Below are 57,671 nucleotides of genomic sequence, written 5' to 3'. Positions count from 1 at the left end.
CCGTATGGGTGAGATGGCGAAGATCAACCAGCAATTTGAGACGCTGCGGCTGGAAGAGAAAAAGCGGCAGCAGGCTAAGACGCTGGACAATCAGGCGTTAGCCCGCCTTCAGGCTGAACGCATTGAACTGCAACGCCGCTTTGATGAGCTGTCGCGCCAGCTAACCTCACTCAATCTGGACATTAATCGCGATACCGTGCAATTGCGGGACGCGAACGGCAGCGTCCATCTTATTCCGCTCAGAGACATTGAACAGGCCTGGTACCCTAACGCGATGAGCCTGTGGGAAAAAGTCAGCCACTGGGGCAATCAGGCGAAATACATGCTGGTGCACTACTCGCCGGACAGCAACAGCGCGGGCCACCTTTTCCCCGCCATTTTTGGCACCGTGCTGATGGTAGTGCTGATGTCCATCGTGGTGATGCCATTGGGGGTGATCGCCGCAGTTTATCTGCATGAATACGCGGGGAAAAACAGCTTAACGCGCTGGGTGCGAATTGCCGTGGTCAATCTGGCTGGGGTGCCTTCCATTGTGTACGGCGTGTTCGGGTTAGGCTTTTTTGTTTATCTCATCGGTGGCACGTTGGATCAGCTGTTCTATTCTGAAGCACTGCCGAATCCGACGTTTGGTACGCCGGGGCTGCTGTGGGCATCGCTGACGCTGGCTCTGCTGACGCTGCCTGTGGTGATTGTGGCGACGGAAGAAGGGCTGTCGCGCATTCCGATGTCTGTGCGCCACGGCTCACTGGCGTTGGGCGCTACCAAGGCCGAAACGCTGTGGCACGTTGTGTTGCCGATGGCGGTTCCCGCGATGATGACGGGCTTGATCCTCGCCGTGGCGCGTGCGGCAGGGGAAACCGCGCCGCTGATGTTGGTCGGCGTGGTGAAGTCGGTGCCGGTGTTACCGGTTGATGACATTTTCCCTTATTTGCATCTTGAGCGAAAATTTATGCATTTGGGATTTCAAATTTACGATCTGGCGTTCCAAAGCCCGGACGTCGAAGCGGCAAGACCGCTGGTGTACATCACCGCACTGCTGCTGGTGTTGATTGTTGTTGGGTTGAATCTTGCCGCGATTGGGATTCGCCATGTTCTGCGTGAGAAATATCGTTCGTTATCACTCTGAAAGTAGGATGAAGTTATGGGATTTATGACACAAAAGGAGATGGCACCGCTGCCTGATGTTCATCAACTGAGTGATGAGCAGACGACGTTAACCGTGGAACATCTGAATCTTTACTATGGCGACAAGCAGGCACTGAACGATATTTCGATTCGCATTCCGAAGAATCAGGTGACGGCGCTGATTGGGCCGTCGGGCTGTGGTAAATCCACGCTGTTACGCTGCTTTAATCGCATGAACGATCTGGTGGATGACTGCCGCACCGAGGGTGATATCCGGTTGAACGGTATGCCTGTCAACGACCCGCAGTTGGATGTTGCCACGTTGCGCCGTCGGGTGGGGATGGTTTTTCAACGACCGAATCCGTTTCCCAAGTCGATCTATGAAAACGTGATTTATGGCTTGAGATTGCAGGGGCTACGCGACCGACGCTTTTTGGATGATGCCGTTGAGCGTGCGCTGCGTGCAGCGGCGCTTTGGCATGAGGTAAAGGATCGTCTGAGCGATAACGCGCTAACGCTATCCAGCGGGCAGCAGCAGCGTTTGGTGATCGCCCGTGCAATCGCCATTGAGCCGGAAGTGTTGTTGCTGGACGAACCGACCTCCGCACTCGATCCGATTTCGACGTTGGTTGTCGAGGAACTGATGGGAACGCTAAAGCAGCATTTCACGCTGGTGCTGGTGACACACAACATGCAGCAGGCCGCGCGCGTGTCGGATTACACCGCGTTTATCAATCAGGGAAAACTGATCGAGTACAACCGTACGGACGATCTGTTTACCTCTCCGACGCAGCGCCGTACTGAGGATTATATCACCGGACGCTTTGGGTGAAATTTCATCAAACTGCCACGTTTAAATGACCTAAAAAAATTATGGATACCGTTCATCAATTGTCCGTGCCATTTGAAAAATTGATGATAAAATGCGCGCAAATTTTTTGACTCTGGCAAGTGGCGGGTAAGATGAAATTCAGTACCATGAACGAAGGCGAAATTATTACCGAGCTGTGCCGGAGAATAAAAGACTCCAGAATTCAGCAGCGTCTCTCGCAGGTCGATCTTGCCGAGCGGGCGGGACTGGGAATCGCAACGATAAAGCGTGCGGAAATGGGCGAATCCATTACGCTCAGCAGCCTGCTCTCCATTCTGCGCGGATTAAATCGTCTGCATCAAATTGAAGGCGTGCTCTTCGATGCCGAAGTGGAATCCTTCCATGCGCAGATCAGCGGCGAGAAAAAACAGACGCCGCTGCGTATCAGAAAGAAAGCCGCGACCTTTCCTGCCAAAGCACTCACCAAGCATGAAAATATCAAGAAACCCGCTAACAGCACGGTAGATTGGTATATCGCGGCGGCTGAAAACAACATTGTCTGGTCGCTGCCTGAAAGCGATAAAAAATAAAGGGCTAATGCAAATGCATTAACCCTTATGTATGAACCCTGATTGTCGCGTTAATCTGCCAGAAATTTAACGCGACAAAGCAAGTTTATCCTTCTCCACGATCCCCTAGGGATATTATTCGCACAGCACAACTTTAATGGCCAAACCGCCGCGAGACGTTTCACGGTACTTGGCGTTCATGTCTTTGCCGGTTTCGTACATGGTTTCAACGACCTTATCCAGCGATACGCGTGGCTCGCTGGTGCGGCGCATTGCCATTCTGGCGGCGTTGATCGCCTTCACTGAGGCGATGGCGTTGCGTTCGATGCACGGCACCTGAACCTGACCCGCAACCGGGTCGCATGTCAGCCCCAGATTATGCTCCATGCCGATTTCCGCCGCGATGCATACCTGCTCAGGATTCGCGCCGAGTAGCTCAGCCAGACCGGCTGCCGCCATCGAACAGGCTACGCCGACTTCTCCCTGACAGCCCACTTCCGCACCAGAAATAGAGGCGTTCATTTTGTAGAGCATGCCGATAGCGCCGGATGCCAGGAAGTAACGCAGGTAAGATTCCGGGGTGACCGGTTGAACGTAGCGATCGTAATAAGCCAGCACGGCAGGAATAATGCCGCATGCGCCGTTAGTCGGTGCGGTGACGACGCGTCCGCCCGCCGCATTTTCTTCCGACACGGCCATCGCAAACATGTTCACCCAGTCCATCGCGTCCATCGGGTCGTTAGAAAAACGATCGTTGATGAACAGCAGGCGATGCAGCGCCGATGCCCGACGCGGAACGCGCAAGGGGCCGGGCAACACGCCTTCCGTATTCATGCCGCGGTGCATGCAGTCCTGCATAGTTTTCCATACGTCGGCAAAATAGTGCTCAAGCGCTTCCCGACCATGCATCGCAATCTCGTTTTTCAGGACGATGGCGGATAAAGACAGGCAGTGATCGTGACAGTGTTGCAGCAGCTTCTGGGCAGAAAAGAACGGGTAGGGCGCACTTTCCTCAGCCAGATTGGGTTTGCCGAAGTTTTCCTGATCGACGACGAATCCGCCCCCGATGGAGTAATAGGTTTTGCTATAGACCAACTCTTGCTGGTTATAGGCGCGAATGGTCATGCCGTTTTCATGCAGCGGCAGGTTTTCCGGCTGGAAACGCAGGGAGGACTCCAGCGGGAAGCTGACCTCATACTGACCGTTGAGCATCGGCAGGCGCTGAGTGTCTTTCACCTGTTGAATAAATGCCGGAATGCTATCGATATTTACGCTATCCGGTAGGTTACCTGCGAGTCCCATAATGATAGCGATATCGGTATGGTGCCCTTTCCCCGTCAGGGAAAGTGAGCCGTAAATATCAACGACAATACGCGTCACCGATGAGATAAGCGCGCGGTTCACCAGATCGTCAGTGAACATTTTACCCGCTTTCATTGGGCCGACAGTATGAGAACTGGATGGGCCGATACCGATTTTGAAGATATCAAATACGCTGACCATAGCGATTTCCTTGAAAAAAACGCCGCATACCCGTCATACTTCAAGCCGTATGTGCGTTGGCTTCCCTCACTCACCCCAGTCACTTACTTATGTAAGCTCCTGGGGATTCGTGTGGTTGCCGCCTTCCTACAACTCGAATTATTTAGGGTATGGCTAGAAAATAACGTGCCGGCGTTAAATTAGGGTAGGGGGGCTTACAGCAGATCGCGCAGGCTGTAAACAATGGCGGAAATAGCGATCAGTCCCATCAGGGTGACAAAGACGTTGCTGATATGGCCGCTGTATTTCTTCATCGCTGGGACTTTCTGGATGGCGTACATCGGCATCAGGAACAGCAGGCACGCGATAATCGGGCCGCCCAACGTTTCGATCATGCCCAGAATGCTTGGGTTCAGCGTCGCAACAATCCAGGTCGTGATCAGCATGAACAGCGCAGTGATGCGGTTCAATTTGGTGTTGGAGATGGTTTTGCCTCTGCTGCGCAGGGATTTCACGATCATGCCGTTAAAACCTTCGCCCGCACCCAGATAGTGACCCAGGAACGATTTAGAGATCGCGATGGTGGCAATAACCGGTGCCAGATAGCCGATGACCGGGTTGTTAAAGTGGTTCGCCAGATAGGACAGAATAGAAATGTTCTGTGCTTTCGCTTCCATCAGCTCAGCCGGAGAAAGGCTCAGTACACAGCTGAAGACGAAGAACATCACGGTCAGCACCATCATGATGTGGCTGTAAGACAGAATGCGTGAGCATTTTTGCTCGGCGTCATCGCCATATTCTTTACGTTTGGCAACGGCGAAAGAGGAGATGATTGGCGAGTGGTTGAAGGAGAAAACCATCACCGGAATAGCCAGCCATAATGTCGCCAACAGACCGTTGCCCGTGACGCTGGAACTCAAAGACATGTTTTCAAAAACAGAGGTATTCCAGTTTGGAATTAAATAAAGCGCCAGCAACATCAGCACGGCAACAAACGGGTAAACCAGAATACTCATTGCCTTCACGATCATCGCTTCACCGAAGCGGACAATAAACATTAATCCAAGGATCAATATTAATGACAGCAGCGCACGGGGCGGAGAAGGCAAATGTAATTGGTGAGTAATAAAGCTATCTACCGTATTGGTGATGGCGACGCTATAAACTAATAGGATCGGATAAATAGCGAAAAAATAAAGCAAAGTGATTAATTTACCTGCACCAACGCCGAAATGTTCTTCAACGACTTCGGTAATATCTTCACCACCTTTCTTGCCGGATAATACAAAGCGGCATAAAGCACGGTGAGAATAATATGTCATCGGGAAGGCAATCAGTGCCATGATAATTAACGGAATTAACCCACCAATACCGGCATTGATAGGTAAGAATAACACGCCAGCGCCGATGGCCGTGCCGTAGAGGCCCAGCATCCAGACGGTATCGCTTTTACGCCATCCTGAAGCCTGTTCTAACACCTGGCCGCTATCTTGAATGGTGCTCATATACTGATCTCTCCTCGGTGAACATATTAATACCCTGTTACAAGAGTATTGCCACATGATGTGGATTATAAAAATTACAGTATCGGCAAGTTGCCGTTACGGAGTCTAAAAAACGAACGAGACATGTTGCTAATTATGTCAGTAGGTCAATACTGTTTTGTGGCGGCATTCTATATCGTGGTGGTCAGCGAATAATATTGAGGCGATCACAGAAATGAATTGACGGGAAATATTTTAATAAATTTCCGCGCAAATTAAAATATCAAACTTGATACTTTATTTTAAATATTTTTAACGGCTCGTTATTGATACTTTATTTAATTGTCGAGTGATGAAAAATGAACAATAAATAAAATAAAAGGCCGATGAAATAATAAACGCAATTTTGCTGATGTCACGCGTAATGATGATTTTTCTCTTTTGAAGACATCTCGAGGGTGCGGTTTCTGCTGTTACATCGCATCAGATGACCGTTACCCAGCAGATTGCAACCTGCTGGGTAACGGTCACCGATCTGTCAGGCAGTGAGTTTTTCCTCTGCCCACGCCAGACCGCTGTGGTATTCCTCTGGTAATAGAGGCGCCAGCGATTGCAACGTGCGTTGCAACTGTGCGGTGTCCGACGACGGTAGATTGAGGTGTCCAACTTTGCGGCCGGGACGAACCTCTTTCTCATACCAGTGCAGATGTACCAGCGGCAGCGCCAGCCAGCCGATATTCACGTCAGTGCCGATCAGGTTGACCATCACCGACGGCGTTTCGACAACCGGTACCGGCAGCGGCAGATCCAGAATGGCGCGCAGATGCAGCTCAAACTGGCTGATTGACGCACCATTTTGCGTCCAGTGTCCGCTATTGTGTACGCGTGGAGCCAGCTCGTTAATAAGCAGATGGTCGCCGACGATAAAGCATTCCATCGCCATCACGCCCACATAACCCAGCGCATTCATGATTGCGGACAGCATCTGTTCGGCCTGCTGCTGCAACTGCGAGTCGGGTTGAGGGAAAGCCACGCTGGTGCGCAGAATGCCGTCCTGATGCAGGTTATGAGTGAGCGGGTAGAACACACATTTGCCGTGCGTATTGCGGGCACCCACCAGCGAAACTTCGCCAGAAAAGTTAATGCCTTGCTCAACGATGCATTCGCCGTAGCAGTCAGCGGGCAGCGTGTGCTGTTCGCCATCGCGCAAGCGCCACTGTCCACGACCGTCGTAACCGCCGACGCGACGTTTAACGATCGCTAATTCACCCAATGAGGCGAAGACGTGTGGCCATTCATCGGCGCTAGCCAGCAGTTGCCACGGAGCTGTGGCCAGACTCAGCGAATCCAGCAGCTGCTTTTGCGTCAGACGATCGGCCAGACGCGGGAAAATATCGCGGTTTGCAAACGCCGTGTGCTCGGCCAACTCGCGGGTGAGGGCGGTTTCCGGCCAGCGTTCGATCTCGGCGGTAATGACACTGTTATGAAACGGAACCGACTCTGGCTCTGCATCAAGTCCTACTGGGTAAACCGCAATACCTAGCGGTTCACCAGCCTGACGCAGCATTCTGCCCAACTGACCATTGCCTAATACGCAGACCGGTTTCATGCCTCCTCCCGCGGATCGGGATGAGAGAGCACATCATCGGTTTGCGCCTGACGCCAGTCTGCCAGTCGGGTGGCGATGCCATTGTCATGTAGGGCGAGAATTTGTGCGGCCAGCAGAGCCGCATTCGCTGCGCCCGCTTTGCCAATGGCCAACGTGCCGACCGGAATACCGCGAGGCATTTGGACGATGGAATACAGGCTGTCTACACCGCTCAGCGTTGAGCTTTGTACCGGCACGCCAAGCACGGGAACCAGCGTTTTCGCTGCCAGCATACCCGGCAGGTGTGCTGCGCCGCCTGCGCCCGCGATAATCACATCAAAACCGTTTTGTGCCGCTTGCTCAGCAAAGCTGAACAGCTTATCCGGCGTCCGGTGTGCGGAAACGACTTCGGTATGAAAAGGAATGTTCAGCGTGGTGAGGATTTCCGCAGCAAACTGCATGGTGGCCCAGTCACTCTTTGAACCCATGACGATGGCAATTTTAGCCGGGGCAACGTTGGATGACATGCCTGTAACGCTCCTGTGATTGTACGTGTTCGTGACGCGTTCGCGTCGGCCAGACAGGGAGGGTCTGGCGTTGAGGGCGTAGAGCATATCACGCCATTATGGCGAGGAAAACGGTTGCGTATGCGGAAATGCGGGGGGAATAAGGTGAGAGTCCGTTAAGTCAATGTCAGGAAACGCATTAAAATGGGAAGGAAATCAGTTCGATATTTTGTGGTGTGACCTTAATCATCGACCCTTCCTCATGCCAGGCACCCAGAACGGCACGACGACCCGAAGATTCGCCGAGATCGACCTGATGAATAGCCGGGCGGTGCGTGTGGCCGTGGATCATCGTCTTCACCTGATAATGCCGTAAGCGTTCAAGCACAGCGTCGTGATTGACATCCATAATCTGCTGCGACTTTTTCTGGTTTTCGTGCTGGCTGGTTGCCCGCATCTTCGCCGCAATTTTCATCCGTAATGACAGCGGTAATAGCAGGAAGAGTCGCTGAATGAACGGGTTGTGTACCCGACGGCGGAATTGCTGGTAATGCTGATCGTCAGTGCACAGGGTATCGCCATGCAGAATGAGGATCTTCTGACCGTAGAGGTTGAGCACCGTTTCCGTCGGCAGCAGCATCATTCCGCTTTGTTTGGCGAAACGCTTACCGATCAGGAAATCACGGTTACCGTGTACGAAATAGCAGGGAATGCCGCGCTGATGTAAGGCATACAGTTCCGCCGCGACAGTCGCATGCAGCGGCTGGGGATCGTCGTCACCAATCCAGGCGTCGAACAGGTCGCCAAGTATGTATAGCGCATCGGCATGAATCGCGTCATGGCGTAAAAAACGCAGAAAACCGGCGGTAATCGCCGGTTCATGAACACTTAAATGCAGATCGGCAATAAACAGCGTTGCCATGCAGGTCGGATTATTCGCTGACCGTTACGTGGGTAATCACCACGTCTTCTTTCGGTACGTCCTGGTGCATGCCGCTGCGGCCAGTAGCCACGCCTTTGATTTTATCAACGACGTCCATGCCTTCGGTGACTTCAGCGAATACGCAGTAGCCCCAACCATCGGCACGCTCTGAACGGAAGTTCAGGAAATCGTTATCAACGAGGTTGATAAAGAACTGGGCAGTTGCAGAGTGCGGATCGTTGGTACGCGCCATCGCCAGCGTGCCACGGGTATTTTTCAGGCCGTTGTTGGCTTCATTTTTGATTGTCGCATTGGTTTCTTTCTGATCCATGCCGGGAGCGAAGCCGCCGCCCTGGATCATGAAACCATTAATCACGCGGTGAAAAATCGTGTTGTCATAAAAACCGCTGCGACAGTAGTTCAGGAAGTTTTCTACGGTAACCGGCGCCTTGTCTGCAAACGTATTAATAACGATATCGCCATGGTTGGTATGAAGCGTAATCATAATAATGAACCCTAGATAGCCTTAGTGATTAAGAGTGCTGTTCACAAAAGGCGGTGAACAACAAGAGCGCTGTTATAGCATAACTGGTCGATTGAGTCAGTACTTCGCGCTTACCGCCCCGCTGTTGGCGGTCGGATGGATGAGAAAATCGTATAAAAAGGTTTACTACTCTGATTTTGGTAGGCGACAAATAATATGTGTGCTTAAGAATAGTGCGCAATAAGGTGTTCATCAGGCAATAGGGACTTTTAAAAACAAATAAACTGATTAAAATTTAAAGTTATAGTTAATTAATTTGAATGAGATTTTTGTTGCCCCAGATCAATGTTTTGCGTAATCAACGTGTTCTTTTTTTACGACCCAGATTAATCTGAGAGTAATTCTTATTCTTCATAAATAACTCTAAAGAGATAGGTGAACTATGCTGGGTATTCTGGATAGTGTTAATCGTTTATTAGACAAACCGGATTTTGGCAAACTGTTTTTGCGCGTATCTTTCAGCGTTTTGATGCTGTTTCATGGCTGGCATAAGGTACACGGTGGAATCGGTGCCATTGAAGGCATGCTGACCTCGGCAGGGCTCCCTGCTTTTGTTGGTTACGGTGTCTATGTCGGAGAAGTCATCACCCCGATTCTGATGATTCTCGGGATTCTTACACGTCCTTCTGCGCTGATCTTCTCTTTCACGATGGTGGTGGCGACGTTACTGGTTCACCCTGCTGGTTTCGTCACGCTGGCCAAAACCGGTGCCTGGGGTGTTGAAGGCACAGCGGTGTTCTTCTTTGCGGGCATCGCAATTGCCCTGCTCGGCAGCGGAAAATACTCTGTGATGTCCAATCCGCGCTGGCGTTAATGGTTTTTTGTCGGCGGATTGCTTTTGTCAGTCACCGCCAATGATCTGAAATGGCCCGGATTTTCCGGGCCATTTCATTTTTATCCTTTCTCGCCGATTCCCTCTTCTTATTAACCTTGCAATACAGTAGGGTTCAGGTTTCAATACGCCGTTGGGTGTCAACCCTGAATGCATTGATGTTACTGACGCTAACCGCGGCTGTGAAAACCATTTCTTTGAAACCATTTTTTTGTGAAAACCATTTTTTTATAAAAACACTGGAACGCCCTGATGCTAAAGATTTTTAATACGCTGAGTCGCCAAAAAGAGGAATTTAAACCCATCCACGCCGGTCAGGTGGGAATGTATGTGTGTGGCATCACCGTTTATGACCTGTGTCATATCGGTCACGGGCGTACTTTCGTGGCGTTTGATGTGGTGGCGCGCTACTTGCGGTATCTGGGATATTCACTGAAATATGTGCGTAATGTCACCGATATTGACGACAAAATTATTAAACGTGCGATCGAGAATGGGGAAACCAGCGACCAGCTGACGACCCGCATGATCGCAGAGATGCACGCCGATTTTGATGCGTTGAATATTCTGCGTCCGGATGCCGAGCCGCGTGCGACGCACCATATTGCCGACATCATCGAAATGGTGGAAACGCTGATTACCCGTCGCCACGCCTATGTTGCAAGTAATGGTGATGTGATGTTCTCCGTTGATACTGCGCCGGGCTACGGCGTGCTGTCTCGTCAGGATCTGGAGCAGTTGCAGGCTGGTGCGCGCGTTGAAATTACCGAAGTGAAGCGTAACCCGATGGACTTCGTGCTGTGGAAAATGTCCAAGCCGGGTGAACCACACTGGTCCTCTCCGTGGGGAGAAGGGCGTCCTGGCTGGCATATCGAATGTTCTGCCATGAACTGCAAACAGCTGGGCACGCATTTTGATATCCACGGCGGTGGTTCAGATTTGATGTTCCCGCACCACGAAAACGAGATCGCGCAGTCCAGCTGTGCGCACGACGGCTCGTATGTGAATTACTGGATGCACTCCGGTATGGTGATGGTTGACCGCGAGAAGATGTCAAAGTCGCTCAACAATTTCTTTACCGTTCGCGACGTGCTGGCGTATTACGATCCGGAAACCGTGCGTTACTTCCTGATGTCAGGACACTACCGTAGCCAGTTGAACTACAGCGAAGACAACCTGAAACAGGCGCGTGCGGCGCTGGATCGTCTGTATACGGCGCTGCGAGGAACGGATGCTAGCATTGCAGCGCACGGCGGTGACGAGTTTGAAGCCCGTTTCCGCGAAGCGATGGACGACGATTTCAACACGCCGGAAGCCTATTCGGTATTGTTTGATATGGCGCGTGAAGTTAACCGCCTGAAAACGGAAGATGTACACGCGGCGAACCAACTGGCATCGGCACTGCGTAAACTGTCCGGCGTGCTTGGCCTGCTGGAGCAGGATCCGGAGCAGTTCCTGCAAAATGGCGCGCAGGTGGATGACGAGGAAGTGAAAGAAATCGAAGCGTTAATCCAACAGCGTAAAGATGCGCGTGCGGCGAAAGACTGGGCGCTGGCGGATCAGGCTCGCGATCGCTTGAATGAAATGGGGATCGTGTTGGAAGATGGCCCGCAGGGAACGATCTGGCGCCGTAAGTAACGCTTTCTTCCTGTAATACGCTTTCAGTAAATAAAAAGCCCGCAAAAATGAAATTGCGGGCTTTTTTTCGCCATCATCGACGCCGTGAGGGTTACTCGGTCACTTTGACCGTCTCGCCATTGAACTGAACGGTTTGCCCGGCAACGATTTTGCAGCGCTTGCGCGTTTCCGTCTGGCCGTCAACGGTCACCTCGCCTGCGGCGATAGACAGTTTGGCTGCTGCGCCACTTTCACTCCAGCCCAGCAGTTTCAAGAGATCGCACAGTTCAACGTGCGGATGCTTTTCAAGATTAAAGGTTGCCATAAATTCCTGCTTATCGGTGTTTGACCTTATCGCCAATTATTCGGCGTGGTCATGATACTCTTCGCACGCCTGTAGCGTGTTTTGAATCAGTGTGGCAACGGTCATTGGGCCGACGCCGCCCGGTACGGGGCTGATATAAGACGCTTTTTCCTGCGCGGTTTCAAATTCCACATCGCCAACCACTTTGCCGCTTTCCAGACGGTTGATACCCACGTCCAGCACAATCGCGCCCGGTTTAATCCATTCGCCAGGAATGAAGCCCGGTTTACCCACGGCGACAACCAGCAGATCGGCGTTTTCAACATGGTGGCGAAGATTTTTGGTGAAACGGTGCGTGACGGTAGTCGTACAGCCTGCCAACAGCAGTTCCAGACTCATCGGGCGGCCAACGATATTAGACGCGCCGACGACAACGGCATTCAGCCCGAAGGTGTCGATATTATAACGTTCCAGCAGCGTGATGATGCCGCGTGGCGTACAGGCGCGTAGCATTGGCGCGCGCTGACACAGGCGACCCACGTTGTAAGGGTGGAAGCCATCCACATCTTTACTTGGCGCGATGCGTTCAATCACCTTGGTGTTATCGATGCCTTCCGGTAGCGGAAGCTGAACCAGAATACCGTCAATCGTCTGGTCGGCGTTGAGCTGGTCGATAAGCGCCAAAAGCTCAGATTCCGTTGTGGTGATGGGCAAATCATAAGAGCGGGAAATAAAGCCGACTTCTTCACACACCTTGCGCTTGCTGGCGACATAAATCTGTGACGCCGGATTTTCGCCGACCAGCACCACAGCCAGACCCGGTGCGCGTTTTCCTTCTGCTAAACGCTGCGTGACTCGTGCGGCAACTTCGTCTTTGACCTGCTGCGCAATCGTTTTACCATCAATAATCTTTGCTGCCATCTGAGAAGAGACCCATCAATTTGAAATAGGGGGAGGTGGCCGCTATTTTGTCAGAAGCTGCGCGTGCTGTCAGGTCTTGCATCAACATTAATTGTTTCTATACCCGTCATACTTCAAGTTGCATGTGCGTTGGCTGCGTTCACTCACCCGAATCACTTACTTGAGTAAGCTCATCGGGATTCCCTCGCTTGCCGCCTGCCTGAAACTCGAATTATTTAGGGTATATGTCCCAATTATTCTTGCTATTCATTCACCTCTATACGGTTTTTGCCGCCATTTTTGGCGCGATACAGTGCAGCATCGGCGATATCGATAACGGATGACGCCGCTGGTGGTGGGTTATCGGCGCGGAACACGTAGACACCGGCGCTAATGGTGACGATTTTTTCCGGGAATAGCGTGGTTTCATGCGGGATCTTTTCTTCGCGTACTAAATCCAGCGCACGCTGAGCCAGCGCGGCAGCGCTTTGTTTATCTGTCTCCGTGATGATGATAGCAAACTCCTCACCGCCATAGCGGGCGACCAAATCCTCGTTACGTCGCAGCATATTGCTCAGGAGGTTACCGATCTTGCGCAGACACTCATCGCCTGCCACATGCCCATAGTGGTCGTTATATTTCTTGAAGGCGTCGACATCGATCATGATCAGCGCGATACACTGCTGCTTCTCCGCAGCCTGCAATAGGGTTTGTTGCAGGAAAATATCGAACTGGCGGCGGTTGGCTAAGCCCGTCAAGCCATCGAACAGCGCCAGCGTTTGTAGCGTGTGGTTAACCGACGTGAGTTCATCACGCACGATGGTTAAATCGATCTGATTTTTCAAATTCATACGAATCTGTCTCAGCACGATCAGACCGAGTAGGATAATCGTGAACAGCAGAATTAAGGTAATGGCGCCGTAGACCAGACTGTCTGCTCTCCATTTTTCGAGCACTAGCCCAAGATCGTAACCTGCTGCGATGACGATGGGGTAGCGTTTCAATTTGGTGTAACCATAAATACGTTCGATGTGATCGAGTGTGGAGACAAAGGTTGCCGTGCCACTTTCGGACTGTTTCAGATGCTCTGAAAAGAGCGGGCCGCTGGATACATTCCGGTTAACGTATGAATCGTCGTAAGGTCGACCATACAGGATCCGTCCATCGGAAAGCAGGATGGCGAGCACATCCATGTTCCCCAGCGAGTAGTAGCCATAATACTGTTTGAAGTAGCTCAGCGAGAGTGTGGCGAGCAGCACGCCGTTAAAACTGCCGTCTGGCTTATTGATACGCATGGAAACGGGAATGATCAGATCGCCCGTAGAGCGGCTCTGAATCACGCTGCCGATATGCATGGTCTGGCTGACGTTGTTCTGGTGATACTTGAAATACTCTCGGTCGGCGTTATTGGCATTGGCTGGTTTTGATATTCCTGAGTTCACCAGCCATTCGCCTTTGTCATCGTAAATGAAGAGGCCATGCAGCTGCGGCAGCGCTGCTTTACGGCTTTTTAGAATATCGCCCAGACGATTCAATTGTGTGGGGGATTGGCCATCCTGTTCGATGCGCTCTTGTAAATCCTGCAACAATATATCGACTTGTAAAAACGTATCTTCGGCATGGCGGGCTAGCGACAGCGACAGATTTTTGGCGTTTCGCTCTGTGGAATCGATAAGCTGTTGGTGAGAATTGAAGACAGCCCATCCGTTCAGCGCCACTACTGTGGTGATGATGAATAGCATAAAAACAATCATCAATTTTTGGAGCGGCATTTGATACTGGTTGGCTCTGTCGTGCGTGCTGGCCTTCATTGTCCTTCCCATCCTTAGCCAGAGAGATGACTGATGATAAGTGTAGACGCTCTCGCCATTTGCGCCGTTATTGATGAGACTTTCTTATGTTTTTTGTCGGTTATTATCGAATCCTAAGTCGTTTTGATAATAAAGTAACGCCTCTACACACTATCTCCATGTAGCCTTGATAAAAAATTGAAAATAAACCGGTATCATCATGTTTATTCGCCAATATCATCTAAGATAAATGACGTCGTGTTACATAAATTCATGAAAATTTGTTTTCACGCTAATGATTTAAAAAAGTCACAAGGTGTAAGAAGATCTTTATTTATCATTAAATACGCTATGTTTAATTGGCGTTTAACTGGAATTGTTAATGATAAGGATGCTGTGCTTCTGACGTTATCGACGGATAAAGTAACAGTGTATTTGTGAATGGTAGCGATGCATCGCGGGAGAGGAACAAGAAATAAATTGACATGTTACCCCTCTATTCAGATGAAAACAGAAGAAAGATACTGCGGCGAAATAGGTTTGTTTAGCCAGTAATGAAATAAAGAGCCCTTCATGAAAATAGCGATTAGCGGAACGGGATATGTCGGTTTATCGAATGGATTATTATTAGCGCAACAGCATCAGGTTGTGGCGTTGGATATTGTGGCTGAAAAAGTGGCGCTGTTGAATCAAAGAAAATCGCCGATTAATGACGCCGAGATTGAGCGTTTTTTACAACATGAAACGCTGAATTTTTCTGCGACGCTGGATAAGCATGAGGCGTATACCGATGCGCAGTTCGTGATTATCGCTACGCCGACGGATTACGATCCGCAAACCAACTATTTCAACACGTCGTCGGTAGAGGCAGTCATTCGCGACGTGCTGGCGATTAATCCGCAGGCCATTATGGTGATTAAATCGACGGTGCCCGTTGGCTTCACCGAGAAAATCAGCCAGCAGTTGGATACGGATAACGTCATTTTTTCGCCCGAGTTTTTACGTGAGGGAAAGGCGCTACACGACAATCTTTACCCGTCGCGGATTGTGGTGGGCGAGCGGTCGGAAAGGGCACGCTTCTTCGCTAACCTATTGATGAAATGCGCATTAAAAAAAGATATTCGCGTGTTGTTTACCGACCCAACCGAAGCTGAAGCGATAAAATTGTTTGCAAATACCTTTCTGGCGATGCGTGTGGCCTACTTTAACGAGTTGGACAGCTATGCCGAATCGCTGGGGCTGAATACCCGGCAGATTATTGAAGGCGTATGTCTCGATCCGCGTATTGGCGATTACTACAATAATCCGTCGTTCGGCTATGGCGGCTACTGTTTACCGAAGGATACCCGGCAGCTTTTGGCGAATTATCGTACCGTGCCGAATAACCTGATCAAGGCTATCGTGGACGCTAACCATACGCGGAAAGACTTCATTGCCGACACGATTATCCGTCGCCATCCGAAAACCGTCGGTGTCCACCGCCTCATCATGAAAGCGGGATCGGATAATTTTCGCTTTTCTTCCATTCAGGGGATTATGAAAAGGATAAAAGCGAAAGGAATCAAGGTGGTAATTTATGAACCTGGGATTGATGATGATGATTTTTTAGATTTTCCTATCATTCATCAACTCGACAGTTTCAAACAACAGTGTGACATTATTATTACCAATCGTTATTCCGATGAATTAAAAGATGTGATGGGCAAAGTCTATACACGAGACTTATTTGGCGAAGATTGATTTCTTGCTGTAAATCAATAAAGCGACATTTTGTTATTCGGTTATTCGCGGAAAGTTCATTTTTGCATTGTAATTAATTATGTCTTTTTTCGTTGTTTCATGTCGTGCTGTTTATCTGTGGTTTTATGATTATCGCAATAAATTAAGGTTGGCTTAAGGCTTCGTTATTTAGACTGCGGAATGATGATTTCTCGCCATTATTTATTTGGGGAATACGTTATGACGGATTTTTTGCCTTTTTCCCGCCCGAACATGGGTGAAGAAGAAATTGCTGCCGTGGCGGAAGTATTACGATCCGGCTGGATAACCACGGGGCCGAAATGTCAGCAATTAGAGCAGGCGTTTTGCCAGCGAATCGGGTGCCGACAGGCGATTGCAGTCAGTTCGGCGACGGGCGGCATGCACGTCACGCTGATGGCGCTCGGTATTGGCCCCGGCGACGAAGTGATCACGCCGTCCCAGACCTGGGTTTCAACCGTCAATGTCATCACGCTATTGGGCGCGGAACCGGTGATGGTCGACGTGGATCGGCATACGCTGATGGTGCGACCGCAGGATATTGAGGCGGCTATCACACCGAAGACCAAAGCGATTATTCCCGTGCACTATGCTGGCGCTCCGGCAGATTTGACGGCGCTGCGCGCACTCAGCGAGCGCTACGGCATCCCGCTGATTGAGGATGCGGCGCACGCCGTCGGTACGCAATATCGTGATGAATGGATCGGCGCGCGCGGAACCGCCATTTTCTCGTTTCACGCGATTAAAAACATCACCTGTGCGGAAGGTGGCATGGTGGTAACGGACGACGACGCGCTTGCTGAGCGCATACGCAGCCTGAAGTTTCACGGGCTAGGCGTGGATGCGTTCGACCGGCAGTTGCAGGGGCGCAAGCCGCAGGCTGAAGTGGTGACGCCGGGATTTAAATACAATCTGGCAGATATCAATGCAGCCATTGCGCTGGTTCAGTTGGATAAACTCCCGGCGATCAACGCCCGCCGTCAGCAGCTTGCTGCGCGTTATCTCACCCAGCTGCGCTCATTGCCGCTCCAGCCGCTAGCTGTGCCTGATTATCCCCATCTGCATGCCTGGCATCTGTTTATGGTGCGCGTGGATGAAACACAGTGCGGCATTTCACGCGATGATTTGATGGCGGCGTTGCAGGCGCACGGCATTGGCACCGGGCTGCATTTCAGAGCGGTGCATACACAGAAATATTACCGTGAGCGCTATCCCCACTTGCACCTGCCGGCAACGGAATGGAATTCGGCGTCGCTGATGACGCTGCCGCTGTTCCCCGATATGCAGGACAGTGATGTTGATCGCGTCGTCGCGGCGCTAACCTCGATTCTGGAGTCTGTTCGTGATTGATGACATCAAAAATGTTTCCGTTGTGATCCCCGTTTATAACGAAGAAGAGAGTTTGCCGGTGCTGATCGAACGCACGCTGGCGGCCTGTCAGAAGATCGGTAAACCCTGGGAAATTATTCTGGTTGATGACGGCAGCAGCGATCGTTCGGCGGATCTCCTGACCGAAGCGGCGAGCGACCCGGAAAAGCACATTATCGCCGTGCTGTTGAATCGCAACTATGGCCAGCACTCGGCTATCATGGCTGGATTCCAGCAGGCGGTGGGCGATGTGATTATCACGCTGGATGCCGATTTGCAGAACCCGCCGGAAGAAATTCCACGGCTGGTGGAGTACGCCGCGCAGGGGTATGACGTGGTCGGCACTGTGCGGGCAAACCGGAAGGATTCGCTGTTTCGCAAGCTGGCCTCGAAAACCATCAACATGATGATCCGGCGTTCAACCGGGAAATCGATGGCGGATTACGGCTGCATGCTGCGCGCGTATCGTCGCCATATTGTCAGTGCGATGCTGCGCTGTCACGAACGCAGCACCTTTATTCCTATTCTTGCCAACACGTTTGCCCGGAAAACCATCGAGATCGATGTGCTGCACGCCGAACGCGAATTTGGCACGTCCAAATACAGCTTTCTGAAGCTGATTAACCTGATGTACGACCTGCTGACCTGCCTGACGACGACGCCACTGCGCATACTCAGCCTGATTGGCAGCGTCGTTGCGCTGTCGGGCTTCCTGCTGGCGCTGCTGTTGATCGGCCTGCGTCTGTTCTTCGGTGCGGAATGGGCTGCAGAAGGCGTGTTCACGCTGTTCGCCGTGCTGTTCATGTTTATCGGCGCGCAGTTCGTCGGGATGGGGCTCTTAGGGGAATACATCGGCCGTATCTATACCGATGTCCGTGCCCGGCCACGCTATTTTGTGCAAAAAACAGTGAGTGCAGCAACGCCACTGGCTACCACTTTACGGGATGAAGAAGAATGAAAGCGATCGTATTTGCCTACCATGATATCGGCTGTGTCGGCCTCGAGGCGTTAAAGCTCGCGGGCTATGAGATTCAGGCGGTGTTCACGCACAGCGATGCGCCGGGCGAGAACCACTTCTATGGCTCCGTGGCGAAAGCGGCTGCCGAGATGGATGTGCCGGTGTTTGCGCCGGAAGACGTTAACCATCCGCTCTGGGTGAACCGCATTCGGGAACTGGCACCGGATGTTATTTTTTCCTTCTATTACCGCACGCTATTAAGCGATGACATTCTCCAACTGCCATCGTTTGGCGCATTTAATCTGCACGGTTCACTGCTGCCGCGCTATCGGGGACGGGCGCCGGTGAATTGGGTGCTGGTGAACGGTGAAACGCAGACGGGCGTGACGTTGCACAAGATGGTGTCTCGCGCCGATGCCGGCGATATCGTCGCGCAATCTGTGGTGGCGATTGATGAGGAAGATACTGCGCTGACGCTGCATGGCAAGTGTCGTACCGCCGCGGCCGCTCTACTGGCGCAGCAGCTACCGCTGATCCGCTCGCGTGAGATTACGCTGACGCCGCAGGATGACAGCCAGGCCAGTTACTTCGGACGTCGCACGGCGGCTGACGGGCTGATAGATTGGCAAAAAAGCGCCCGTGAGATTAACAATCTGATCCGCGCGGTGACGGAACCGTATCCGGGCGCGTTTACGTTCCTCGGTGAGCGCAAAGTGATCGTCTGGCGTGCTCGTGTAGTGAAGATTAATCGCATTCAAAACAGTGATGTGAAAGCCAATGGTGTGAAGCATGAACCGGGCGCGATTCTCTCGACGTCGCCGCTGGTGGTGTCCTGTGGTGAAGACGCGCTTGAGATCGTCAGCGGACAGAGTGAAGCCGGACTGTATATGTCGGGCAGCCGACTGGCGGCGGAAATGGGGATGGTGCCACAGGCGAAACTGGGTAACCTCGCCAGCCGTGTGCAACGACGCCGCACGCGCGTTCTGATCCTCGGCGTGAATGGTTTTATCGGTAACCACCTGACCGAACGCCTGCTGCGCGACGATCGCTATGAGATCTACGGGCTGGATATCAGCTCGGATGCCATCGCCCGTTTTCTTGGCGATCCGCGTTTCCATTTTGTGGAAGGCGATATCAGCATTCATAACGAATGGATCGAATACCACATCAAGAAATGCGATGTCATTCTGCCGCTGGTGGCGATTGCCACGCCTATCGAATACACCCGTAACCCGCTGCGTGTGTTTGAGCTGGATTTTGAAGAAAACCTGAAAATCGTGCGCGACTGCGTGCGCTACAACAAACGCATTGTCTTCCCGTCCACCTCGGAAGTGTACGGCATGTGTGATGACAAAGAGTTTGATGAAGATACCTCACGCCTGATTGTCGGGCCGATCAACAAGCAGCGCTGGATCTACTCCGTGTCCAAGCAACTGCTGGATCGGGTGATCTGGGCGTACGGTGCGAAAAGTGGCCTGCGCTTTACGCTGTTCCGTCCGTTTAACTGGATGGGGCCGCGTCTGGATACGCTAGACGCGGCACGTATCGGTAGCTCCCGTGCGATTACCCAACTGATCCTCAATTTGGTGGAAGGATCGCCGATCAAGCTGGTGGATGGCGGGGCGCAGAAGCGTTGCTTTACCGACATTCATGACGGCATTGAAGCGCTGTTCCGCATTATTGAAAACCGCAACGGTCAGTGTGACGGGCAGATCATCAACATCGGTAATCCGCATAATGAAGCCAGTATCCGCGAACTGGGTGAAATGCTGCTGACCAGCTTTAATGCGCACCCGCTGCGTGACCGTTTCCCGCCGTTCGCCGGGTTTATTGACGTGGAAAGCAGCAGCTATTACGGCAAAGGCTATCAGGATGTCGAGCACCGCACGCCGAGCATTCGCAACGCCAAACGCCTGCTGGCATGGGAACCGACGGTGAAGATGGATCAAACCGTCGCGGAAACGCTGGACTATTTTCTGCGTACCGTTGACCCCCAGCACACTGCTGACGCCAAGGATGCGCAGGGATGACGCGTGTTGGCCTGCGGATAGATGTCGATACCTGGCGCGGTACGCGGGACGGCGTGCCCGCGCTGCTGAATGCGCTGGCAGAGTTCGATATTCAGGCGAGCTTCTTTTTTAGCCCGTCGGACCGGACAACATGGGGCGTCACCTGTGGCGTCTGCTGCGTCCACGTTTCTTATGGAAGATGCTGCGCTCCAACGCGGCCTCGCTCTACGGCTGGGATATCTTGCTGGCCGGTACGGCGTGGCCGGGGCGTCATATCGGTGCGCGGTTTGGCTCGCTAATCCGCCAGACGCACGACGCAGGCCATGAAGTCGGGCTACATGCCTGGGATCATCACGGCTGGCAGGCGAATGTCGCCCGCTGGTCGGATGTGCAATTAGCCGCGCAGTTCCGTGAAGGAATGGACGCGCTGACGTCGATACTGCCATCGCCAGTGCGCTGTTCCGCCGTGGCGGGCTGGCGAGCTGATTCGCGCGTTGTTGAGATGAAGCAGCGCTGGAATCTGGACTATAACAGCGACTGCCGCGGCACTCGACCTTTCCGACCGCGCCTGGAAAATGGTGAGTTGGGCACCGTGCAGATCCCGGTCACCTTGCCGACCTACGATGAAGTCATCGGCGAGCGCGTGAGCGACGGTGAATTTAACGACTTTATTCTTGAGGCGTTCCAGCAGGATCGCGGCGTGCCGGTCTACACCATCCATGCGGAAGTTGAAGGTGGCGCGAAGCTGGCGCAGTTCCGTCAGATGCTGCTTCGTGCCCGCCAGCAGCACATCGAATTTTGTCCGCTTTCCGCATTACTGCCTGATGACCCCGCCACGCTGCCCGTCGGGCGGATTGAACGCGCGCCGTTTCCCGGGCGGGAAGGCTGGCTTGGTGTGCAAACGGAAGAATAAATAAAGCAGGAGATAGTATGGAAAAAGGCATGATAAAGCTGAAAAGCACCGTGATACTGGTGCTATTTGCTTTGCTCTACCTGTTGCCGCTTAACGGCCGCTGGCTGTGGTCGCCGGATGAAACGCGCTATGCCGAAATCAGCCGCGAGATGCTTCAGCGTGGCGATTGGGTCGTGCCGCATTTGCTGGACGTTCGCTACTTTGAGAAGCCTGTTGCGGGCTACTGGTTGAATAACATCAGCCAGTGGTTATTAGGTCATACCAATTTTGCCGTGCGCTTTGCCTCGGTATTTTCTACTGCGCTGAGCGCGCTGCTGGTGTTTTGGCTGGCGATGCTGCTGTGGAAAAACCAGCGTACCGCGCTGCTGGCGGCGACGATCTATCTGACGTCGCTGCTGGTGTATGGCATCGGCACCTACAGCGGGCTCGATCCGATGGTGACGCTCTGGATGACGGCGGCGCTGTTCAGCCACGTGCTGATTCAGCGCGCCACGCTGACGCGCGAAAGGCTCATGGCCTGGGGGCTGATGGGGCTGGCTTGCGGCATGGGATTCATGACCAAAGGCTTTCTGGCGCTGGCCTTGCCGGTCATCAGCGTGCTGCCGGTGGCGCTGGCGCAAAAGCGGATTAAGGAACTGCTGCTGTTCGGGCCGCTGGCGATTGTCGTCGCGGTATTGCTGAGTGCGCCGTGGGCGCTGGCGGTGCATGCGCGAGAAGCCGATTACTGGCATTACTTCTTTTGGATTGAGCATATCCAGCGTTTTGCAGAAGACGATGCGCAGCATAAAGCGCCGTTCTGGTATTACCTGCCGGTGCTGATTGTCGGCGCATTCCCCTGGCTGGCGCTTCTGCCGGGCGCATTGCGCAGCGGTTGGACGGAACGAAAAGCGAACCCGGAACGGTTCCTCCTGCTGTGCTGGATGGTGATGCCGCTGCTGTTTTTCAGCATCGCTAAAGGCAAGCTGCTGACCTACATTCTGCCGTGCTTTGCGCCGCTGGCGTTGCTGATGGCGGCGTGGATTTCCGGGTTGGTGCCTGCGGTACGCGAACGTGTATTGCGCATTAATAGCTGGCTCAACATAGCTTTCGGCAGCGTACTGGCGCTCGCGGTTGCCGCGCTCGGCCTCGGCATCATTGTGCCGCATTTCTATCAATCGGGAGAAGGGCTGACCATCGTCTCGGGTGTCGTCTGTTTTATCGGCTGGATTGCCTTTGCCGCTGTCAGCCTGAGGAAATCGCGATCGTGGGGCTATCTGGTGGCGGGCTGTCCGCTATTTCTGGCGCTGCTCGTCGGTGGAAGTATTCCGGCGAGCGTGGTCGATTCAAAGAACCCTCAAACCTTTATTCGTAGCCATCAGCCGTTGCTGGAAAAGAGCCTCTATGTGCTGAGCGATGAGGTTGGGCTGGCGGCCGGACTGGCGTGGGAACTGAAGCGCAGCGATATCACCTTATTCAAGGCGCGGGGCGAACTGAACTACGGGCTGAATTATGCGGATGCTGCTGATCGCTTCGTGGATGAGGGGGCTTTCCCTGCCTGGCTTGCGGAGAAACGGCGTAGCGGAAATGTCGCGCTGGTGCTGAAGGTCGATAGGGATACCGATGAAGAATACCGCAGTCTGCCTGCCCCCGATCAGTTGAAAAAATCGCACCGCTACGTGCTGCTGTTTTATAAGCAGATAGCGCCATGAGTTATCTCTTGGTGGCTATCGTCTGCCTGCTGACCAGTTTGGGGCAACTGTGCCAGAAACGGGCAGCAGAGTGCTGGCGGCGTTTACCCACAGATCGGCGTCAACGTGTGGCGTTGGGATGGCTGATACTGGCGGCTCTGCTGCTCGGCATCGGGCTGCTGCTGTGGCTTGTGGTGTTGCAGCAGATCCCGCTCGGCGTGGCGTACCCGCTGCTGAGCATCAATTTTGTGCTGGTCACGCTGCTGGCGCACTACGGGTTTGGCGAACGTGTGGACAAGCATCACTGGTGGGGCATTGCGCTGATTATCACCGGTATCTATCTGATGCAGGGGGGATGATGGCGAAAAAAGGCTATGTCTGGGCGATTGGCAGCATTGTGCTCGCCAGCACCGCGCAGGTGTTAATGAAAAGCGGGATGCTGGCGCTGCCGAGCATTTCCATCGCGCACTGGCCGTCGCTCAGCACGTTGCTGGCCGGCTGGCCTGCGGTTGCGGTGCTAATCGGGATGCTCTGCTACGGCCTGTCGATGGTGTGCTGGTTCATGGTGTTGCGCTATATGCCACTAAGCCGCGCCTATCCGCTGATTAGCCTGAGCTACGCGGTGGTTTATCTGGCGGCGATTTTCCTGCCGTGGCTGAACGAACCGATGAGCCTGCGCAAAAACCTCGGCGTCCTGATCATTCTGCTGGGCGTCTGGCTGGTGAGTCGTAACGCGCAGACGGCGCGATAAGCCGCCTACGCGTGCCAGTGGCGATTGATGTTATTGACTGAAAATGTGTGCCGCACCGTTCACGCTCAGGCTGACCTGCTGGCCGACGGCAAAAGCGGCGTGGCTGACGGTTTTCAGTTCAATGATGTCGGTTTCTGCGTGATGGACGTGCAGCGTCAGCGTCGAGACGAAGCCGGAAAAATCAACTTTACGGATGGTCGCGCGAATCGTTGCTGCGCTATTCCCCTCAGCGCTATCAACCTCAACGCCCTGAATCACGATCTGCTCTGGCCTGAGCATGATTCTTGCCTTGCCGCTTGCGGTTGGGCGATCCACCGCGATGCGCCCAAGCAGACAGTCAGCCTGACCGCCGTCGATCTGTGCATCGAGAATTAGCGTTTCGCCGAGGAAGGTTGCGATGTCTTCGCTGGCGGGCTGGTGGTAAAGCGCCCACGGCGAGCCGGATTGCGACAGCTGACCGTCGCGCATGACGACAACGTGGTCAGCAAAGGACAGTGCCTCTCCCTGATCGTGGGTTACCAGAATCGACGCCACGTTAGCCTGCTGCAATACGTCCATCACCGCTTTACGGGTGGCGGCACGCAGGCCGGTGTCCAGCGCGGAAAAAGGTTCATCCAGCAGCATCAACTTAGGGCGCTGCGCCAGCGCGCGAGCCAGTGCGACACGCTGCTGCTGACCGCCGGAAATCTCATGCGGTGAGTGCTTGCGCAAATGCGCTGGAAGAGAAACCAGCGCCATCAGCTCATCCACGCGCTTTTGCTTTTCTGCCTTCGATCCTTTGAGTCCAAATGCGATGTTATCCGCGATACAAAGATGCGGGAACAGCGCGCCGTCCTGCGGTACATAGCCGATTCCGCGCTGATGGGCAGGAACGGAAAGCCCGCTATCGCAGAGCGTTTGCCCGTTCAGCGTGATGACACCGGTATCCGGTTTTTCAAACCCGGCAATCAGGCGCAGCAGCGTGGTTTTCCCCGAACCTGACGGACCGACAATCGCCGTGCGGCGGCTGTTTTCTAGCGTCAGATGAATGTCAGACAGCACGGTGCGCCCGTTAAAACTTTTGCTGACGCGATGGAGTTCCAACATGATTACAGCCCCGCCATTTTTTGTGATTGCGTGTAGAGAAACCAGGTCCACGGCAGCGACAGTAGAACCAGAATAAGCGCGTAGGGTGCCGCCGCCGGATAATCAATCTCACTGGTGAGCGCCCAAAAGCCAGTCGCTAGCGTGCGGGTGCCGTTGGGCGCCAGCAGCAGCGTAGCGGTCAGCTCGTTGATGATCGCCAGAAAGACGAGCGTTGCCCCGGTGGCGACGCCGGGCGCGGCCAGCCGAACGGTCACGGTCATTAACGTCTGCAATGGCGAACGCCCCAGACTGGCGGCGACCTGTTCCAGCTCCACCGGAGCCTGTGCGATACCGGCGCGTAGATTAACCAGCGCCCGTGGCATAAACATCAACAGGTAAGCCAGCAGCACGGTGAATTCGGTCTGATAGAGCGGCCTGATAATGTGAATCGTGGTGGTCACCAGCGCCAGCGCGACGACGATACCCGGCAGAGAGCTGGTGATGTAATTACACCCTTCCAGAAACCGATACAGGCGGCTGGGGTGGCGAATCGTCAGCCAGGCCATCGGGATCGCCGCCAGCGTCGTCAGTGCGGCACCGCTCAGCGCCAGTGTCATGGTCTGGCGAAAGGCATCAAGCAGTTCGCGGCGCTGCCACACCTCCCAGCCGCCAAACCACAGCCAGCGAGACAGCGTAATAAAAGGCACGCCGAGCGTTAGCAGCACCAGCGTCGCCAGTAGCAGCAGAGCCAGTAACAGCGGAAGCCGCGACAGGCGTACCAGTGTGACAACCTGTGGCGCGCCAGAACCGACATGGGCATAGCGCGTGACGCCGCGCACGCGGGCATCCGCACACAGCAGAAACAGGCACAGCAGCGCCAGCACACCGGCCAGCATGTTAGCCGCCGGACCGTTAAACGTTGACTGGAACTGATCGAAAATCGCGGTGGTAAAGGTATCGAAGCGGATCATGGCGAACAGGCCATACTCCGCCAGCAGATGCAGCGCAATCAACAGCAGTCCGCCGCCGATAGCCAGCTTTAGCTGCGGCAGCACCACGCGGAAAAATACAGTAATGGGAGGCACGCCCAGCGTAGCCGCGACATCTTCCAGCGCGGGGTTAAGCCGTCGCAGAGTCGCGGCACAGGGCAAATACAGAAACGGCAAATAGGCGACGACGGATAAAAACACGCCAGCTGGTAGACCGTGCAGGCCGGGCGCGGTACTGATCCAGGCATAGCTTTGTACAAAGGCGGGTATTGCCAGCGGCGCGGTGAGCAGCAGTGACCACAGGCGTCGGGCGGGCAGGGTGGTACGTTCCGTCAGCCAGGCCAGCAGTACGCCGAGCACCGTGCAAATCGGCAGCGTCAGGACAACCAGCAGCACCGTGTTGGTCAGCAGTTCGCCGACGCGAGGGCGCAAGAGCAGCGAGCGCGCCGTTTCCCAACCGGTATCAATGCTCACGCCAATCACAAAGCCCAGCGGAATAAACCCCAGCAGCGATAGCGTCAGGGCGACGATCGTCAGCAATGCCGCTGGCTTGCGTAATGGCGGAGAAGGGGCGGTGAACGGGGTGGTTTCGCTGTAGCTAACGTTTGTCATACGGCCTGTGGCTGCCTCGTTAGGTCGATATTTTGAGACGATGAAGCCGCGCTGAGCGGACATTCGGGTGAGGATTCGTCAGGACGCGAACGCCCTGACGAAAGGAGCTGTCGTTGTAATCTAAGTATTGCAATCTATGCGTGACAACTCACGTATTACAACAGACCTGCCTGCGTCATCAGATCCACGACTTTTTTGCTGTTGAGCTTGGCGGCATCGACTTTCGGCGCATCCAGATCTTTCAGCGGAACCAGTTTGTCATTTGAGGCCGCGTTGACGCCAACGGCATATTCAAAGGCATCGTTGGTGCGTAAGATCTCCTGACCGGATTTGCCGGTAATCCACTTAATGAAGGCCTGTGCGTCTTTCGCATGTTTGCTGGACGCCAGCACGCCGCCGCCGGAAATGCTGACGAACGCGCCCGGATCTTTATGCTTGAAGTAGTACAGCTTCGTGTTGTTACTGTTTTCGCCGGTTTTAGCCTGATCGACAAAACGGTAATAGTGATAGATCACGCCGCTATCAATCTGACCCGCGTTCACGGCTTTCATTACCGTGCTGTTGCCTTTGTAGGCGGTGAAGTTTTCTTTCATGCCTTTCAGCCACGCCTGTGTGGCTTGCTCACCCTTCAGCTCCAGATAGGCGCTGACGATAGCCTGAAAATCTGCGCCGGATGGAGAGGCGGCCCAGCGGCCTTTCCATTCTGGTTTCGCCAGATCGGCTAAAGATTTCGGCAGTTGAGCGTCGGTAAATTTGGTCGGATTGTAAACAAAGACGGTGGAGCGTGCGGCAATCCCGATCCAGCGGCCGTGGGATGGACGATAGTCAGACGGCACCTGAGCAAGGGTCGTGTTATCCAGCGGAGCAAAGAGATTGGCGTTATCGACCAGCACCATTGACGGTGAATTCTCAGTCAGGAACACATCGGCAGGGGAGGATTTCCCTTCCTGCACCAGTTGGTTGCCCAATTCGGTGTCGCTGCCATTGCGCAACGTCACCTTGATGCCGGTTTCTTTGGTAAAACCGTCAACCCAGGATTTCACGAGGTTTTCATGTTGGGCATTGTAAATCACAATCCCTTCATCGTTTTCTGCTGCGGTTGCCGATGCGCTGAGAGCCAAACCGGAAGCGAATAAAACGGCAGAACTCAGCAATCCAAAACTAAGCTTCATATTATTTACCCTTATCAATACCTGTCGTATTTGCGTATGGCTGGCTTACATGTGAAGCCCTGAGCCACTTACGATAGCTACGCTAGCTTAGCGACACAGGCCGATAGGTAGCGGCAGTCGACGATGGATTCTACATATTGATAATAATAATGATAGTTATTATTATTTCGCTTTCTTAAGGTTAAATTAAGGTTTCGGTGGGTGTGATCTTTCGGTCATCACTTTATTTCAAGGCGTGTCGCGGTATGAATTTGTATAAATCTATCGTCTAAAAAACAGGTTGACGTATCTGTGAAATTTATTTCATCGGAAATGAGACATAACGTCATGATTTACAGAAACAAATCCTGATTGATCATCTATATTTACTCTGCAGGCTGTGAGTAGCGATACAACAAATGCACCGTACTTGCTTCGGTGTCACGTGCGCTTGTCTGCAATTTGGGGTTAATTGACCGACAAAAAGGTGACACAGCAACTGATATTCGGGGGATGGAAGAATGGATGTAGAAACGCGGATGATTGAGCTTATCGTTAAATCTGGCGAAACACGTTCCTGCGCAATGGAAGCGCTGAGATCCGCTCGCCGTGGCGAGTGGGATCACGTCGATGAATTATTAAAAATGGCGGCGGTGGCGCTGAACCGGGCGCAGTTGATCCAGACCGGATTTATTGGCAACCAGAGTAAGGAAAAAGCCAATATCGAACTTATCGTGGTGCACGCGCAGGATCACCTGATGAATGCGATGCTATGCCGTGAGCTGGCTGAAGAGATTATTGAACTCAGAAAAGAGGTCTCTGGCGTCAATCTTCACCTGCGCTAGCCGCATCGCGGAGCAAAGGAAAAAGCCATTCAGTTTCACGCTGAGTGGCTTTGCTGTTTCTACCCGTCGCTATTTTTTATCGCGACGCTTTCCTTAGGCTATTTCCCGTTTTCGTACTGCTCGTCGCTGACTTTTTCCAGCCATTCGACCGGGCTGCCGTTAAGCGATTCGGCAATGGCAATGTGCGTCATGGCCGTTTGTGCTGTCGCGCCGTGCCAGTGTTTTACGCCTTCAGGTATCCAGACGATATCGCCCTGATTGATCTCCTGAATCTCGCCGCCCCATTCCTGAAGCCAGCCCCGACCTTGCGTGACGATCAGCGTCTGACCGAGCGGATGGGTATGCCATGCCGTGCGGGCACCGGGTTCAAAGGTGACCGTCGCGCCACCAACCCGAGCCGGGGCGGTGCCCTGAAAGGGCGCATCGAGACGTACATTACCGGAAAAATAGCTTTCCGGGCCAGATTGGGACGGGTGTGAACCACTGCGGGTAATTTTCAATTTTTCCTCCGTTCCGGCAATCGCAGCCGGGGCTAGCATGGATAACATCACGGCAGGGGCAGCAAGTCATCTCATGGAAAGCGTAGCTGTTATTGAAAAATTTGTAGTTATTGAAAGATTCGTTGTGATTGAATCATTCAGGGTTGGTGAAAGATAAAAGACAGCGACTGTGAAAAACGTTACTGCGATTTACGTAGAAGCACCAGAGGACAAAACCCGCAAGCGGCTATGAATTATATTCATTAATTACGCCGCGCAATGCGGGGATGCTATGTCCCGCTGCTGATTTTCAGCGTGGCGTAATGAGCAATTGACCGTTTCACATGGATATCATTCATGGCACCACTCTTCGGACACTCTGATGTTAAAAGAAAATTTTAATGACCTCATTTCGTTCCTTGTGGTGGCAAGAGAACGTAGTTTTACCAAAGCGGCGGCGAAGCTTGGGCTTTCCCAGTCGGCGCTAAGCCATTCGATTCGCGGCCTTGAAGAACGACTTGGCGTGCGTTTGCTGACCCGAACCACGCGCAGCGTCGCACCGACGGAAGCGGGGGAGAAGCTGGCGCATAGCCTCGGCCCGCACTTCGCAGATATTGAAAGCGAGCTGGTGGCGCTGGGCGACATGCGCGAACGGCCTGCGGGAAATATTCGTATCACGGCGGGGGAGCATGCGGTTGATTCAATATTATGGCCAGTGCTAAAGCCATTCTTGGCGAATTATCCCGATATTAACGTCGAAATCACGGTGGATAACGCCTTAGCCGATATTGTTCTCGGCCGCTTTGATGCGGGCATTCGCCTAGGTGAACAGGTGGAAAAAGACATGATTGCCGTGCGTGTCGCACCGGAAATGAGCATGGCGGTGGTCGGTTCCCCTAACTATTTCGCCCGCAATCCTGCCCCCGCAACGCCACAGGATTTGCAGCATCACCGCTGTATTAACATGCGTCTGCCGACGATGGGCGGCATTTATGCGTGGGAATTTGAAAAAAACGGTCGGGAAATCAAGGTCCGCGTTGAGGGACAGCTGACTATGAATAGCCTGCGCCAGCGGATTGACGCGGCACTCATCGGGCTCGGTCTGGCCTATGTGCCGGAAGATTCGGTACAAGATGACATTGCCAGTGGGCACCTGATCCGGGTGCTGACGGAATGGTGTCCACCGTTCCCCGGCTACTATCTGTATTATCCCAGCCGTAAACAGCATACCACTGCCTTCTCACTGTTTGTGGAAGCACTGCGCTACCCGCGTTAGCGGTTAGGATGGAACGTGTTTGATTGCGGATTTTCTGGCTTATTTTTCTAATTAGCCGTATTTCATCGTTGGAGGGTGATGTTATGATCGGCACGACTCGTTCTAGTTGGTAGTAAATCTGGCGTTCAGATCACACCATTTGGACAGGGTTCCTTCCGAGTGATCTATTAGGTTTATCAGGAGAATTAGATGCTTCAGGCCATTATGCAAGGAAAAGCAGGCAGAGTGGAAATAGAAGGGAAAGCGCCAGAGAGCTGGCGTAATGTCTTTAAAAAACGAGAGGATTTACTGACGGCAGCATTTTGGACACGAATTGGTTATTTGAGTGCAGAAAGTCGTTTCCTGTTTATTCGTGAATTTCTCGGCTTATCGAAATCAGAATTAGGTGAATATCGTCAGGTGAATTTTTGGCCTCGTTATTCGCTAACAATGAAAAATGTTGACCAGAACAGTGTCGAATCTGATGTTGTTTTAGAGTTTGAAAAAGCCGATATTTTGATTGAAGTTAAACCACCTGAGGGCGGTTGGCAGTATCATCAACAATGGCAACGAGAGATTACTGCTTATCATCAGGATGAGCGAAGAAAAGAACAACTCTTTTTTATTGCACTAGGAAATATTCCCAAGTCGTTAGGGAAATTTAATTATAATTTAATCGAAAAACACAGAGGTAATACAAGGGTAATACAGCGAGAGTGGCATAATGCTAAAAATGCATTACTGTCTTTACAGAAAATCGGTATTCATGAGCAGCATATTGTTCGGGATTGTCTGTCCGCACTTTCCTTATATGGTATCCGAGTGGCGATGCCAGAGTATAAAAATTTATCTCAGCTTATTACTTCGCTCCCTCTGCATGAGGGGACTGAACATATTTTCTCTTCTTTTTATCACAGCAAATAAGGACGTTAAAAATGAATGTTGAGGACTCGCTTCAACAAGTCAGACAAGCACACCGTATCTGCGCCGGGTTTTATCAGCAGGTATTACCCCGGATAGAACGAGTAGGGGAATTGATGAGTGTGCAGTTTTTGCAGTGGAACCCGATTAGTTTTGATACGTCACCATCAAGAGGCGTAAACCCATTCAAGCGCTGGGGATGGAGATTTTTACCATTGATAGATACTTCTTTTACATTCATAAAAAAATCCTCTTCACGCTATTTCTGCCCAAATGATTATATTTTGGATATCAGGCTTATCACCGATAGTGAACTGGAATGGGAACATCGTAAAGAGGTCTATGCGGAGCAAGAGCCAGACGCCTGTGAACTAAATAAAATGGCAAAACAGACAGAGACTTATCTGGCAATCTATCTATTTAGCCCAATTAAGCAGATACATAATAACAATGAGGTATTCGATCGGATTTGGCGTCATGCTGCTTATCCTGAGCTTGAATCTGAGGTTGAATTGGGTAATAAGGGGTTGGTTAAAACAATAGGCTTCAAGTTTCTTCTCACCGATTTTGTACAAGAAAATGGGCCAGAAAAGCTGGTTGAAAAAATAAAGCAGCACTTTTCCTTGATGGACATTGAGGAATAACATAGGTATCTCAAGTAGTCGCGTTAGGGTGCTCGCACAACATGAGTGCTGTTCTGGCAATATACTAAGGAGTGATTTATTAGTTCGCCATCATTAGTGCTATAGAAATTCTGGGGATCTGTGCTGACGATCCCCACCGTATTAATGTCTGGATCGTTCACACTGATTTTTAGCTTCACCATTTCTGCTGGTGGCAAGGGCGCTTTCATCATAGAACGATATTTCATACACGCTGGCGTTTCATCAGTAGGGGATTTTTTCGTGCTGGATGAGCAAGCGATAACAAACAGGGTTATTGAGACGATTAATAACCGAGGGAAAGTGGTCTGATAATTTTCATCGATTCTCCTTTTAGTTTTTTCAATTACGTATAGCCCTGTAAAACGTGAGGGTGAATACCGAGTGAATAAGTAAGAACACATGTTTATTAAGTTAACATTAAGAAAAAAGTTTGTCAGATGAAATAAAGAGGAAAACGAGGATTACGCGATAAGGTACTTATTCATCGTACCAAAGATTCCTGAACCCCACCATCCCTACAATTGTTAGCAAACTGAGTCTTAACCGGTTCCCGCCACCGAGCTTTTACTACCGCATATTCAAACCGCGTAAGTGATAGTGGATGCAGGAGAACCCTTCTCCTGTCTCGATCGCGCGGGGCTCGTCAGCCTTATTCTGTGACGGACATAAACACTGTACATACCGTTACACAGCAACGCTCATCATCGCAGATAAGCCTGGTATATAATCCAAAAATACAGGGATGAATTTACTGTGAAGATAGAAAATCACAAATTTTAAACAAATTAACACTATGTCATTTTACTTTTAGATGAAAATTAAAAATACTCTCGGTCTACATATCCTGATGGCCACTCTCGCCATCTTGTTTCTTAGCGTTCCCCCGCTGGTGACGAGCGTTGATCCTGCGCTAACGTTCCAGCCACTGATTAAAACAATGGAAGGAACGGTAAAGGAACAAAAGGAAAAGATAGCCACCATTTCCCATGCTTTACAGGGAAATGCGATTTTCTTTCTTGGGGCTTCCGAGGTCTCTACATCTGAAGATGAACATTACGCAGTATATAATTACTTTAATAACCAGCTACACCGCCCGGTAGTGGCCTATGGCGATAGCTTTGTCGATAACGTCACACATTTTTTGCTGTTTTCGCGTTTTAAAAATGAGCTTAATGCAAACAGTAAAGTTGTTTTGCTGCTGGCACCCGATAGCTTTTATTCAGACGGTATTCCGCCGGCCATTTTTGCCAACAATTTTCCCGCATCTATTTTTGATCCGCTGATGAAGGATGACCAGACGCGTCCCTTTCTGGTCAATTATCTACAACATATCGATAAAGAAGATATAAGCCATTTAACGTTCGGCCAAATGAAAGTCTATGGTTGGGATCCGCAAATTATCTGGCAGGAAGTCAGTTATCAATTTGCAAATTTCTGTGAGCTGATAAAAAACTACTGGCTATCGATATTACATATTGTCCCTCAGTCCGCACAACCGTGGCCTCAGCAGCAAGCTGCCAACATGACTCCAGACTGGAATCGCGAGTTGGATCAGGCTCGTGTGCTGAACCAGTCCCGCCAGCAAAGTGCAGACACATTGTGGATGGATAAATCTGTTTTTGCCGACGATAAAACGCCGGAAGAGTGGGATGACGCGCCGATTATTCCGGCGCAGATGGAGGCATTACGGGCGACGATCAAACTGCTGAAAGCGCGCAACGTCCAGTTTGTCGTCATCGTCGATCCGATTAATCCGTGGGCGATTAATAATTCCGAGAAATTTCAACCGGTCGATAGCCAGATTAGGTCGATGCTGGAAGAAAATCAGGTTCGCTATTTTGATATGTATGCGCAGCCTTATCAGAACGGCTGGAATTGGGATCGCCTGCACCCAACCGAACCGGCATGGGTCGCGATGGATCAATTTATTGCAGAGAGTTTTAAATGATGAAATCTGCCATTCGCCTTTTTTTCCTTTATCTCTTTCTGGCAGTCACCATCGTCGCGTGGACGTCTGTTGATGAAAGCATGAGTTTAAAAGTGCATTTTGAATATCAAAAATTCTGAAGGATGAATGATGTATAGTTCCGGGGCATTTTTTTTCTTTCTGTTTTCATCCGCGTTACTGTTTGCGCTGGTTAATCGCGTATTCCGTTATCGGCTGACGTATTTATCTGCCTTTTCCATACTGGCGGTATTCGGCTGGGGATATATTTTCCAGGGGGATTATCTGGTTCCCGTGGCGGTGTTCCTGAGCTTTTATATTCTCGTCACCTTAAAAGAGAAAGGCTGGTTAAAAACCTGGCAGGCGGTCAGCCTGACGCTACTGCCGCTGTTTTTGGTGAAATTACACCTTAATAACCACTGGGGCATGATCGGCCTGTCCTTTATGACCTTCCGCGCCATTGATGTGCTGCTTTATCGCAGCAAAAAAGATGGCCAGAACTTCCTGCACTACTTCTGCTACCTCTTTATGCCTTTTATTATTCTGGCTGGCCCGATGTATCGCTGGCGGACATGGGTGAGTGACATTAATAAACCGGTCTTCACGATGACCCGTGAACAGTTTTTAGTGGCGATGGAGCAGATTTTTACCGGCATTATTCAGAAGTTCTTATTTGCCATGCTGATCAATAATCTGGTGATTGAGTCGTGGAGCCAGCGCCCGTTTACGTTAAGCGTGGGTGTCGTGATGTCACTCGCCTACAGCGCCTATCTTTATTTTGATTTTGCTGGCTACAGCAATATGGCTATCGGGGCGGGGCGCTTATTTGGCCTGAATATCCCAGCCAACTTCAATCTGCCTATTTTGGCGAAAAACCCGCAGGACTTCTGGCGACGCTTCCACATCAGCCTGTCTGAATGGCTGAGGGATGTGGTCTTTATGCCGATTTATATGAATCTGATGAAGCTCGACTTTTTCCGACAGAACAAAACGTTGGCACAGAATATTGGCATCTTCTGCACCCTGTTTTGTATGGGGGCATGGAACGGGCTTGAACGACACTATGTCATCAGCGGCGCACTGTTTGGCGCCATTTCCGTTGCCCACAATATGTTGCAGTGGTCAGCCAAACGCAGTCCGGCGCTGAGCAATTGTCTGCATCATCCGGTTATTGTGTTCATCGGTCGAATTCTGACGCTGGCAAGCGCCGCGGCCTCCCTCTACATCTTTAGCGGAATGTCCCCACTATGAACCTTCACTCAGAGCTTCAGGAACTACAAGATTTCCTCCGGGCGGCATTACTCGATCCCGCGAACCCAGATCAGTTGGCGATTAGCGGCAGCGATGACGCGATGACCTGGCAGCAGCTATCCGTCGCCGTGACAGACTGGTCACAGCGCTATCAGCATTGCCAGCAGCCCGCGGGGCCGCCAGTCGTGTTATATGGTCATCAGCAAGCTGAGTTTGCCGTGGCGATCTATAGCTGCCTGCTGCATAACATCCCGTATATTCCGGTGGACTGCATCTATCCTCAGGAGCGGCTCAACGAGATTTGCCATCTGGCAAGCGCGCCTTATTACTACGATGTGGCAACCAAACAGTTCATTGCTACCGGTGAGGCAGGGCAGACGTTGGTCGAGCAAGATCTTGCCTATATCATGTTTACCTCCGGCAGCACTGGAAAGCCTAAAGGGGTGCAGATCGGGCGTGAAAGCCTGTGGCACTTCATGAAGTGGGTGCGCCAGGACTTTTCGCTGCCGGACCTACCGGTACTGATGAACCATGCAGTGTTCAGCTTCGATCTCTCTCTGATTCCGCTGTTGGCGAATCTGGCGACTGGGGGGCACATCGTTCTGAATGCGAAAGAGGATATCGCGGCAGAAAACTGGCTCGATCGCCTGAAAGACAACGACGTTTCCGTCTGGGTTTCAACGCCATCCTTCGCTTACCAGAGGCTGCTGTCTCCCCAGTTCAACAGTGAATATTTACCTGAACTTAACGTCTTCGTGTTCATTGGAGAAGTGCTCAACAAGGCGCTGGTAAAACAGTTACGCCGCCGCTTCCCGCATGCCAAAATTCTCAACTCCTATGGCCCAACGGAAGCGACAATCGCGACCACCGTCATCGAAATCACCGATGAAATCCTGCACAGTGAGAACGATCTGCTGCCAGTCGGCGCGATGATGCCGGACTCCAGAATGGAAATTACGTCTGAGGGCGAACTGATCATTTGGGGCAAAAACGTGATGCGCGGCTACCTCGGGCTGGCAAAAGAGAATGCGGAGAAACTGCTGTATCGGGAGAGCGAAGCATTCCGGGGCTATAGAACCGGTGACCTGGGCTACGAGGACGGGCAGCTATACTGTCAGGGACGCAATGACAGCCAGATCAAACTGAATGGCTATCGCATTGAAATCAATGAGATTGAAAACCGTCTGCTGGCGATATCCGACATCAGCGAAGCGGTTGTTCTGCCACTGATGAAATCGGGCGGTGGCGTTCTGCGCATCGCGGCGTTCTGCGTGACGAACTTAGCGCCAGAAGCGATTAAAACGTCGCTCTCGAAGGTCATTCCGCCTTATATGGTGCCTTCCCAAATTATTATCAAAGATGCGTTGCCGCTTAATCCTAACGGCAAAATTGACCGTAAACTGCTGGACAGCCATGCCCGCACGATCTAATGACTCAGGAAAAAATGATGGAACAAGAAATACTCGCGCTGTTTGAAAAGATCTTATCCCGTAAAGTGGGCTTTAACGATGAGCTGATTGAGTCCGATATTCTCGACTCTATTCTGGCGGTCGACTTGGTGCTGGAAGTGCAGGATGTTTACGGCTGTGTGATCCCACCGACCGAAGTCGCCACCGTTTTGAAAACCCCTGCGGATTTGGCCCGCTACATCGAAGAGAACCGTGGCTAAGCCTGAAACGGCGACGGTTTTTTCTCGTTATTTAAAGACCCCAGATAGGTTTATCTGGGGTTTTTTAATTGTGAGGTTATCAAGTTCCATTACATCATTAGATATTGGTGAAAAGAGGAGAGCAGTGATTCTATATTCAAACCACCCTAATTATTATAATTGTATCCGTGGTGTTGAATATTTGTTGCCGATATTATCTGAAAAGATCTTTCAGCGATGGATAATATACGGAGAAGTAAAATGGACGCATTCACTTTAGAAGATCGATTTGATTATCATCCTTTAACCCATTCCCAAGGTGAAACCTGTCACTTTGGTGTACGTATTGAGCCTAAACAGTCAGGCGTGCATATTGGTGAATTATCACCGACCTGGCTGCGTACATTGGTAGAAAACCAACAATTAGTGGTACTGCGGGGCTTTGATAGCTTTACGAGTGCAGAAAATTTAACAACATACTGCGCAGCTATTGGTGACATTATGCAATGGCCGTTTGGCGCGGTGCTGGAGCTGGTTGAGCAACCCGATGCTACTGACCATATCTTTGCTAACAACTACGTTCCCTTGCACTGGGACGGTATGTATCTTAAAACCGTGCCGGAACTACAAGTCTTTCAATGCGTATCAGCCGTTGGCGAAGGGCAAGGAGGGCGCACCACGTTTTCGAGTACCACCACGGCGTTACGTCTGGCGTCACCCGAAACCAAAGCGCTGTGGCAGCGTGCCACAGGTCAGTATCAGCGCGCAGTCGAGCTATACAGTAGCACCGCGCAGGCTCCTATTATCGAACAGCACCCTTACCGCACGTATCCCGTCATTCGTTTTTGTGAGCCGCCGATTGCTGGCGATAAAGAATTCTTAAACCCATCAACGTATCACTTCTCCGGTATTGAACCTGAAGAGCAAGAGCAATTACTCAGCAGCCTGCAACATGCTTTATATGATCCACGGGTTCAGTATGCTCACCAATGGCAAAGCGGTGACATTGTCATTGCGGATAACTACTCGTTATTACACGGTCGTGAATCTTATGCCAGCCAGAGTGGCCGTCATCTGCGCCGGGTGCATATCCATGCTAAACAGCCACTGAATAACCCACATTTGGTGCAGCCGTCATGAAACCACAGCATGTTGATCTCATGATTATCGGTGCAGGGCCTGTCGGTCTGGCCTGTGCCTATCTTGCTCAGCTGTCAGGTTTAAGCACCGTCATTATCGATAAATCATCAGCGCCGCTAACGGTAGGCCGTGCTGATGCGCTAAACGCCCGCAGCTTGCAGCTGTTTGAAATTATCGGTTTATTCGACGAGCTTTATCCCTTGGGCAAAGCTTGCAATACCAGCTCAGTCTGGTCAAAAGGTAAATTTATTTCACGCCAGTCTACCTGGTGGGATGCTTTAGAAGGCTGTTTTCACAAGCATTTTTTAATGATTGGTCAGGCTTATGTGGAACAAGCGCTCGATAATAAGCTCACCGAACTAAATAGTGCCGTGCGCCGCAATACTTCTGTGGAAGATATTGTGCTGGAGGAAGACGGCTGCCTCACCACGCTCAGCAGTGGTGAGACCGTCCGTTCCCGGTATTTGATTGGTGCAGATGGTTCACGATCGTTTGTGCGCCAACACTTTGCTATCCCGTTTGAGATCACTCGACCGCAAATTACCTGGGCAGTGATTGATGGCGAAATAGAAACTGATTTCCCAAAAGTACCGGAAATTATTGTTTTCCAAGCAGAAACCGCCGATGTTGCCTGGATACCACGTGAAGGTAAGATTGATCGTTTCTATATCCAGATGGACAGTGAGGATTTCACGCAACAGCAGGCGATAGATAAAATTAACCATGCTCTGCAACCACACAGTCTGCGTTTCAAGTCGATTGAGTGGTACTCAAAATTCTCGGTTAAAGAGTCTGTGGCAGAAAACTATATCCTTGAAAATAAATTATTTATCGCTGGTGATGCGAGCCATATTCACTCGGTAAATGGTGGGCAAGGATTAAATACGGGATTGGCCGATGCATTTAACCTCATCTGGAAAATGGCGATGATTACCCATCATCATGCTCCCCAAACGCTATTACAGACTTACGAAACGGAGCGAAAAGCAGTCGCGCTGGAAGTCGTAAAAACGTCAGCGGAACTCGTGCGTTCAACCAAAACCTCAGAGACAGGCACCCATGCCGATGATTACGTCAAGATTGTCGAAAAGCGTGCGGGTTACATCACGGGTATGGGCGTTCGCTATGGAACAGACGGGCGTGTTGGCGAAAGGCTGCATGATTTTATGTGGCGTGATTCTCAGTCTAGTCAGTCAGGCAGAATTTACTCACATTTAAATTATCGCAATTACAGTTTGCTCATCATTGGCGCGGCGACGGTACCTGCATCACTGCCTGATATCGTCACTGTTTTGCATGTTGAAACGGGAAGTAGCCCCTATTCCGATCAATACCTGCTAGTTCGGCCAGATGGCTATATAGCCGCCACCGCTCCTCTCGATGACCCTTCCGCGATCGGTCGTTACTTTAGCGACTGGCGAGTTCAATAGCATAAACGTTGCCGGCTCAGTGAGATTGCACTGAGCCGATTTTTCTCTGTCGAATATGATGTATACGCGCCTGTTACAGCCTATTATCGCCAATAATCCCCCAATCCGTTACTATGCGACATTATCCCCGAGTGATGAAAACCAAGAGCATGACCAAAAAAGCAGATAACTAAGCCGCAACAACTCCCATTTACGTTGTTGCGGCGCTTTCAAAGCTCCCTTTGCTCTTAGAGCGCCGCTAAATCCTTTATTCAGGAGATAATCTCGTGCGCTCAAATCACACTATCTGGCCTTACTCGCTTACCGCAACGTTATTACTGTTATCCCCCTTTGATTTGCTGGCTTCACTGGGCATGGATATGTATCTGCCCGTTGTACCCTATATGCCAGATGCTATAGGTACGACCCCAGAAGTCATTCAGTTAACATTATCGATTTATCTCGTCATGATCGGTGCCGGACAACTGTTATTCGGTCCGCTGTCTGACCGTTTTGGCCGTCGCCCAATATTGCTGTGGGGCAGTTTTGTTTACCTGCTTGCATCATTTGGACTTGCTGTCTCGTCTTCAATAAATCTATTTCTGGTATGCCGTTTCGCGCAGGCATGTGGAGCCTCAGCTTGTTTGGTGGCGATGTTTGCAACAGTTCGCGACATCTACGCAGGCCGTGAGGAAAGTCATGTTATCTATGGGATTCTGGGATCCATGCTCGCCATCGTACCGGCGGTTGGACCTATTATTGGGGCGTTAGTCGATATGTGGATGGGATGGCGGCTAATTTTTGCCGTCCTTGGTATTTTGATGACCATTGCTTATGTATCTGCATGGCGATTCTGGCCTGAAACCCGACATCAGCGGACTACGGATTTACGCTGGTCACAGCTTTTGCTCCCGTTGAAAAAAATGAACTTCTGGCTTTATACCTTTTGTTACAGTGCAGGGATGGGGAGCTTTTTTGTTTTTTTCTCAACCGCACCACAAATAATGATGGGCAGACAAGGCCTGTCACCGCTTTTATTCAGCATGGTTTTTGCTACTGTCGCTATCGCAATGATGATCGCGGCTAGAATGATGGGGAAATTAATTCCTGTCTGGGGAAGCCTTAAAGTCATGCGAATAGCGATGGGATGTCTTATTTTAGGCGGAATGATGCTGATAATCAGTGAATTACTGTTGCCGTTTTGGGTGCCAGGTTTTATTGCACCAATGTGGATAATAGGAATTGGCATTGCTATGTCGGTTTCCATTGCACCTAATGGGGCTTTACAGGGATTTGATGAGATAGCAGGAACGGTTACTGCGGTTTATTTCTGTTTAGGTGGAATAATATTAGGGAGTATTGGGACGGTCATCATCTCTATTTTCCCGGTTGGCACAAGTTGGCCGATCGTTGCTTTTTGCTTCATACTCGCGGCGATCGTCATCGTGTTGTCCAGTATACTTGCGTCGGCTAATCGTATTGTCAGTTAAAGTCCTGTTAGTTATTTAGTTTTTATCCTTGTACGCAATGGAAATATCATGGCGTACAAGGCGTTATTGACCGTTGTAAATGACAAAAGAGATAGGCTGCTTAACATCTATGATAGTGCAGCCCAAAGAAGGATTACTGCTGATAAGCTGACGTTTTACCGCACTGGTTTTGAGAAGACATACATACCAACGCCATCATTACCCATATCTTCTACACGAATGATTGAAAAGCCGCACTTGTTGACGTAGAAACAGACATTATTAATAAGGCATGTCGGCGTTCTCAGTCTCCATTCTCTAACGCATGGATGCATCTTTTCAATTTCCATCCATGCACGGTAACCATAACCTTTTCCCTGTTTTTCAGGCAGAATAAACAATCTTTCAAGTAGGTTCGTTTCGCAAATATCTTGTGAAATAACCGCTCCTCCTATCAGACGAGTATTTTCCCAAAATCCCAGGACGGTTTTGTTCGACATTGTTATTGCGGACTCAAATGAGAAATCCTCTTCACCATCATCATCTTCTTCCATATCATCAGGGAAAAAGGTGGCATTTGATTCAAAAGATGAGGAATAAATTTCTTCGAGTTCTTTGGCGTCAGCAAGAACCGCTGCTTTGATTAGCATATTTATATTTTCCATTGTGCATATGAAAAGAGGCGGGTTTAAAAATCGGTCTGTTAAGGGCGTATTAAGCCTTACATCCATCTGGTATATGCAGTTAGATTATTAATCAGCACAGCTGACGGACATTCCTCCAAAGTCTTTTCACAGGCTCATGTTAACTGGTTAGTCATCCTCGTGTTAACAACTTTTAGTTAAATAAACTGCCTGTTTGGTGTCCTGTTGAGCAATAGCTAACCCATCTGATATTGAGTTGTTATCTTCTGATATGTATTTAGATATTCCAGCTCCACTGAATCTCTCTAAGGTGAGCCCGATTAAATCAGTGAATGACATACACACTGTGTGAAAGCCGGAACGGCTTTGGTTAATGGTTTTCTGGTTTACTGAATTTTAGGTATAAAAAAAGACGTCGGTTGACGTCTGTTTATTTTGAAATGGTACGCCCTACAGGGCTCGAACCTGTGACCTACGGCTTAGAAGGCCGTTGCTCTATCCAACTGAGCTAAGGGCGCATTTCAAAAAGAAATGGCTGTTGCTTGTTACAACAGTGGGCTGGATTATACCCACACGTCCCAGTGAGTCAACGGGTTGGCGCTGGATTTACGCTATACGGTGAATCCCTGTACAACTTTGGTGAATGTCGCTTTCTCTGGTGTGACTTTTTTGCACAATTGCGAGCCTCGTCCACATGAACTACACATAGCAATGAAAATTTCAGTTTTATCTGCTAGATGCGTTCAGTAATTCTTTTCAAGTTATGAACGGACGTATTCTGCACTCTGTGCTGTTGATACACTATGCCCGCATTCGTGGGTTTTGGATGAGTGTGGGCTGCTTTCACGTGCCGGGTTTGTCGCTCGGTTATTTGTGGATCCGCTATTTTGTCGAACTTTGGAACCTTTTGATTTATGAACATTCTTTCATCCGCATTCTTGCGCGTTTGTCTGCTGGCAATGTTGATGCTGCCTGTTGGATATGCATCGGCGGCGAGTGCGGATTCTGATCCTGACCCACAGCCCGCGCAGACCGAGGCGCCCGTAAAAATTAATGTTGATGCCGAGTTGGTTAAGCTGCAAAAACAGTTAGATAACATCAAGCAGCAGGTTTCAGGCACCAATAACGACAGCAAATTCGGCGCGTTGAATGACACAACGCAGGAACTGGTGAATAGCGCCAACGAGCTTGCTAATGCAGTGGCACCGCAGCGCGCTCAAATTCAGGCCCAGTTGGATGTCTTAGGGCCAGCGCCAGAGTCCGGCTCCAGCATTAATGAAACCAGTGAAGTGACGCGTAAGCGAAACAGTCTGAATGCGCAAAAAGCAAAAATGGATGCGCAGATCGAGCAGATTCAGGCTTTACGCACCGGAGCGGCCAATCTGTCCGCGCAAATAGTGACTCTGCGTCGTAATGCGCTGAAAACGCAACTGGCATTGAATTCCGGTAGCATTCTGGGCGGGCGCTTCTGGGCACCGCTTGTGGCTCCGCAAGCTGAGGATGTACGTCGCCTGAGTACCTTTCAGGATCAATTAAGTGACGCCTTTACGGTGGCCTGGGAGCCAGACTGGCGTTACGGTTCCGCACTCCTGATTTTGATCGCCATGGCTATGAGTTCGGCGGGGCGTCGGTATATGGAGAAATGCCTGGCCTGGGCGGGAATTAACTGGCTGCCGGAAGGGCGTCTGCGGCGGAGTTTTTTAGCCACGGCGTCGGTTATTTCAACCGTGGTCACGATCGGCATTGCGGTAAATCTGATCGACTTTACGTTTACGCGCCACGGTGAGGCTTCAGAACGCGTCGTGTCGTTCCTTGATGCGTTGGTGAGACAGGCAATTTTCTGTTCGATGATCGCTGGGTTGGGGCGTGCGTTTCTTTCGAATCAGCGCCCTTCATGGCGTTTGCCTGCGATTGCTAACCCTGTCGCAAAAGCCATGAAGCCGTTTCCTGTGGTTGCCGCAGGCATTATTCTGATCTTCGGTTTTATTGAACAAGTGACAGCGACGGTGGGAACATCGGTCGCAGCAACCATTATGGTGAACGGCTTATCTGCCCTGTTCCTGGCCTTTACTGCGGGGACGATCGCGCTAAAAAGCGATCAGATTCGTCGGCAGATGGTGCATTCAGGGGAACAGCCGGAAGCGCGTTCGACATTATCCGGCATTATTCATCTCGCCGTATTGGCGACATCGTTCGCTATTCTGGTGTCGCTGGTCATCGGCTATATCTCACTGGCTCGTTTCCTTGCGTTCGAGCTGGTGTGGATTGGTATGGTGTTCTCCTGCCTGTATTTGTTCTCAACATTTATTACCGATATCTGCGAAAGCCTCTTTTCTCCCAACAACGCCAGCGGCAAGCGAATGAAGAATTCGCTCAATCTGGACGATCGGCATCTGGCTCAGGCCACTTTGCTCCTGTCGGCTGGCGGTAAAGTCTTCTTAATTTTGATGGCGGCTGTCGCCTTACTGAACGGGACGTTTGGCACCACTACGCCGCTGGAGTTGGTGCAAAAAGCCGTTGAAATCTGGGGCGGAAAAGGGCTGGAAACGCTGAGCATCGTGCCTGCTCATCTGGTCAATGCCGTGCTCTTTCTGGTCGTGGGGGTTTATGTTTTACGCTCCTCAAAACGCTGGCTGGAAGATGAATTCCTGCCTAAAACGACGTTAGAACGTGGTATCCGTGCGTCGCTGGTGACGCTGTTCAGCAACATCGGCTACATCCTGATTATCCTGCTGACGTTGGCGACATTGGGGATTGAATGGAACAAGCTGGCATGGATTGTCAGCGCGCTGTCGGTGGGTATCGGTTTTGGCTTACAGGAGATCGTGAAGAACTTTATCTCTGGCCTGATTTTGTTGACGGAGCGCCCGGTGAAAGTCGGCGACTCGGTCAGTATCAGCGGCGTTGAAGGGGATATCCGGCGGATTAACGTGCGTGCGACGGAAATTCAACTGGGCGACCGTTCGACGGTGATCGTACCGAACTCCCAATTTATTTCGCAGAATGTACGCAATATTACGATGGGGAATCCGTTTGGGGTTGCGACGCTGGCGCTGACGTTCCCGCTGGATATCGATCCTGAAGAAGTCCGTGCCCTGTTGCTGGATGCTTACATCAACCACGAGGCGATTCTGGAATCACCTGCGCCGTCAGTGAAGTTTAGCCAGTTGAACCCAACGGGTATGGTGCTGAGCGTCACGGGTTATGTCAGCAGCCCGAGAATGGTATCGGAAGCGAAGAGTGATCTGCTGTTTGAGATTATCAAGCGGTTACGGGCATCAAACATTCCGCTGGCCGTACCGCAAAAGATGGTGCTGGAAAACTCCGGGCTTGCGCTGCCTGACGGCATGTCGGGTGAGGATAAATAATTTTCTCAGCCATCCGTTATCCGGCAGTCAACGGGTAACGGATGAACATCGAAGCCGTGCTTACAGGACGTAAAACGCGGCTATTTTTCCTGCTGTTTAATCATGTCGAGATAGATTTCACGCAACCGCTGAGTAATTTTTCCGGGCTTGCCATCGCCGATCGTTTTTCCATCCAGCATTACGACGGGGAGAACCAGCATGGTGGCTGAACTGACAAAAATCTCTTTGGCGTGATACGCCTCTTCCGGTGTAAAAAAGCGTTCTTCCAGCGCAATGCCATCCTTTTCCGCCAGCTTGAGTAGCGACTGACGTGTAATACCGTGCAGAATAGCGTTGCTGAGTGGACGGGTTACAACCGTGTTGTCATGCAGGACGATGTAGCAGTTGCAGGAACTGCCTTCGGTAATGAAACCGTCTTCGACAAAGAAAGCGTCATCGGCCTGATTGGCATGGGCATACTCTTTTGCCAGGCTGGCGGCGAGCAGGCTGACGGTTTTGATATCCCGACGGTGCCAGCGAATATCCTCGGTGGTGACAACGTGCAGGCCCGTTGTGGCTTTAGGGTTACCGACCAACGAACGTGCCTGAGTGAATAACACCAGCGTGGATTTGACGTCAGCAGAAGGGAAATAGAAATCACGATCGCCGGCATTACCGCGGCTAAGCTGTAAATAGATCGCGCCTTCTTTCAGATCGTTTTTATTGATCAGCTCATCGTGAATCTCTTTGAGCGCCTCAGGTGTGACGGGCAACGTGAGCGACAGCTCGCGGCAGGAGCGTTGCAGGCGAGTGATATGATCGGCGAAATCAACCAGCTTGCCATCAATGACCGCTGTTACTTCATAGACGGCATCGGCAAACAGGAAACCACGGTCAAATACAGAAATTTTTGCTTCATTTTCTTCTAAATACTGTCCATCAACATAAACAAGACGTTGCATCACAACACTCCTTAATAGTTGCTCAATGCAGGTTAACGCGCGTTATCCCCACAATAATGCGTCGGGCGGTAATATTTCGCTACCGTTATAGTGCAGCCCGTTAGTGCGATCGCGCTGCAAGAGCAGTGGGCCATCCAAATCGACCACGGCGGCACCTTGTGCCACGACAAAGGCGGGTGCCATCGAGAGCGATGTACTCACCATGCAGCCGACCATAATTTTTAAACCTTGCTCCTGTGCATATTTTCGCAGGCGCAGGGCTTCAGTTAGTCCGCCGGTTTTATCCAGCTTGATGTTGATCATGTCATAGCGGCCGACCAGAGCGGCCAGCGACTGACTGTCATGACAGGATTCATCGGCACAGATGGGAATCGGGCGGGGCAAGTCTGCCAGCACACCATCTTTGCCTGCTGGAAAAGGTTGTTCGATCATCGTTACGCCAAGTGCAGCAAGTTCAGGAACCAGCGTTAGATAACGTTCGGTATCCCATCCTTCGTTGGCATCGACAATCAGGCGAGCTAATGGCGCGCCTTCGCGCACGGCAGCAACTCTGGCCAGATCGTTTGCGTCTGCCAGTTTTAGTTTGAGAAGAGGGCGATTGGCATGATGTATTGCGGCATGGCGCATACTCTCTGGCGTATCCAGCGATAGCGTATAGGCCGTCTCCAGCGCGGTAGGTGAAGGGAGATCCAAACGCTGCCAAATGCGCTGTTGGTGCTGTTTGCATTCCAGATCCCAGAAGGCGCAATCGAGCGCATTACGTGCCGCGCCTGCGGGCAGGATGGTTTGCAGCGTCTCCCGATCTAAACCGTTACGGATGTCGCTGTCCAGTGAGGCAATCTGTGCCATGACGCTGTCGAGAGACTCGCCGTAGCGTGAATAAGGAACGCATTCGCCGTAGCCTGTCACGTTGCCGGACTGGATTGCCACCACAACGACATCCGCCTGACGCTTGCTACCACGTGAAATGGTAAATGCGCCTTCTATTGGCCAACTCTCGGTGAAATATCGCATCTCAGTCATAAGCTTACTCTCGGGTTAACCATCCTGTGCCTCAGGGGATAAGCGCCTTATTGACAAGGCCTGAGCGGGTCATCAAGTGTAATGCTTCTTTCGATGCGTATTCTTCATTTTTCGCGATCGTAGCCAGAAATTGATGAGGCTTAATTTCGGGCTGGAAAAATTTATGAGCACGGTATCGACAGGACGAATTATCTGAGATAGCTTGAATAAGCTCATCACACTTCAGGTCGCCTGTACCCCTGTAGTTAACGAAAGCTGTCGTTAACGAAAACGTGTTTACTGCGATTTGAATGATGTTGAGTAGAGTGCTTTTACAGGCACTGCGTCGCTCGGACGGTCCGGGCGCTCACGTTAATCTGAGGATGTTATGGCTGATTCTACTTCTCCGCGCCGTTTTACGCGCATCGATCGTCTTCCCCCGTATGTATTTAATATTACTGCTGAATTAAAAATGGCTGCGCGTCGTCGCGGCGAAGATATTATTGATTTCAGCATGGGTAATCCTGACGGCCCGACCCCTCCTCATATCGTGGAAAAACTCTGTACGGTCGCACAACGCGAAGATACTCACGGATATTCGACATCCCGAGGTATTCCGCGCTTACGCCGTGCGATCTCCCGCTGGTACGCCGATCGTTATGAAGTTGATATCGATCCGGAAAGCGAAGCTATCGTCACGATTGGCTCCAAAGAGGGGCTGGCGCACCTGATGCTTGCAACGCTGGATCATGGCGATACGGTGTTGGTGCCTAACCCAAGCTATCCGATTCACATTTATGGTGCGGTGATTGCCGGGGCGCAGGTGCGTTCTGTGCCGCTGGTGGACGGCGTCGATTTCTTCAACGAATTAGAACGCGCGATCCGCGAGAGTATTCCGAAGCCGAAAATGATGATTCTCGGTTTTCCGTCGAACCCGACAGCGCAGTGTGTTGAGCTGGATTTCTTTGAACGCGTTGTGGCGTTGGCGAAACAGTACGGCGTGTTGGTGATCCACGATCTGGCCTATGCCGATATCGTGTACGACGGCTGGAAAGCGCCGTCGATCATGCAGGTTCCCGGCGCGAAGGACATCGCGGTAGAGTTCTTCACGCTGTCAAAAAGCTACAACATGGCGGGCTGGCGCATCGGCTTTATGGTCGGTAACCCAGAGCTGGTCAGCGCGCTGGCGCGGATTAAGAGCTACCACGATTACGGCACGTTCACGCCGTTGCAGGTGGCGGCGATTGCGGCGTTGGAAGGCGATCAGCAATGTGTGCGGGATATTGCCGAGCAGTATCGCCAGCGCCGTAACGTGTTGGTGCGTGGTCTGCATGAGGCCGGCTGGATGGTTGATGAGCCGAAAGCGTCAATGTACGTCTGGGCGAAAATTCCTGAAGCCTATGCGCACCTAGGGTCGCTGGAGTTTGCCAAACGACTGCTGTCGGAAGCGAAGGTTTGTGTCTCCCCCGGCATTGGCTTTGGCGATTATGGCGATACCCATGTTCGGTTCGCCTTAATTGAGAATCAGGATCGAATTCGGCAGGCGGTGCGTGGTATTAAGGCTATGTTCCGTGCTGACGGTCTCCTGCCAACCACCAAATCCTTACCTGGTAAGGGCACGGCTGCTTGATAGTGATTTCCTGATAACCGCGGCTCCCGGTCGGCTGACTGGGAGCACATAAACATGCCGTGACAGCGGCTTATCATTTGCTAGAATGCCTACCGTTAATCTCAATCAGGATGAGTTTGTCATGTCATTATCTCTGTCTAAAATTTCTGCGTTAATGCTGCTTTGCGTCACGCTGGCCGGGTGCCAACAAACAGGAACGTCTGCCCAAAAAGGAACGGTGGCAGGTCAGTCTTCTGCGGTAACGGTTTCTCCTAACGATCAACTGAATCAACTGGCATCGCTGGTTGCGGCCACTCGCTATCTCAAATCGAAGTGTAACCGCAGCGATCTACCTGATGATGCGACGATTGCCAATGTCGCGTTGGCTGTAGCGAAACAACGAGGCTGGAATGTCGCGAGCTATCAGGCTTTACCGCAGCGCAGTGAAAGCCTGTATCAAGGGTTATTGAAAGACAGTACGCCAAAAGAGGCGCAGTGTTCGGAATTTAACCGTACGTTGACGCCGTTTATTGATGCCATTCGCAGTCAAAGCTAAGGCGCAGCGCTTCCACTTTCATTGTCGGCGGAACGTTCATTTTCGTTGAATTTTCCGCCCGGCCAATCTTCCAGTGCCTCCAGAATAAACACCTCACCCTCTACGCTGAAAATGGTCATATCCTGCTGGATTTGCTCGATGGTCAGCCCTTCTATTGGCGAATCCCCTTCACGGAATTGCAGGCCGTTGAGCGTGATGCTGCGCTTGGTTTCATCCGACGTGTAAACGTGTGCACTGTAGGCCAGTGGCGGAATCTCACCGTTGCTGATGGCGGGTAACGGCAGCGTGGTCCTTTTCTCTGAGGAGGCTGGCGTATCGGTATGGGCCTCTTCCTGATGAGGTGCAGCGGCGAGTGCTGCTGGCGTTTGCTCCTCTGCCGCAGGCAAGATGGCTGCTTGAGCCGCTAACGTAGTCGTCTGAGAAGCAGGGCTCCCCCAGCGCTGGTGGCTGAACCAGCCGAGTGTGGTAAAAAGCAGAGCATAAATCACCATCAGATAACCGGGCATCGGGTATCTGGCAAGCAGCGCTGGCTGTGAGTGTGTTGGTGCGTCCGGTGCGTTATCCACGCGCTCATCCTTAAGTGTTGAGGGGGTACTTAGGTCGTGTAGCATCACATCATAAACCAAAGTCGGGTGAGTAGGATGGTGCCGTCTGCCTTATTTTGCAAAAAATAGAAAGAGCCAGAAAACTGAATCTCTCGGTTATGTGACAGTTCCTCCATTTTGATTAAAAACTATTACAGTCATAATAATCACAGATGGAATCTTGATGCGGGTCGCAAAAAAAACGTGTGAATTTGCTTTAATGAAACCATGTTTTACCATTGTAGGTATAACGTTTCTTTTTGGTGTTCGATAATCAATCAGCGTGGGGTGGTGCCATCATCATTTAATTAACAGTCCCGAGTGCTAAATGGGCAGTATTATTATGTGGTTTTTTACTACAGATAGTGCGCTGCTTTTTTATCAATAAGGGACGTGCCAATCTGCCACGACATTAAGAATAAAAGTACTTTTAAAGTATGCGATTAATATCGCAGGGTTTTGTGCGGATTTATTTTTCTATTTTAATAATTAAAAAATACTGAGGGATAACATGTTTAGAACGGTTATTGGGACTGGTCGTTTACGCACCTGTGCGGTAGCTATTGCCCTTTCCGGGCTCGTACTTTCCGGGTGTGATAATAGTCAGCAGCCGGTGGTAGAAGCGGCTCCGCCAGATTTACAGGTGAAAACGGCACCGTTTGGCTGGGCTGCGCAATATCATAATACGGATGGTAAGTTTTATGCGACGACGGGGGGCGAGGGCGCACATGAAAATAGCATTTATGTTGTCACCAGCCGTCAGGAATTAAAAGACGCATTAAATAATATCCGCAGCCCCCGTTATATCGCCGGTGATGCCGATGCGGAATTGAAGGCGAAGTTAGAACCCAAAATTATCTACTGGCAAGGTACTATCCGTGGTGATGACTTAGGTAATGGGCGCTATGCTAATGCCGAGGATTATAAAACCAAACCGAATAAAACAACGTTTGATTTTGACTTATACGTCAAAGCGTTCGACCAGGATTATATGGCGCAGCTGAAAGCGACGGCGGATGCGGGGGGAAGTGACGCGGCGGCGGCCAGCACACAACTTAACTTGTTGAAAAAGCAGAATGGTCAACGTTCTCAGTATGCCAACAACCAGAAGGCGCAGATTCAATTTCAGGTACCGCCAAATACCACTATTTTAGGCGTGGGTAGCGAAGCAAAACTGGTGGAAGGCTATTTATCCCTCAATACCCTGAGCCACACGTTCGGCAAAACGGATAATAGCAATATCATTATCCGTAATATTACGTTTCAGGCCCCGCGTGACTTTGCTCCGGCCTGGGATGCGGGCGACGGCGATAAAGGCAACTGGAATGCGCGTTATGATTCCGTGTCGATTAATGCCAGCAAAAATGTCTGGATCGATCACTGCACGTTTACGGACGGTGAATATCCAGACCATTTAGAACCGGTGCTATTTGGTAAGCATATTCAGCGCCACGACGGCTTGCTGGATATAGAAGACGGTGCCGACTACCTGACGATCTCCTACAACATTTTCGCCCAACATGACAAAACGGTATTAATTGGCTCTGGCGATGGTGATAAAGGGGAATACCGAATCACGTTTGAAGGAAATTTATGGGACAACAGCGTGCAGCGTTCACCGCGTGTGCGCTTTGGTCAGGTGCATTTGCTGAATAACTACCATCGTGGGGCAACGGATACGAACTACCCCATTCTGTATGCCATTGGGATGGGCTTCGATTCATCCATTCTTTCCGAAAGTAACGTGTTTAATTTTCAGGGCGGCGGGGCGGATGAAAAGCTGATTATCGGTGCCTACAAGGGAAGCAAATTTAAAGACAATGGCTCCTGGTTCAATGGCAATCCGGCAAGCAATTTGAATCAAATCGCATTAGACAAATGCAGCACATTGCAAGAGGCCGAGAAGGCCGCAGCTACGAATTCTGGGAAAGCTGTACCAGCATGGGCGCTGGAAACCTGTACCAATGAATTGGAATGGAGCCCGCCTTATGCCTATAGCGCAGGGAAATCCATTGCCGCCGTTGAGAAATACGTTCTGGACAATGCCGGTGCGGGGAGACTGGATATTTCTCTGCCGTAGATCGTCTGATTCAGCCCATTACTTATTCGATTTTTATCTGTAAACCCTCTGCCGATAGGTTTCGCTCTATGGCAACTAACCTGCCGTAGGGCGAAATACATCGGGCAAAATAATAGTAAAAATACAGGAAATGCTATGACTGACTTTTTACCTCGTACCCGTCTTACGCTCTGTGCAACATTGGTCCTGAGCGGCCTGATTGCCGGATGCAGCGATAGTGACTCAACGCCGGATGTCGGTGTTGATCGTTCCGCCGCGCCACAAAATCTTAAAGTGCCGACGTTGGCTTATGATGACAGCAGCGTGGTACTTGCCTGGGAAAAACCGACCAAACCTGCCGCTGGTATTAAGGATTACCGTGTCTACATGAATGGAACCTTGCTGGGCGGAACCATTGATAACCAGAACACCCATTCGCCAGCCAAGCCTTATATCGATAACTTCTACAATTCGATTGATACAGATAATTGGCATGTCCGCGTCAGCTTCCATAATTTCAGGGTGGCTAATCTGTCACCGGAAACGGAATACCGCTTCACGGTGCGTGCGCTTTATGACGACGGCAAAGAATCCGTTGATAGTGAAACCGTCGTGCAGAAAACGACGGCGACGCCAGCTTCACTGAATGTGACCAACTATGGTGCGAAAGGGGATGGCGTAACCAACGACACGGTGGCGATTCAGAAGGCGATTGATGACTGTACGCCAGCCGCGTATCCGAAAGGATGTAAGGTCATCGTTGAGGGGGGAACGTTTAAAACGGGCGCGCTGTTCCTGCACAGCGACATGACGTTTGAAGTCGCGAAAGGCGCCACATTGCTGGGATCGGCAAACGGTGACGATTACCCGCTCGCCCGCGGCTACTATCTCTACCCTTACAGTTCACCTAAATTGCCGAAGCGTCCGCCTTCTCTGATTAACGTACTGGAAGCGGACGATCAGGGCAGCAGTCATGCTGGCACCTTTAAAAATATTCGTATCGTCGGGCAGGGCACCATTGATGGCAACGGCTGGACGCGTGGCATTAAAGCCAGCGATACAAACATTACTGAAATTGATGAATTAAAGAATGAATTGCCGCTCTACCGTGCGAGCAAAGCCGCCAATGTTGGCAGTGACGGTATTCTGGCAAAAGACCAAACGGCAAAAGCCGTTGCTGAAGGAATGTTACTGGATGAGGCGTACAAAAACCGACGCTCCAGCCTGATGACGCTGCGCGGCGTGAGCAACATGTACCTGGAAGGGCTGACGATTCTGAACCCAGCTTTCCACGGTGTGATGGTGCTGGAATCCGAAAATGTGGCGATGAATGCGCTGGTACACACGACGTATGACGCGAATAATGCGGATGGTATCGAATTCGGCAACAGCCAGAACGTCATGGTATTCAATAACTTTTTTGACACGGGGGATGACAGCGTAAACTTTGCTGCGGGATACGGTGCCGAAGTGGCAACGCTGGGGCAAAAAGCGCAGAGCGGTGCCTGGATTTTCAATAACTACTTCCGCCGTGGGCATGGTGCGGTGGTTACGGGTAGCCATACCGGTGCCTGGATTGAAAAAATTGTTGCTGAAGATAACGTAATGAATAAGACGGATGTTGGCCTGCGCATGAAGAGCCGACCCTATTATGGTGGTGGCTCGCGTGACGTGGTATTCCGTAATAACGCGATGCGTGATATTGTCAACGAGCCGTTTGTGTTCACGATTAAATATAAAGCGGACGTGAACGATACCCAGCCTGCCGCTGAACCCGCGCAGTTCCGTGATGTGACCGTTTCTAACGTCACGGTTGATGGGACAGCGAAGAAAAACAGTATCATGGTCGATGGTATGACCGTGGCTGAAATGGCTGATGCGTATAAGTTCTCTTTTGGACGTGATGCCTATCACCAAGGCTTGCATTTTGAGAATGTAAAATTCAAAAATGTAAAAGCGACGGACATTACGTTCCTGAAGAACAGTGAATTTAAAAATGTCATTTTTGAGAATGTACCGGGAGCCTGGAATTTCGGTCATATTGAAAATATCAGGCTCGAAGACCGTGTAAATAATGATGCCGCGCTGACGACCAGTGGTGATGAGACCATCACCCGGGAAGCCGCAACGGAATAAGGCATTTTCCCCACGCTAATCGGCGTGGGGAGTATTATGGATGATTACCTATGGCACGATTGCAAGCTTTTAAAGATCCGTCTTTTCATTCGTTGGTTGCCACTTTTCGGTCACTGCCCGCTCCGCTGATCCGGCGTATTGTGTTGGGGCTGATTTTGCTGCTGATTTGTCAGCAGTTGGCCGTATTGACCTGGCGCTTTCTCCTCCCTGAAGACTCACGCATTGCTGGCGTGTCGGTCGCGCCTGCCCAGGCGAAAGAAAAACCCGCTACACTGGGTGATTTTACCTTATTCGGCCAGGCCCCCGATGCCGATGCGTCTGCGGTTAACGACGCCGCATTATCCGGCGATATTCCGCTAACCTCGTTAAATATCAGCCTGACTGGGGTGTTGGCGAGTGGAGACGCCAAGCGTTCGATTGCCATTATCGCTAAAGATAGTCAGCAATACAGTCGCAACGTCGGCGATGCCATTCCGGGCTATGAAGCCAAAATTGTGACTATCTCTGCCGATCGTGTCGTGCTCCAGTATCAGGGGCGCTACGAGGCGCTGCATTTGTATCAGGAAGAAAAGGCGAATGACGCACCGTCGTCGTCTGGCGCATTTAACCAGGTGAAAGACGAGATACAAAAAGATCCCTTCTCGGCGCAGGACTACCTGACCATTTCTCCCGTCACGGAAGAAGAAGTACTGAAAGGATATCAGTTAAACCCCGGCAAAAATCCCGATCTTTTCTACCGCGCAGGCTTGCAGGATAACGATCTCGCCGTGTCATTAAACGGCATGGATTTACGCGATGCGGATCAGGCACAGCAGGCGATGGCGCAGTTGGCCGGGATGAGCAAATTTAATTTGACCGTCGAACGTGATGGTCAACAGCAGGATATATATCTGGCACTGGATGGAGACCACTAATTTGTTTAGCAAGGGACAGGGATTTTTTAAGCGTCAGGTTTTTTCGAAGAATAAAAACCAGTGGCTTGGTCATGTACGCCGCAAGAGTATGTTATTGCTCAGCGGGAGCGTTTTGCTGATGGCGTCATCATTGGCGTGGAGCGCCGAATTCTCCGCCAGTTTTAAAGGCACCGATATTCAGGAGTTTATTAATACCGTCAGTAAGAATCTGAATAAGACGGTCATTATCGATCCGTCGGTCAGCGGAACGATTACCGTACGCAGCTATGACATGATGAATGAAGAACAGTATTACCAGTTCTTCCTGAGCGTGCTGGATGTCTATGGGTTCACCGTGATTCCGATGGATAACAACGTCCTGAAAATCATTCGCTCGAAGGATGCGAAATCGACGTCTATGCCACTGGCCACGGATGAACAGCCGGGCATTGGCGATGAAGTGGTGACGCGCGTCGTGCCCGTCAACAACGTCGCCGCGCGTGATTTGGCTCCGCTGCTGCGCCAGTTGAATGACAACGCCGGTGCCGGGAGCGTAGTGCATTACGAACCGTCGAACGTGCTGCTGATGACCGGTCGCGCGGGGGTGATCCAGCGGTTGATGACGATTGTCGAACGCGTTGATCAGACGGGCGATCGGAATGTGACCAGCATACCGTTGTCTTACGCTTCCTCAACGGAAGTGGTGAAGATGGTGAATGAGCTGAACAAGATGGATGAGAAATCCGCTTTGCCCGGCATGTTGACCGCCAACGTGGTGGCTGACGAACGAACCAACTCAGTGCTGGTGCGCGGCGAGCCGAATTCACGCCAGCGCGTGATTGATATGATCAAGCAACTCGATCGCCAGCAGGCGGTACAGGGTAACACCAAGGTTATCTACCTCAAATACGCCAAGGCTACCGATCTGGTCGAAGTGCTCACCGGTGTCGGTGACAGCATCCAAACCGATCAGCAAAATGCGCTGCCCGCGCTGCGCAAAGACATTTCGATTAAGGCACACGAGCAAACCAACTCCCTGATTGTGAATGCCGCACCGGACATTATGCGCGATCTGGAACAGGTGATTGCACAGCTGGATATCCGCCGTCCGCAGGTCTTGGTTGAAGCGATTATCGCGGAAGTACAGGATGCCGATGGAATGAATCTGGGCATTCAATGGGCCAATAAAAATGCCGGGGTAACGCAATTTACGAATACGGAGTTACCGATCACGACAATGATGGCAGGAGCGGACCAGTTTCGACGTGATGGGACGCTGAATACCGCAGCATCGAATGCGTTGAGCAAGTTCAATGGCATTGCCGCCGGTTTCTATCAGGGCAACTGGAGCATGTTGCTGACGGCGCTGTCTAAAAACAGCAAGAACGATATTCTGGCGACGCCCAGTATCGTGACGCTGGACAATATGGAAGCGACGTTTAACGTCGGTCAGGAAGTGCCGGTATTAGCCGGTTCGCAGACGACATCCGGCGACAACGTTTTCCAAACGGTGGAACGCAAAACGGTCGGTATCAAACTGAAAGTGAAGCCCCAAATTAACGAAGGTGACTCTGTTCTGCTGGAAATCGAGCAGGAAGTCTCTAGCGTGGCAGATGCGGCCTCCAGCAGCAGCACTGACCTGGGGGCAACATTCAATACGCGTACCGTTAATAACGCGGTACTGGTCAGCAGCGGCGAAACCGTGGTGGTGGGCGGCTTGCTGGATAAAAGTACCAATGAGTCTGCGAGTAAAGTGCCCCTGTTGGGCGATATTCCCGTGCTGGGGTATTTGTTCCGTTCTAACAGCACGGAAACGAAAAAGCGTAACCTGATGCTGTTTATCCGTCCTTCCATTATTCGCGATCGCAGCCAATACCAGAGCGCCTCTGCCAGTAAGTATCACTCGTTCAATGCGGAAGAGGAGAAGCAGCGGGACGTGAACGGCAGTGAAGGGGGGCTTTTGGGTAACGACTTGCTGCGCTTGCCGGAAGGCGGAAACGCCTACACGTTCCGTCAGGTTCAGTCCTCGATTGTGGCGTTTTATCCGGCGGGCGGGAAATGAGTGACGCTGCCTCCCAGATAATAGAATTACGCCCGATACTGCCTTTTGCCTATGCGCGATCGCAGCAAATTCTGCTGTTGCAGAGGGAAAATGATGCGAGCCTACAGACAATTTGCGTCGCGCAAACGCCGCCCTCTGCCTTGCTGGAGGCGCGTCGGATTGCGGGCTGTTCGCTTAGGATTGAACGCGTTACGGAAGACGAATTTGAACGGCAATTAGTCATTAGCTATCAGCGCGACTCGGAAGAGGCACGCCGTCTGATGGAAGACATCGGCAATGAGATGGATTTTTATACGCTGGTGGAGGAATTGCCAGACAGCGACGATTTGCTTGATGCCGACGACGACGCGCCGATTATCCGCCTCATCAACGCCATGTTGACCGAAGCGATTAAGAATAAAGCGTCAGATATTCATATCGAAACCTATGAGCGCTATTTGCTGATCCGCTTCCGCGTTGACGGCGTATTGCGTGAAATTTTGCGCCCACAGCGTAAGCTGGCTTCGCTGCTGGTGTCGCGTATCAAGGTCATGGCAAAGCTGGATATTGCGGAAAAGCGTATTCCGCAGGATGGACGTATGGCGCTGCGAGTGGGGGGACGAGCGATTGACGTTCGTGTCTCTACGCTGCCGTCGAACTACGGTGAGCGCGTTGTGCTGCGCTTACTGGATAAAAACAGCGTTAAGCTTGATCTTGAACTGCTGGGCATGTCGGAACGCAATCGACAACTGCTGGATAGCCTGATCCATCGTCCTCATGGCATTATTCTGGTCACCGGTCCGACAGGGTCGGGGAAAAGTACCACGCTTTACGCCGCGCTCAGCCGCCTGAATGCCTCGGAACGTAACATCATGACGGTGGAAGATCCCATCGAGTATGAACTGGAAGGCATCGGGCAAACGCAGGTCAATACCAAGGTCGATATGACGTTTGCCCGCGGGCTGCGTGCCATTCTGCGCCAGGACCCGGACGTCGTGTTGGTGGGGGAAATTCGTGATGGTGAAACGGCGCAGATTGCCGTGCAGGCCTCGCTGACCGGTCACCTCGTGTTATCCACACTGCATACCAATAGTGC

Annotated in this window: 47 protein-coding genes, 1 tRNA gene and 2 pseudogenes (2 of these 50 only partly in view); 32 read left to right on the top strand and 18 right to left on the bottom strand. The window is 51.3% G+C overall.

Annotated elements, in window-relative coordinates:
- The 3 genes from pstA to HP572_RS13500 all read left to right on the top strand — a co-directional run.
- Positions 1 to 1,126: the 3' portion of a phosphate ABC transporter permease PstA gene (gene pstA / locus HP572_RS13510; RefSeq protein WP_205550072.1), read on the top strand. The gene continues 521 nt to the left of window position 1, outside the view; the window shows 1,126 of its 1,647 coding nt (coding positions 522–1,647); the start codon falls outside the window, past its left edge; the stop codon is at positions 1,124 to 1,126.
- Between the two features lie 15 nt (positions 1,127 to 1,141).
- Positions 1,142 to 1,957: a phosphate ABC transporter ATP-binding protein PstB gene (gene pstB, locus HP572_RS13505; protein WP_039507944.1), complete on the top strand. Its 816-nt coding sequence runs from the start codon at positions 1,142 to 1,144 to the stop codon at positions 1,955 to 1,957.
- Positions 1,958 to 2,088: 131 nt separating this feature from the next.
- Positions 2,089 to 2,526, top strand: a complete 438-nt coding sequence (locus tag HP572_RS13500; protein WP_010280336.1) for a helix-turn-helix domain-containing protein — start codon at positions 2,089 to 2,091, stop codon at positions 2,524 to 2,526.
- A 114-nt stretch (positions 2,527 to 2,640) separates the two neighbouring features.
- Here the strand turns inward: HP572_RS13500 and HP572_RS13495 are convergent, their stop codons facing one another.
- From HP572_RS13495 to ppiB, 6 genes are all read right to left on the bottom strand, one after another.
- The gene (locus HP572_RS13495; protein WP_205550070.1) at positions 2,641 to 4,008 is read right to left on the bottom strand and encodes an L-serine ammonia-lyase; all 1,368 of its coding nucleotides are present in this window, start codon (positions 4,006 to 4,008) and stop codon (positions 2,641 to 2,643) included.
- Positions 4,009 to 4,202: 194 nt separating this feature from the next.
- Complete coding sequence (locus HP572_RS13490) at positions 4,203 to 5,492, bottom strand: HAAAP family serine/threonine permease (RefSeq protein WP_240583485.1); 1,290 nt, start codon at positions 5,490 to 5,492, stop codon at positions 4,203 to 4,205.
- Positions 5,493 to 6,009: 517 nt separating this feature from the next.
- Entirely contained in the window at positions 6,010 to 7,080 is a 1,071-nt protein-coding gene (gene purK / locus HP572_RS13485; protein WP_240583484.1) for a 5-(carboxyamino)imidazole ribonucleotide synthase, read from the bottom strand.
- Positions 7,077 to 7,586, bottom strand: coding sequence for a 5-(carboxyamino)imidazole ribonucleotide mutase (purE, locus tag HP572_RS13480; protein ID WP_014916138.1), 510 nt, complete (start codon positions 7,584 to 7,586; stop codon positions 7,077 to 7,079). Before purE ends, purK begins: the two co-directional genes overlap by 4 nt.
- Before the next feature lie 178 nt (positions 7,587 to 7,764).
- Positions 7,765 to 8,487: a UDP-2,3-diacylglucosamine diphosphatase gene (gene lpxH, locus HP572_RS13475; RefSeq protein WP_240583483.1), complete on the bottom strand. Its 723-nt coding sequence runs from the start codon at positions 8,485 to 8,487 to the stop codon at positions 7,765 to 7,767.
- A gap of 10 nt (positions 8,488 to 8,497) precedes the next feature.
- Entirely contained in the window at positions 8,498 to 8,992 is a 495-nt protein-coding gene (gene ppiB, locus HP572_RS13470) for a peptidylprolyl isomerase B (protein WP_010280320.1), read from the bottom strand.
- Positions 8,993 to 9,413: 421 nt separating this feature from the next.
- Here ppiB and HP572_RS13465 point away from each other — a divergent pair, with 421 nt between their 5' ends.
- Entirely contained in the window at positions 9,414 to 9,845 is a 432-nt protein-coding gene (locus HP572_RS13465) for a DoxX family protein (protein WP_040044144.1), read from the top strand.
- Positions 9,846 to 10,115: 270 nt separating this feature from the next.
- Positions 10,116 to 11,501: a cysteine--tRNA ligase gene (gene cysS, locus HP572_RS13460; RefSeq protein ID WP_240583482.1), complete on the top strand. Its 1,386-nt coding sequence runs from the start codon at positions 10,116 to 10,118 to the stop codon at positions 11,499 to 11,501.
- 91 nt (positions 11,502 to 11,592) lie between these two features.
- Here the strand turns inward: cysS and ybcJ are convergent, their stop codons facing one another.
- From ybcJ to HP572_RS13445, 3 genes are all read right to left on the bottom strand, one after another.
- Entirely contained in the window at positions 11,593 to 11,805 is a 213-nt protein-coding gene (gene ybcJ / locus HP572_RS13455) for a ribosome-associated protein YbcJ (protein ID WP_205550059.1), read from the bottom strand.
- A gap of 36 nt (positions 11,806 to 11,841) precedes the next feature.
- Positions 11,842 to 12,705: a bifunctional methylenetetrahydrofolate dehydrogenase/methenyltetrahydrofolate cyclohydrolase FolD gene (gene folD / locus HP572_RS13450; protein ID WP_180788364.1), complete on the bottom strand. Its 864-nt coding sequence runs from the start codon at positions 12,703 to 12,705 to the stop codon at positions 11,842 to 11,844.
- A 242-nt stretch (positions 12,706 to 12,947) separates the two neighbouring features.
- Positions 12,948 to 14,495, bottom strand: a complete 1,548-nt coding sequence (locus HP572_RS13445; protein ID WP_240583481.1) for a sensor domain-containing diguanylate cyclase — start codon at positions 14,493 to 14,495, stop codon at positions 12,948 to 12,950.
- Positions 14,496 to 15,047: 552 nt separating this feature from the next.
- On the opposite strand from HP572_RS13445, the gene HP572_RS13440 reads away from it, so the two are divergent.
- The 8 genes and pseudogenes from HP572_RS13440 (at position 15,048) to arnF (ending at position 23,898) form a co-directional block, all read left to right on the top strand.
- Positions 15,048 to 16,214, top strand: coding sequence for a nucleotide sugar dehydrogenase (locus HP572_RS13440; RefSeq protein WP_240583480.1), 1,167 nt, complete (start codon positions 15,048 to 15,050; stop codon positions 16,212 to 16,214).
- A 219-nt stretch (positions 16,215 to 16,433) separates the two neighbouring features.
- The gene (gene arnB / locus HP572_RS13435; RefSeq protein ID WP_240583479.1) at positions 16,434 to 17,582 is read left to right on the top strand and encodes a UDP-4-amino-4-deoxy-L-arabinose aminotransferase; all 1,149 of its coding nucleotides are present in this window, start codon (positions 16,434 to 16,436) and stop codon (positions 17,580 to 17,582) included.
- Positions 17,575 to 18,558 carry an undecaprenyl-phosphate 4-deoxy-4-formamido-L-arabinose transferase gene (arnC, locus tag HP572_RS13430; protein WP_039503106.1) on the top strand — a complete coding sequence of 328 codons (984 nt, stop codon included), beginning with the start codon at positions 17,575 to 17,577 and terminating at the stop codon, positions 18,556 to 18,558. The genes arnB and arnC overlap by 8 nt, the downstream gene beginning before the upstream one ends.
- Positions 18,555 to 20,588: a bifunctional UDP-4-amino-4-deoxy-L-arabinose formyltransferase/UDP-glucuronic acid oxidase ArnA gene (arnA, locus tag HP572_RS13425; RefSeq protein WP_240583478.1), complete on the top strand. Its 2,034-nt coding sequence runs from the start codon at positions 18,555 to 18,557 to the stop codon at positions 20,586 to 20,588. Before arnC ends, arnA begins: the two co-directional genes overlap by 4 nt.
- Positions 20,585 to 21,480: pseudogene (gene arnD / locus HP572_RS13420) on the top strand (4-deoxy-4-formamido-L-arabinose-phosphoundecaprenol deformylase). Before arnA ends, arnD begins: the two are co-directional and overlap by 4 nt.
- A gap of 17 nt (positions 21,481 to 21,497) precedes the next feature.
- On the top strand, positions 21,498 to 23,168 hold the full coding sequence (arnT, locus tag HP572_RS13415; RefSeq protein ID WP_240583477.1) for a lipid IV(A) 4-amino-4-deoxy-L-arabinosyltransferase: 1,671 nt from the start codon (positions 21,498 to 21,500) through the stop codon (positions 23,166 to 23,168).
- Positions 23,165 to 23,506, top strand: coding sequence for a 4-amino-4-deoxy-L-arabinose-phosphoundecaprenol flippase subunit ArnE (gene arnE, locus HP572_RS13410; RefSeq protein WP_240583476.1), 342 nt, complete (start codon positions 23,165 to 23,167; stop codon positions 23,504 to 23,506). The genes arnT and arnE overlap by 4 nt, the downstream gene beginning before the upstream one ends.
- Positions 23,506 to 23,898 carry a 4-amino-4-deoxy-L-arabinose-phosphoundecaprenol flippase subunit ArnF gene (arnF, locus tag HP572_RS13405; RefSeq protein WP_240585756.1) on the top strand — a complete coding sequence of 131 codons (393 nt, stop codon included), beginning with the start codon at positions 23,506 to 23,508 and terminating at the stop codon, positions 23,896 to 23,898. The genes arnE and arnF overlap by 1 nt, the downstream gene beginning before the upstream one ends.
- Positions 23,899 to 23,928: 30 nt before the next feature.
- On the opposite strand, the gene HP572_RS13400 is transcribed toward arnF, so the two are convergent.
- From HP572_RS13400 to HP572_RS13390, 3 genes are all read right to left on the bottom strand, one after another.
- On the bottom strand, positions 23,929 to 24,984 hold the full coding sequence (locus HP572_RS13400) for an ABC transporter ATP-binding protein (protein WP_240583475.1): 1,056 nt from the start codon (positions 24,982 to 24,984) through the stop codon (positions 23,929 to 23,931).
- 2 nt (positions 24,985 to 24,986) lie between these two features.
- Complete coding sequence (locus tag HP572_RS13395) at positions 24,987 to 26,564, bottom strand: iron ABC transporter permease (protein WP_240583474.1); 1,578 nt, start codon at positions 26,562 to 26,564, stop codon at positions 24,987 to 24,989.
- 155 nt (positions 26,565 to 26,719) lie between these two features.
- The gene (locus HP572_RS13390; RefSeq protein ID WP_240583473.1) at positions 26,720 to 27,736 is read right to left on the bottom strand and encodes an iron ABC transporter substrate-binding protein; all 1,017 of its coding nucleotides are present in this window, start codon (positions 27,734 to 27,736) and stop codon (positions 26,720 to 26,722) included.
- Between the two features lie 500 nt (positions 27,737 to 28,236).
- On the opposite strand from HP572_RS13390, the gene HP572_RS13385 reads away from it, so the two are divergent.
- Positions 28,237 to 28,560, top strand: a complete 324-nt coding sequence (locus HP572_RS13385) for a PTS lactose/cellobiose transporter subunit IIA (RefSeq protein WP_205550035.1) — start codon at positions 28,237 to 28,239, stop codon at positions 28,558 to 28,560.
- A gap of 98 nt (positions 28,561 to 28,658) precedes the next feature.
- Here HP572_RS13385 and HP572_RS13380 read toward each other — a convergent pair whose 3' ends face one another.
- On the bottom strand, positions 28,659 to 29,099 hold the full coding sequence (locus tag HP572_RS13380; protein ID WP_371745270.1) for a cupin domain-containing protein: 441 nt from the start codon (positions 29,097 to 29,099) through the stop codon (positions 28,659 to 28,661).
- 322 nt (positions 29,100 to 29,421) lie between these two features.
- Between HP572_RS13380 and HP572_RS13375 the strand changes: the two genes are divergently transcribed.
- The 10 genes and pseudogenes from HP572_RS13375 to cml form a co-directional block, all read left to right on the top strand.
- Entirely contained in the window at positions 29,422 to 30,315 is an 894-nt protein-coding gene (locus HP572_RS13375; protein WP_240583472.1) for a LysR family transcriptional regulator, read from the top strand.
- Between the two features lie 189 nt (positions 30,316 to 30,504).
- Entirely contained in the window at positions 30,505 to 31,218 is a 714-nt protein-coding gene (locus tag HP572_RS13370; protein ID WP_240583471.1) for a hypothetical protein, read from the top strand.
- 11 nt (positions 31,219 to 31,229) lie between these two features.
- The gene (locus HP572_RS13365) at positions 31,230 to 31,859 is read left to right on the top strand and encodes a hypothetical protein (RefSeq protein WP_240583470.1); all 630 of its coding nucleotides are present in this window, start codon (positions 31,230 to 31,232) and stop codon (positions 31,857 to 31,859) included.
- A gap of 832 nt (positions 31,860 to 32,691) precedes the next feature.
- Positions 32,692 to 33,828, top strand: a complete 1,137-nt coding sequence (locus tag HP572_RS13360; RefSeq protein WP_240583469.1) for a D-alanyl-lipoteichoic acid biosynthesis protein DltD — start codon at positions 32,692 to 32,694, stop codon at positions 33,826 to 33,828.
- Between the two features lie 129 nt (positions 33,829 to 33,957).
- Positions 33,958 to 35,076, top strand: coding sequence for a membrane-bound O-acyltransferase (locus HP572_RS13355; protein ID WP_240585754.1), 1,119 nt, complete (start codon positions 33,958 to 33,960; stop codon positions 35,074 to 35,076).
- Positions 35,073 to 36,506, top strand: a complete 1,434-nt coding sequence (locus tag HP572_RS13350; RefSeq protein ID WP_240583468.1) for an AMP-binding protein — start codon at positions 35,073 to 35,075, stop codon at positions 36,504 to 36,506. The genes HP572_RS13355 and HP572_RS13350 overlap by 4 nt, the downstream gene beginning before the upstream one ends.
- 17 nt (positions 36,507 to 36,523) lie before the next feature.
- A complete protein-coding gene (locus HP572_RS13345) occupies positions 36,524 to 36,745 on the top strand; it encodes an acyl carrier protein (RefSeq protein ID WP_010300175.1) in 222 nt (73 codons plus the stop codon).
- Between the two features lie 240 nt (positions 36,746 to 36,985).
- Positions 36,986 to 37,864, top strand: a complete 879-nt coding sequence (locus HP572_RS13340; RefSeq protein ID WP_205550024.1) for a TauD/TfdA family dioxygenase — start codon at positions 36,986 to 36,988, stop codon at positions 37,862 to 37,864.
- Positions 37,861 to 39,294, top strand: a complete 1,434-nt coding sequence (locus tag HP572_RS13335) for an FAD-binding protein (protein WP_240583467.1) — start codon at positions 37,861 to 37,863, stop codon at positions 39,292 to 39,294. The genes HP572_RS13340 and HP572_RS13335 overlap by 4 nt, the downstream gene beginning before the upstream one ends.
- Positions 39,295 to 39,560: 266 nt before the next feature.
- A pseudogene (gene cml / locus HP572_RS13330) lies at positions 39,561 to 40,733 on the top strand (CmlA/FloR family chloramphenicol efflux MFS transporter); the annotation flags it as partial.
- Positions 40,734 to 40,918: 185 nt separating this feature from the next.
- Here the strand turns inward: cml and HP572_RS13325 are convergent.
- Complete coding sequence (locus HP572_RS13325) at positions 40,919 to 41,392, bottom strand: GNAT family N-acetyltransferase (protein ID WP_240583466.1); 474 nt, start codon at positions 41,390 to 41,392, stop codon at positions 40,919 to 40,921.
- A gap of 435 nt (positions 41,393 to 41,827) precedes the next feature.
- Positions 41,828 to 41,904: transfer RNA gene (locus HP572_RS13320), tRNA-Arg, on the bottom strand.
- A gap of 396 nt (positions 41,905 to 42,300) precedes the next feature.
- Here HP572_RS13320 and HP572_RS13315 point away from each other — a divergent pair.
- The gene (locus HP572_RS13315) at positions 42,301 to 44,754 is read left to right on the top strand and encodes a DUF3772 domain-containing protein (protein WP_240583465.1); all 2,454 of its coding nucleotides are present in this window, start codon (positions 42,301 to 42,303) and stop codon (positions 44,752 to 44,754) included.
- Between the two features lie 80 nt (positions 44,755 to 44,834).
- Here HP572_RS13315 and HP572_RS13310 read toward each other — a convergent pair whose 3' ends face one another.
- The gene (locus HP572_RS13310; protein WP_240583464.1) at positions 44,835 to 45,695 is read right to left on the bottom strand and encodes a D-amino-acid transaminase; all 861 of its coding nucleotides are present in this window, start codon (positions 45,693 to 45,695) and stop codon (positions 44,835 to 44,837) included.
- 42 nt (positions 45,696 to 45,737) lie between these two features.
- Positions 45,738 to 46,718 (bottom strand): N-acetyl-D-Glu racemase DgcA, encoded by a 981-nt coding sequence (gene dgcA, locus HP572_RS13305; RefSeq protein WP_240583463.1) that lies wholly within the window; start codon positions 46,716 to 46,718, stop codon positions 45,738 to 45,740.
- A 367-nt stretch (positions 46,719 to 47,085) separates the two neighbouring features.
- On the opposite strand from dgcA, the gene alaC reads away from it, so the two are divergent.
- The gene (gene alaC / locus HP572_RS13300; protein ID WP_039497602.1) at positions 47,086 to 48,327 is read left to right on the top strand and encodes an alanine transaminase; all 1,242 of its coding nucleotides are present in this window, start codon (positions 47,086 to 47,088) and stop codon (positions 48,325 to 48,327) included.
- 121 nt (positions 48,328 to 48,448) lie between these two features.
- Complete coding sequence (gene gspS / locus HP572_RS13295; RefSeq protein ID WP_240583462.1) at positions 48,449 to 48,862, top strand: type II secretion system pilot lipoprotein GspS; 414 nt, start codon at positions 48,449 to 48,451, stop codon at positions 48,860 to 48,862.
- On the opposite strand, the gene gspB is transcribed toward gspS, so the two are convergent.
- Positions 48,859 to 49,428 (bottom strand): type II secretion system assembly factor GspB, encoded by a 570-nt coding sequence (gene gspB / locus HP572_RS13290; RefSeq protein WP_240583461.1) that lies wholly within the window; start codon positions 49,426 to 49,428, stop codon positions 48,859 to 48,861. The two genes, gspS and gspB, sit on opposite strands and share 4 nt — an antisense overlap.
- Positions 49,429 to 49,957: 529 nt before the next feature.
- Here gspB and HP572_RS13285 point away from each other — a divergent pair.
- The 5 genes from HP572_RS13285 to gspE all read left to right on the top strand — a co-directional run.
- Positions 49,958 to 51,526, top strand: coding sequence for a polysaccharide lyase family 1 protein (locus HP572_RS13285; RefSeq protein ID WP_240583460.1), 1,569 nt, complete (start codon positions 49,958 to 49,960; stop codon positions 51,524 to 51,526).
- Positions 51,527 to 51,661: 135 nt separating this feature from the next.
- The gene (locus HP572_RS13280) at positions 51,662 to 53,641 is read left to right on the top strand and encodes a glycosyl hydrolase family 28 protein (RefSeq protein WP_240583459.1); all 1,980 of its coding nucleotides are present in this window, start codon (positions 51,662 to 51,664) and stop codon (positions 53,639 to 53,641) included.
- Between the two features lie 50 nt (positions 53,642 to 53,691).
- A complete protein-coding gene (gene gspC / locus HP572_RS13275; protein WP_240583458.1) occupies positions 53,692 to 54,555 on the top strand; it encodes a type II secretion system protein GspC in 864 nt (287 codons plus the stop codon).
- 88 nt (positions 54,556 to 54,643) lie between these two features.
- Positions 54,644 to 56,596 carry a type II secretion system secretin GspD gene (gene gspD / locus HP572_RS13270; protein ID WP_240585753.1) on the top strand — a complete coding sequence of 651 codons (1,953 nt, stop codon included), beginning with the start codon at positions 54,644 to 54,646 and terminating at the stop codon, positions 56,594 to 56,596.
- Positions 56,593 to 57,671, top strand: partial view of a type II secretion system ATPase GspE gene (gene gspE / locus HP572_RS13265; protein WP_240583457.1) — the 5' portion only. It continues 418 nt past the right edge of the window; 1,079 of the gene's 1,497 nt are visible here — the first part of the coding sequence; the start codon lies at positions 56,593 to 56,595; the stop codon falls past the right edge of the window. The genes gspD and gspE overlap by 4 nt, the downstream gene beginning before the upstream one ends.

Source organism: Pectobacterium sp. PL64 (assembly GCF_022477975.1).
GTDB classification, from domain to species: Bacteria; Pseudomonadota; Gammaproteobacteria; order Enterobacterales; family Enterobacteriaceae; genus Pectobacterium; species Pectobacterium jejuense.
The sequence above is the reverse complement of the archived record's forward strand: the minus strand, read 5'-3'. Positions and strand labels throughout refer to the sequence as shown.

Bases quoted from the DNA above. Each gene is read 5' to 3' on its own strand.
- HP572_RS13385 (WP_205550035.1), top strand. From the start codon at position 28,237: ATGGATGTAGAAACGCGGATGATTGAGCTTATCGTTAAATCTGGCGAA.
- HP572_RS13335 (WP_240583467.1), top strand. From the start codon at position 37,861: ATGAAACCACAGCATGTTGATCTCATGATTATCGGTGCAGGGCCTGTC.
- arnT (WP_240583477.1), top strand. From the start codon at position 21,498: ATGGAAAAAGGCATGATAAAGCTGAAAAGCACCGTGATACTGGTGCTA.
- HP572_RS13355 (WP_240585754.1), top strand. From the start codon at position 33,958: ATGTATAGTTCCGGGGCATTTTTTTTCTTTCTGTTTTCATCCGCGTTA.
- HP572_RS13280 (WP_240583459.1), top strand. From the start codon at position 51,662: ATGACTGACTTTTTACCTCGTACCCGTCTTACGCTCTGTGCAACATTG.
- HP572_RS13365 (WP_240583470.1), top strand. From the start codon at position 31,230: ATGAATGTTGAGGACTCGCTTCAACAAGTCAGACAAGCACACCGTATC.
- gspC (WP_240583458.1), top strand. From the start codon at position 53,692: ATGGCACGATTGCAAGCTTTTAAAGATCCGTCTTTTCATTCGTTGGTT.
- HP572_RS13440 (WP_240583480.1), top strand. From the start codon at position 15,048: ATGAAAATAGCGATTAGCGGAACGGGATATGTCGGTTTATCGAATGGA.
- arnF (WP_240585756.1), top strand. From the start codon at position 23,506: ATGGCGAAAAAAGGCTATGTCTGGGCGATTGGCAGCATTGTGCTCGCC.
- purE (WP_014916138.1), bottom strand. From the start codon at position 7,586: ATGTCATCCAACGTTGCCCCGGCTAAAATTGCCATCGTCATGGGTTCA.
- HP572_RS13315 (WP_240583465.1), top strand. From the start codon at position 42,301: ATGAACATTCTTTCATCCGCATTCTTGCGCGTTTGTCTGCTGGCAATG.
- HP572_RS13360 (WP_240583469.1), top strand. From the start codon at position 32,692: ATGAAAATTAAAAATACTCTCGGTCTACATATCCTGATGGCCACTCTC.
- HP572_RS13350 (WP_240583468.1), top strand. From the start codon at position 35,073: ATGAACCTTCACTCAGAGCTTCAGGAACTACAAGATTTCCTCCGGGCG.
- HP572_RS13465 (WP_040044144.1), top strand. From the start codon at position 9,414: ATGCTGGGTATTCTGGATAGTGTTAATCGTTTATTAGACAAACCGGAT.
- arnB (WP_240583479.1), top strand. From the start codon at position 16,434: ATGACGGATTTTTTGCCTTTTTCCCGCCCGAACATGGGTGAAGAAGAA.
- dgcA (WP_240583463.1), bottom strand. From the start codon at position 46,718: ATGACTGAGATGCGATATTTCACCGAGAGTTGGCCAATAGAAGGCGCA.
- arnA (WP_240583478.1), top strand. From the start codon at position 18,555: ATGAAAGCGATCGTATTTGCCTACCATGATATCGGCTGTGTCGGCCTC.
- gspS (WP_240583462.1), top strand. From the start codon at position 48,449: ATGTCATTATCTCTGTCTAAAATTTCTGCGTTAATGCTGCTTTGCGTC.
- HP572_RS13370 (WP_240583471.1), top strand. From the start codon at position 30,505: ATGCTTCAGGCCATTATGCAAGGAAAAGCAGGCAGAGTGGAAATAGAA.
- arnE (WP_240583476.1), top strand. From the start codon at position 23,165: ATGAGTTATCTCTTGGTGGCTATCGTCTGCCTGCTGACCAGTTTGGGG.
- ppiB (WP_010280320.1), bottom strand. From the start codon at position 8,992: ATGATTACGCTTCATACCAACCATGGCGATATCGTTATTAATACGTTT.
- HP572_RS13400 (WP_240583475.1), bottom strand. From the start codon at position 24,984: ATGTTGGAACTCCATCGCGTCAGCAAAAGTTTTAACGGGCGCACCGTG.
- HP572_RS13340 (WP_205550024.1), top strand. From the start codon at position 36,986: ATGGACGCATTCACTTTAGAAGATCGATTTGATTATCATCCTTTAACC.
- HP572_RS13380 (WP_371745270.1), bottom strand. From the start codon at position 29,099: ATGCTAGCCCCGGCTGCGATTGCCGGAACGGAGGAAAAATTGAAAATT.
- cysS (WP_240583482.1), top strand. From the start codon at position 10,116: ATGCTAAAGATTTTTAATACGCTGAGTCGCCAAAAAGAGGAATTTAAA.
- HP572_RS13310 (WP_240583464.1), bottom strand. From the start codon at position 45,695: ATGCAACGTCTTGTTTATGTTGATGGACAGTATTTAGAAGAAAATGAA.
- pstB (WP_039507944.1), top strand. From the start codon at position 1,142: ATGGGATTTATGACACAAAAGGAGATGGCACCGCTGCCTGATGTTCAT.
- alaC (WP_039497602.1), top strand. From the start codon at position 47,086: ATGGCTGATTCTACTTCTCCGCGCCGTTTTACGCGCATCGATCGTCTT.
- HP572_RS13490 (WP_240583485.1), bottom strand. From the start codon at position 5,492: ATGAGCACCATTCAAGATAGCGGCCAGGTGTTAGAACAGGCTTCAGGA.
- HP572_RS13345 (WP_010300175.1), top strand. From the start codon at position 36,524: ATGGAACAAGAAATACTCGCGCTGTTTGAAAAGATCTTATCCCGTAAA.
- HP572_RS13285 (WP_240583460.1), top strand. From the start codon at position 49,958: ATGTTTAGAACGGTTATTGGGACTGGTCGTTTACGCACCTGTGCGGTA.
- HP572_RS13375 (WP_240583472.1), top strand. From the start codon at position 29,422: ATGTTAAAAGAAAATTTTAATGACCTCATTTCGTTCCTTGTGGTGGCA.
- HP572_RS13445 (WP_240583481.1), bottom strand. From the start codon at position 14,495: ATGAAGGCCAGCACGCACGACAGAGCCAACCAGTATCAAATGCCGCTC.
- gspD (WP_240585753.1), top strand. From the start codon at position 54,644: ATGTTATTGCTCAGCGGGAGCGTTTTGCTGATGGCGTCATCATTGGCG.
- lpxH (WP_240583483.1), bottom strand. From the start codon at position 8,487: ATGGCAACGCTGTTTATTGCCGATCTGCATTTAAGTGTTCATGAACCG.
- HP572_RS13495 (WP_205550070.1), bottom strand. From the start codon at position 4,008: ATGGTCAGCGTATTTGATATCTTCAAAATCGGTATCGGCCCATCCAGT.
- folD (WP_180788364.1), bottom strand. From the start codon at position 12,705: ATGGCAGCAAAGATTATTGATGGTAAAACGATTGCGCAGCAGGTCAAA.
- purK (WP_240583484.1), bottom strand. From the start codon at position 7,080: ATGAAACCGGTCTGCGTATTAGGCAATGGTCAGTTGGGCAGAATGCTG.
- HP572_RS13500 (WP_010280336.1), top strand. From the start codon at position 2,089: ATGAAATTCAGTACCATGAACGAAGGCGAAATTATTACCGAGCTGTGC.
- HP572_RS13395 (WP_240583474.1), bottom strand. From the start codon at position 26,564: ATGACAAACGTTAGCTACAGCGAAACCACCCCGTTCACCGCCCCTTCT.
- HP572_RS13390 (WP_240583473.1), bottom strand. From the start codon at position 27,736: ATGAAGCTTAGTTTTGGATTGCTGAGTTCTGCCGTTTTATTCGCTTCC.
- ybcJ (WP_205550059.1), bottom strand. From the start codon at position 11,805: ATGGCAACCTTTAATCTTGAAAAGCATCCGCACGTTGAACTGTGCGAT.
- HP572_RS13325 (WP_240583466.1), bottom strand. From the start codon at position 41,392: ATGCTAATCAAAGCAGCGGTTCTTGCTGACGCCAAAGAACTCGAAGAA.